This window comes from Shewanella sp. SR1, from assembly GCF_020447145.1.
Lineage (GTDB): Bacteria > Pseudomonadota > Gammaproteobacteria > Enterobacterales > Shewanellaceae > Shewanella > Shewanella baltica.
Genome location: NZ_JAJAEF010000019.1, coordinates 1 through 57,671 on the forward strand (window position 1 = coordinate 1; position 57,671 = coordinate 57,671).

A 57,671-nucleotide genomic window follows, 5' to 3' on the forward strand; every position below is an offset into this window, starting at 1 on the left:
CATTGATTTAAATTTTTGACTGCCAACCCGAAGGTTAAGCAGTTTCGATTAACTCAACACCTGTGAGTGTCCACACAGATTTCTTGTTTTATCTTGTTAAAGAGCAACTCAATATCCGTAAGAGGACTTGAGTACCACGCTGAGCGCTGAACGCTTCCAGGTGGCTAGGGCTGCGTATTCTACGCATTTCCCGTTTCGCGTCAAGGAGTTTTTTCAACTTCTTGCTGCGATTGAATTAAGTGGTCAAAAGCCATTCAATTCAATCTAACTCGTCAGCTTGCTTTCGCTGTCTGCCGTGTCAGTGGATGCGCATTATAGGGAGATTGAGAAAGTGCGCAACCCCTATTTTAAGGAAATTTGCAGTTAATTCTGATTACCTAAACTAGCCACAAGATACCCACCACTTACCCCCAAAGTTATCCACAAAATAGCGTTTTCTCTGCAGTTCTACCTCATATTTTGAGGATGTACTGCATCAAGGCGAAGAGATTTACGCATAGCTTCTACAAATTTTAGATAAGGATAACGACTGCTCGAACCGGAATATCTCCTCCCAAATCTATATACAGAGCCATTAATGGAATATAACGGGGAGCAATATAGATGACGCGCTAACACATTCGGCGATAAAGATACTTTAACTATATAGTCATAGTCGCTGCCTTCATCCCATCGCCATAGTAAAGCTGAAATGACTTACTCAGGGACAGGGAGAGATCTCTGTAATACTTATTAGGTAACTAGTTATATAAGTAGCAGTGTAAGTAACTGTCATAAGTAAGGCAGAGATCATTCGACTCTATTTAGCTTGATCCATTACCGAGCGAGCGGATTAGCTCGCACTCCAGAGTAATTGTCCGCAGTCGGTAAGATCATAGCCACCCAGTAGCGCCGCCATTTGCCTCGAGTGGCCGCTCGCCAACATAGTAAAGAGTTGTTGAAGCTGACGACGGAAGTAAATGCTTTGCGGCATAACGAAATCGAAGGACTCTTTTATCAGTGGCACGAAACTCAAACCACTCTCCAATGCCACAGATTGACAGCCAAAACCTATATCGGCATCACCACGGGCGATATAACCTGCCAGCTCGCGTTCACTATAGGCCGTCAGCACGACATTTAGCTGATCTAAGCGAGCGCCTTGCTTTAACAACCAATGTTCTAAATGTTGCTGGCTACCCGCGCCGCCCTGACGACTCACCCAACGCCAAGGTAAGTTCACGACTTTATCTTCCTCTTGGCATCTGTGGTGCATATCGGCACGCATGATCAACCCTTGTTGACGGGAGTAACCGTGCACCATGATCCATTGTTGATGATTGTTATACCCTTTAAGTAAGGCTGGATGACGGATATTGCGATCCTCCATGCTGCCCCAGTGTAAGGTACACACATCGGCATAACCTTTAGCGAGTAACTCTAATCCTAAGCGTGAACCTGTCGCGCTGTAGCTTATCAACTCACGACTACCGACTTGTGCCATCAAGCGCGCCACCAGCATAGATAAGAGTGGATCGTCGCTGCCGGTGATCAATAAACGGTCGGTAAGCATGCCACTGTGGCACGAATCCATTACCCAACGGTCGATTAACACTTTCGGGAATAGCCATTTACCGGTGATTTTAGTGGCGGGGAGAATTCTGTCATTGGCCATGGCGTAGACTTTTTTCTCGTTAAGATCTAAATACTCGGCCACTTGCTTCGCGCTCATGTAAACCAATTCACTGGCAGACGTCATCTTGTTTCCTTGTCTTATTCTTTATTACTGCATGCAAGTCTTAGCATTACTGTCTTAGCTCACTTGGGGCTAAGGAGCCGTATTGGCATCAAATTGCAGATTTTCACTGCCGTGATACACCAAAAAGTGTCGACCTTTAGCGCGGGCGATAATAGTAATGCCTAACTGCTGCGCCAGTGCTAAGCCCATCTGAGTGACGCCGCTACGTGATAGCAAAATGGGGATCCCCATCTTGGCGACTTTAATCACCATTTCAGAGGTTAATCGGCCTGTGGTATAAAAAATCTTGTTATCACCACGATCCTGCGTCAGCCACATATCCCCTGCCAAGGTATCAACGGCGTTATGGCGGCCGACATCTTCAACGAAGGCCATAATCCTATCGTCTTCGCACAAACCACAGCCATGCACAGCGCCAGCATTCTTATAGGTTTCGTTATATTCGTTGATATTTTTCAATAAGCTATACAGCGTGCTTTGCTTCAAACTCGGTGTAGGTAAATTGATGTTATCTAGATCCTGCATGAAACTGCCATAAACCGTGCCTTGACCACAGCCTGACGTCACGGTTTTTTCAGAGAGCTTCTCGTCGAGATCGGCAGTTTGTTCACGGGTAACCACAGCCGCAGAACTCACATCCCAATCGACGATGACAGAGTCCAGCAGGCTCACATCCGAAATAAAGCCTTGGTTCTTAAGATAACCTAACGCCAGAGACTCAGGTTTTGCCCCTAGGGTCATCAGCGTCACTATCGGACGCCAGTTTAAATAAACGGTAAGTGGACGTTCGCAGGCGACAAATTTATCTAGCACTTCCCCAGCTTCATTCACTGCTTTTACGGCAATGGTTAACGGTACTTCCGCTTGGGTTCTCACAAAAGAACACTGATGATGAGGCTTCTGAGTGGGGTTAGCTGCCGCTACTTCTTTATCTGTGCCCATGCTGTTTTCCGAAATCATAATGCTACCGCTTAACGAGTCATGGCCTGAGCATAGCAATATTTATACCTAGGTATAAAACTCGGGTTTAAATGCGTGATCTGCCGCAATGCTGATTTTTCATTAGCCCTTTTATGTCCCAAACAAAACCCAGCATTGGACAAAATGTCCACTTTTGAGGGGGTTTTTGATGATCTAGTTCAAACTAATACCCCATGTTTACTGGCACCAATATTGCAGTGACCTTTTATCGCAATTTGTTGGTAAAACCGATCCGTTCGATCTACGGTTCGTCCATCAACACGGCTGAGACGGAGAGACAATGCAACATACAACGAATGTTTGGCCCATGTACGTTTCACTTAAAAAAGTAGAGAAACAAGTTGGCCGCTGGACCTCAGTACAATGGGAAATTGAACACCTACTTCCCGCTACCCATCAAGCCCCTGACGACGCGACCTTAGTGCTCCTCGAACTGCACAAAGACGAGCGTGCTAGCTATCGACTCAATCTCGATGTAGACAACGCTATGCTGTATTTAGTGTGCGATGAAACGGCCGATGGCACTTGGATACCCGCAGCACTGTCGGCAGACCAAAACGTCGCCGCAGGTTGTCTTGAGGGTAATACCCCTGTTATCAACCTATTGATGCCAGAAGCTATCGCTTGTTGGATTGAAGCCTTTATCACCCAGCATGGCGAAGTCGAAATCGCCGCCCATCGCCGTAAGCATGTCGATGGCCGTAAGAATCAAGGCCCGAGTCACGATCCACTTCGGAGGGACTAATGGCTGAATCCACGCAAAAAACGGCTGGGCTACTGAGTCGCTGGAACCAGCGTCGCGAACAAGTTGCCGCTGAACAAGCGCGAGAAACTCAAGAAGAAGCCGCGCCTCAAGCGCCGATCGCGACCGAAGCCACTGTGGCAGTTGAGTCGCTTAATCCCACAGAACCCGCAGTAGAGTCCAATACTGCCGAACATGACGATCCGAATCGCATGCTCACGGCGGCGGATTTACCCAATCCCGACGAAATTGAAATTGGCGGCAGCTTTGCGAGTTTTATGGGCGCGAATGTCGATCCGGCGGCGAAATCTGCGGCGCTGCGCGCACTGTGGAAACAACCACATTTCAACGAGATAGATGGGCTTTTAGAATATGCGCTCGATTACAGTAATCAGCCCAAACTCAGCGCCGAAGTTTCAGCAGAATTAGCGCAAAAAGTCTTCCGCTACATCACCAAAGACAGCGAAACGCCGGATGAAGAGTCAGCCTTAGCCAAACAAGCTACAGAAACTAATCCATCCGCTAGTCTAGATGTAAGCGAAACCACGACTCAAGAAGTCGAAACCGAATTGGCAGCAGAGCCGATAGCGGACAATTTGGATGGGGAGACTGATGACCTACCCCAAAATGCACCAGAGCCCTCGGCTCAGGCCCAAACCCGAGTTGTTTAACGTCAGTTTAGCTAATTTTAATGTCCGTAACTTTGGTATGTGAATTGCTGTACTAAGACATAAAAAAGCTTAGATAAAAGCAGAAAAGGCAATGACTTACTTATTACCAGCCGCCTAAATCTGCCCAGATACAGTAAAACAAGAAACAGCCAAAGTACTGTTCAGGAACGCAATGTGAGCACTCATTTGATGACCAATCAAACCCAAGAAGCGTTAAAACAAGCGCGGCAACAGGTGTTAGCGCAAACTCAGATGCTGCAGAATCTGATCCCGCCAACCGTCAGCTACACCACCGAAGGCAATGTCCTCATTATCGGCCCAGAAGATCTGGCTCGCCTTGCCGCGGACAAATTGTCCACTATGGCCCATCGCGTGATTTTAGCCAATGAAGCCATTACCAGCCAAGATGAAGCCCACCTCGAACGTGTGATGGCAGCGGCAACCGATGTCGAAAGTTACTACAACAAACTCATTGGTGTAAAAGGCTTTTTAGGCCAATTCCAAGTCAGTGTTGAACATCAAGATGGCGCGGCCGAACTCAGTTTAGTGTCGATTCGCAAACCCCATTTCGATATCGTACTCGATTTGAGCAGCACAGCTTGTTTGAACTTAGAAATGCTGCCACCCGGTTATTTCTATGTCGGCCAAGACACTGAGAAACTCGAAGATGCCCTCGCGCAAATTCCCGATCTCGTCGGCCAATTCGACAAGCCTCGCTACGTCAAAATCAACCCAGATATTTGTGCCCATGACCGCAATGGCATCAATGGTTGTAATCGTTGCCTTAACTTTTGCCCAGCCGATGCGATTAGTAGCGTGGCGAAGAAAATTGAAATCGACCCATACCTTTGCCACGGCGCGGGCAGCTGTACCAGCGCTTGCCCAACGGGTGCTATCAGTTACGATTTACCGACGCCGCAGGCCTTACATTCATATCTGAACAAAGTCGTTAGTCGTTTCCGCGAGCAAGCCCAAACCGCACCGGTGATATTGTTCCACGATAATGCCGTCGGCGCCGACTTTATTACCGATGATCTAGCGGGTGATATTATCCCCGTCGCCTTAGAAGAAATTACGGTTGCCAGCTTAGATCATTGGCTGTCGGTACTCGCATGGGGCGCACGCCAAGTGCTGATCCTTAATACCGACGCCACGGCGCCAACTCTTACGCAAATGCTTAAAGGCGAACTTTCGTTAGCCAACAGTATTTTAGATGAGATGGGTCAGCCGCAACGTATCAGCCTCATTGACCAAAGCATGCTTGCCGATTTAGATGCGATGCTCGATATCAGCTTAGATTGGCCCGTGATCGTGCCCGCTGCATTTGCCTCGACCACTAAACGCAACACGCTGTTTGAAGCGATAGATCACCTCAATAGCCAAGCGGGTGAAATTGATACTTGCCTTAGCCTCAACAACATTCCCTTTGGCAAAGTCAGCGTGAATGTCGAAAAGTGCACTATGTGTATGTCCTGCGTGGCAATTTGCCCAACCGTGGCATTACAAGATGGCGGCGACAAACCTGCACTACACTTTATTGAGCAAAACTGCGTGCAATGCGGCTTATGTGAAGCGGCCTGTCCTGAAAAAGTGATAAGCCTAACGCCACAAATTAATTTTGATAAAGCTGCTCGTCAGCAACAACACACCCTGAAAGAAGAAGCCCCCTTCGAATGTATTCGCTGCGGCTCTCCTTTTGCGACCCAATCTATGGTGCATCGGATGCTGGATATGGTCGGCGCGCACAGCGCATTTTCTGCCAATATTGAGCGCTTGAAAATGTGTGGCGACTGCCGGGTAAAAGACATGTTTGAAGACATTCTTCAAGATCCTGAAAAGCAACTGCGATAAGAGATCCGCTATGACCGAATCAGTAAGACAAGTTTCAGAAAACGATCAGTTGAGAGCCGATATCTATCAACTGTTAGCCGCCCTATTGCGCCGTCAGCCGAGTCCTGAACTGCTGCAATTTTTAGCCAATCTTGAAATCGATGCCAATGAAGACAACGAGATGACCAAAGCTTGGTTATCACTCCAACTTGCCGCCCAGCAGTTCAACGATGAACAGCTTGAAGACGAGTATTTTGCACTATTCCTCGGCGTGGGCTCTGGTGAAATCCTGCCCTATGGCAGCTGGTTTATGACTGGCTCCTTAATGGACAAACCGCTGGCATTATTGCGCCAAGACCTGATGCAACTCGGATTTGAACGCGAAGACAACGTCAAAGAACCCGAAGATCATGTGGCCGCCCTGTGTGAAGTGATGGGAACCCTGATTTTAGAAGCGCCGAGCTATCGCCAACTGGCTTTTTACCAACGCCATATCGGCAGTTGGATTGGCCGCTTCTGCGACAACTTAGCTAAGGCGCCCAGCGCTGCGTTTTACGCAACTGTAGCCCAGCTGGCAAAAGCCTTCTTTGAAATGGAAGCCAGTGCCTTTGAACAATTGAGCTTAGATATTCCCGTCAATTGCCCAGGCAGCGCCGACCTACAACCGGCCACCAGCGATTTAGCAAAACCAGTGGAATTAATGAACTAAGACTAAGCTTAATAATAGCGCGACCTGTGCGCGCTAGATATCAGTGCTAAATGGATTTAAACAGCGAAGGTGAAGTCACACGCACCTTCGCAACAATAACGAAAGCTTAGGCTTTCACAATAACCGAGGTGGTCGCCGTTTGTGCCACCTTATCCCGCAACACAAGGAGACACTATGAAGAAGCCAGCTTCCGATATGGGCCGTCGTCAATTGCTCAAAGCATTGGCACTCGGCAGTGCGGCAGGCGCAGTGGTAACCGTGAGCAGTCAGGCGTTAGCTTCGACAAAAACGGCAGCAACCACAGAGCCTAAGAGTGAGAACTACCGCGAAACCGACCATATCCGTAACTATTATGCGTCGTTGAACAACTAACCAGAGGAGAGTGTGTGATGCGATTAACCCGCAAAACAGACCAGGTTGTCGAATCTAAAGCGCCAGCACTGGGTCTCAATCGTCGTCAGTTCTTAAAATCGGCAGGTCTTGCCACAGGTGGCATCGCTGCGGCGTCCATGCTGGGCACAGGTATGATGCGTAAAGCACAAGCCCAAGAAGACATAGGCCACAATGTTCCCACCGAAGTTAAACGTACCATCTGTTCTCACTGCGCCGTCGGCTGTGGTGTATATGCAGAAGTACAAAACGGCGTGTGGACAGGTCAAGAACCGGCATTTGACCATCCCTTTAACCAAGGCGGACACTGCGCGAAAGGTGCGGCACTGCGTGAGCACGGCCACGGTGAAAAACGCCTGAAATACCCAATGAAGTTAGAAGGCGGCAAGTGGAAAAAGATCTCTTGGGATCAAGCGATTAATGAAGTCGGCGACAAGATGGCAGCGATTCGTCAAGAGTCAGGTCCAGATTCCGTTTACTTTATGGGTAGCGCCAAGTTTTCGAACGAACAAGCTTATTTATATCGCAAATTAGCGGCACTGTGGGGCACGAACAACGTCGACCATTCAGCCCGTATTTGTCACTCTACCACGGTAGCCGGTGTTGCTAACACTTGGGGCTACGGTGCGCAAACCAACTCGATTAACGATATCCGCCACACTAAGTGCATCATGTTTGTGGGTTCAAACCCAAGTGAAGCCCACCCAGTGGCAATGCAACATATTCTGGTCGCCAAAGAACGCGGCGCGAAAGTGATTGTTGTTGATCCACGTTTCACCCGTACTGCAGCGAAATCTGACGAGTACGTGCATATCCGCCCAGGTACAGATATCCCCTTCATTTATGGCCTGTTATGGCACATTTTTGAAAACGGCTGGGAAGATAAAGAGTTTATCAAACAACGCGTATACGGCATCGAGCGTATCCGTGAAGAAGCCAAAAAATACACCCCAGAAGAAGTTGAACTGGTTGCAGGCGTGCCTAAGGCGCAAATGTACCGTGTGGCTAAAATGCTGGCCGAAACGAAACCCGGCACTATCGTTTGGTGTATGGGCGGTACTCAGCATCACGTCGGTAATGCCAACACCCGTTCATACTGTATTTTACAGTTAGCCCTAGGCAACATGGGTGTTTCTGGTGGCGGGACTAACATCTTCCGTGGTCACGATAACGTGCAAGGCGCGACTGACTTTGGTTTGTTATTCGACAACTTACCCGGTTACTACGGCTTAACGACAGGCGCATGGGCTCACTGGTCAAATGTATGGGATCTCGATCCTAAATGGATTGCCAGCCGTTTCGACCAAGGTGAATACCTAGGCCAAACACCACAAACATCAGCCGGTATTCCTTGCTCTCGCTGGCACGATGGGGTGTTAGAAGATAAAACCAAAATTGCGCAGAAAGACAATATCCGTCTGGCGTTCTTCTGGGGACAATCGGTTAACACTGAAACCCGTGGTCGTGAAGTGCGTGAAGCATTGAACAAGATGGATACTGTGGTTGTGGTCGATCCTTTCCCAACCATGGCAGGTGTTATGCACCAACGTAAAGACGGTGTGTATCTATTGCCTGCGGCGACGCAATTCGAAACCTATGGTTCAGTATCGGCCTCAAACCGTTCGCTCCAATGGCGTACTAAAGTCATCGAGCCACTGTTTGAGTCTCTGCCCGATCACATCATCATGTATAAGTTCGCTAAAAAATGGGGCGTTGAAAAAGAATTCTGTAAGCACATTCAAGTGAATGGCGAAGAGCCTTTGATTGAAGATGTGACCCGCGAATTCAATACCGGTATGTGGACAGTGGGTTACACAGGTCAAAGCCCTGAGCGTTTGAAAATGCACCAAGAAAACTGGGGCACTTTCGATGTCAATAATCTAACAGCACCCGGCGGCCCAGCTAAGGGTGAAGTCTACGGTTTACCTTGGCCATGTTGGGGTACACCAGAGATGAAACATCCTGGTACCCAGATCCTGTACGATCAATCAAAACACGTGAAAGACGGTGGCGGTAACTTCCGTGCCCGTTACGGTGTCGAGCACGATGGCGTCAACATTCTTGCCGAAGGTTCTTTCTCTAAAGGCAGTGAGATTCAAGATGGTTATCCTGAATTCTCCGCCGACATGCTCAAGCAATTGGGTTGGTGGGATGAACTTACAGATGCAGAGAAAAAACGCGCCGAAGGCAAAAACTGGAAGACTGACATTTCTGGTGGCATCCAACGTGTTGCGATCAAGCATGGCTGTATTCCCTATGGTAACGCTAAAGCCCGTTGTATCGTTTGGACTTTCCCAGATGATATCCCGAAACACCGCGAACCACTTTACACTCCTCGTCGTGACTTAGTCGCCAAATACCCAACCTACGAAGACCGTATGGTTGCGCGTCTGCCGACCTTGTATAAGTCAATCCAAGATAAGGACTTTACCCAAGGCTTCCCACTGACACTGACCTCTGGTCGTCTAGTGGAATACGAAGGCGGCGGTGAAGAATCCCGTTCTAACCCTTGGCTTGCTGAGCTGCAACAAGAAATGTTCATCGAGATGAACCCTGCGGATGCTGCGGATCGCGGCGTGCGTGACGGTGACAATGTCTTTGTGCATGGTCCAGAAGGCGCCAAGATCACGGTTAAGGCTATGGTGACACCGCGCGTTATTGCCGGTGAATGTTTTATGCCATACCACTTTGCTGGTGTGTTTGAGGGCGAAAGCCTAGCGAAAAACTATCCTGAAGGCACAGTGCCTTACGTGATAGGCGAATCGGCAAACACCATTTTAACTTATGGCTACGACGTTGTGACTCAGATGCAAGAAACTAAGTCCAGCTTGTGCCAGATCAGCAAAGCCTAACCTACTTGATGAGGAGATAAGCCATTATGGCAGTCATGAAATTTCTGTGTGACACCAAGCGCTGCATCGAGTGTAACGGTTGTGTCACTGCATGTAAGAACGAAAACGACTCCGCTCTCGAGTGGGGAATCCAACGTCGCCGCGTGGTGACGATTAACGATGGCCTACCTGGCGAAGCCTCTATTTCAGTGGCATGTATGCACTGTACTGACGCTCCCTGCATGGCCGTATGTCCGGCAGATTGTTTCTACCGTACCGAAGACGGCATAGTGCTACACAACAAAGATACCTGTATCGGTTGTGGTTATTGCTTCTATGCTTGTCCATTTGGTGCACCGCAATTCCCGAAAAAGACTGCCTTTGGTAGTCGTGGCAAGATGGACAAGTGTACTTTCTGCGCCGGTGGCCCAGAAGAAACCTTCTCCGAAGCCGAGCGTAAAAAATACGGCGCCAACCGTATTGCTGAGGGCAAGTTACCTATGTGTGCTGAGCTTTGTTCGACAAAAGCCCTGCTCGCGGGTGATGCGGAAGTGGTATCCAATATCTACCGTCAACGTATGGCCTCTCGTGGCAATCCTAACGTGATTTGGGGTTACAACCCCAAGACAGGTGAGATTAACTAAGCAGAGCGAGGGTTAGGGAGTCATCCCTAACCTCTGGCAAGGAGTGAAAATGTTAAACAAACAGTTAAACAAATCACTGCGCAGTCTGTTTGCTCTGTTGGTGCTCGTCATGGGATTGGGATTAGGTTCAGTAATGAGCGCAAGCCCAGTACACGCAAGTGATCAGCAATCGAGTCAACAACAGGCGAAAGCGCAAACCAGCGATGCCGATCTTTGGCGGGCGGTAAAAGCAGGCGATGCCGGCTATACCACTGCCAAAGGGATAGATACTGGGGTGTTGATTAACGTTGCCGGTAACCAAGGTAAAGAACTGAGAAACCAATATCTAACCCCGATTATGGCTTTGGCCGTCGTCGGTGTGTTTGGGGCTTTCTTATTGTTTTATCTGGTGAATGGTCCATCAAAACTCAGCAAGGGCTTTTCAGGCAAGTTAGTGGCGCGTTGGTCTAAGGCGGATCTGTGGATCCACTGGATCATGGCGAGCAGCTGCCTGACACTGATGTTTACCGGTTTAACCATAATGTTAGGTAAGCATGTTGTTCAACCCATGTTAGGGCCTGATCTGTGGGCGCCATTGATCTACGGCAGCAAAACCATCCACGATTGGGCTGGTCCCATTTTTATCGCGGCTTGGGCTGTCTGTGTCGTCAAATGGATGCCACTACAAACCTTCAAGATGTATGATTTGAAATGGTTTTTAGTGGTAGGTGGTTATATCAACTTTGGCCCATTCAAAGGTAAACACCCCGACAGTGGTTTTGCTAACGCCGGTGAAAAAATGTGGTTCTGGACCCTGATGTTGTTTGGTTTATTTATCAGTGTTTCTGGCATCATGTTGGTGTTACCTGGCTTAGACTTACCGCGCGAAGCCTCCATGGGCGCGCTACTGATCCACTCTATCAGCGCCATTATTCTGATTGCCTTTACCATAGTGCATATTTGGATGGCGACCGTACTCAGCGAAGGCGGTATGGAGTGTATGAAGTCAGGCTATTGTGATGAAAACTGGGCAATCCAGCACCACAATCTCTGGTATGACGAAATCAAAGCCAACGGCAACTTAAAGTATAAAGACTAAGTTAAACCGCAGCTTTTTGGTCCTTAAAACACCCCGCCATGCGGGGTGTTCTTTTATCTGTACTTCATTCGACAATACAAAAACTTAACACCTGAAACGCTGTGATACAAAAAGCCGCCAGCGCCCTGCTCCCAAGGGAGTTGCGAAACTATGAGCGAGTTAACGCTTTAAGAGAACGGCAGCCGATTTCAACACTGCAAACTGTCCTAGATCAATTCCTACTCAACCCTTTCCTACTATATTGCCGTCACGCGCGATGATTGATGGCAAACAAGATGATTTCATTATCTTTTCCACCGCTAATCTTCACTTTTTGATAACAAGATGAATCCCACAAAAAGCCGTGCGATCTCAAAAAACTAAACCCTAATTTCAGGAGTCAGCATGAAGCAGCAACCCAGCGATTTATCTCGCCGATCTTTGCTTAAAGCGCTCACCGTCGGCAGCGTAGCGGGTGCCGCGATTGCCGCAACCGGCATGAGCGTGGCACAGGCCAGCGAGAGCAGCAAGGTAACCACCAAAGCGTCAAAGGGTTACCACGAAACTGCGCACATCAGCAGCTATTACAATAGCTTGCGCAGCTAATCTAGGAGAAGTCAGCGATGAAGTTAACTCGCAAGTCTAGTGTCGCCCCAGTGGCAGACAAACCGGCGTTAGGCATTAGCCGTCGTCAATTTATGAAGCACGCAGGTATTGCCACCGGTGGTATTGCGGCGGCATCACTAATGGGTACAGGCATGATGCGTCGCGTCGAAGCCAAAGAAGTGCCACATGATGCCCCTATCGAAGTCAAACGTACTATTTGTAGTGCCTGCGCCGTCGGTTGTGGTCTGTATGCCGAAGTACAAAATGGCGTGTGGACGGGTCAAGAACCTGCATTCGATCATCCCTTCAACGCCGGTGGTCACTGCGCTAAAGGTGCGGCACTGCGTGAGCATGGCCACGGTGAAAAACGCCTGAAATACCCAATGAAATTGGTTGATGGCAAGTGGAAAAAAATCTCTTGGGAAGATGCGATTAACGAAGTGGGCGACCAAATGCTCAACATTCGTAAAGAATCCGGCCCAGACTCAGTGTACTTCATGGGTAGCGCTAAGTTCTCTAACGAAGGTTGCTACATGTACCGCAAACTGGCGGCCATGTGGGGCACAAACAACGTCGACCATTCAGCTCGTATTTGTCACTCTACCACGGTAGCCGGTGTTGCTAACACTTGGGGCTACGGTGCGCAAACTAACTCCTTTAACGATATCCAAAACGCGAATGCGATTTTCTTTATCGGTGCTAACCCTGCAGAAGCCCACCCAGTGGCGATGCAACATATTCTGATCGCTAAAGAAAGAAACAACGCTAAGTTGATCGTGGTTGATCCACGCTTCTCTCGTACCGCGGCGCATTCAGATCTGCACTGTGCATTGCGTCCAGGTACTGATATTCCTTTTATCTACGGTATGTTATGGCACATTTTTGAAAACGGTTGGGAAGATAAGACTTTTATTCAACAACGTGTTTTCGAGATGGACACCATTCGCGCCGAGGCGAAAAAATTCCCACCTAAAGAAGTAGAAAACATCACAGGCGTGAGCGAAGCCGAGGTTTATCAAGCAGCGAAACTGATGGCTGATAACCGCCCAGGTACTGTGATCTGGTGTATGGGTGGTACTCAACACCACGTCGGTAATGCCAACACCCGCGCTTACTGTATTCTGCAATTAGCGCTAGGTAACATGGGCGTGTCAGGCGGCGGAACGAACATTTTCCGTGGTCACGATAACGTGCAAGGCGCGACTGACTTAGGTTTGTTATTCGATAACTTACCGGGTTACTACGGCTTAACAACAGGTGCTTGGACTCACTGGACCCACGTGTGGGATCTAGACATGGAATGGATGAAAGGCCGTTTCGATCAAGGCACTTATCTTGGCCGTGAACCTATGACTACGCCGGGTATCCCTTGTTCTCGCTGGCACGATGGTGTGCTAGAAGAAAAAGGCAAACTCGCGCAGCAAGATAACATTCGCATGGCGTTTTTCTGGGGACAATCGGTGAACACCGAAACCCGCCAACGTGACGTGCGTGATGCCTTAGACAAGATGGACACTGTGGTGGTGGTTGATCCATTCCCAACTATGGCAGGTGTGATGCATCGCCGTAAGAATGGTGTTTACTTGCTACCAGCAGCGACACAGTTTGAAACTGAAGGCTCAGTTTCAAACTCTGGCCGCAGTCAGCAATGGCGCGAAAAAGTCATAGAGCCATTGTTTGAATCTAAAACCGATATCGAAATCATGTATCGCTTAGCGCAAAAACTTGGTTTTGCTGAGCAGTACACTAAACGCATCGCTAAAGAAAATGATTTGCCTGTGATTGAAGACATCACCCGCGAAATCAACCGCGGCATGTGGACTATCGGTATGACGGGCCAAAGCCCTGAACGTCTGAAACTGCATACCCAAAACTGGGGCACCTTCAGCAACAAGACGCTCGAAGCCGCAGGCGGCCCAGCGAAAGGCGAAACCTACGGTTTACCTTGGCCATGTTGGGGCACGCCAGAAGCGAAACACCCCGGCACCCAAATTCTGTACGATCAATCCAAACACGTTAAAGACGGTGGTGGTAACTTCCGTGCCCGTTACGGCGTTGAATACAATGGCAAAAATCTATTGGCCGAAGGCTCTTTCTCTAAAGGTGCTGAAATCCAAGACGGTTATCCAGAGTTCTCTGACAAGCTGCTCAAGCAACTCGGTTGGTGGGATGATCTGACAGCTGCAGAAAAAGCCGAAGCCGAAGGCAGAAACTGGAAGACAGATTTGTCAGGCGGCATAGTTCGCGTAGCGATCAAGCATGGCTGTATTCCTTTCGGTAACGCTAAAGCCCGTTGTATTGTTTGGACTTTCCCAGACCAAGCGCCAGTTCACCGCGAACCGTTATACACGCCGCGCCGTGACTTAGTGGCCAAATACCCAACCTATGCCGACATGCAAGTGCACCGTCTGCCTACGCTGTATAAGTCAATTCAAGACAAAGACATGAGCGGCAAGTACCCACTGGTACTGACCTCTGGCCGTCTGGTTGAATACGAAGGGGGTGGTGAAGAATCTCGTTGTAACCCTTGGCTAGCTGAACTTCAACAGGAAATGTTTGTTGAGATAAGCCCTGCGGATGCTGCTGATCGCGGCATTCGTAACGGTGAAGACGTCTGGTTAGAAGGCGCCGAAGGTGGCCGTATTAAGGTACAAGCTATGGTGACGCCACGCGTTAAACCTGGCGTGACCTTTATGCCATATCACTTTGCGGGTGTGATGCACGGCGAAAGTTTAGCGCCTAATTATCCAGAGGGCACAGTGCCTTACGTTATCGGTGAATCCGCTAACACTGCGCTGACCTATGGTTATGACCCTGTGACACAAATGCAGGAAACCAAGGCATCACTGTGTCAGATCGTTAAAGCGTAAGTGCAGCTTAAGCTAGGAGAATTGCCATTATGGCTACAATGAAATTTTTGTGTGATACCAAGCGCTGCATCGAATGTAACGGTTGTGTCACTGCCTGTAAAAACGAAAACGACTCCGCTCTCGAGTGGGGGATCCAACGCCGCCGCGTAGTGACCATTAACGATGGTCAACGTGGAGAAGCCTCTATCTCTGTCGCCTGTATGCATTGCTCAGATGCACCTTGTATGGCAGTTTGCCCAGCAAATTGCTTCTACAGAACCGACGACGGCATAGTGCTACACAACAAAGATGCCTGTATTGGTTGCGGTTACTGCTTGTACGCCTGTCCGTTTGGCGCACCACAGTTCCCGAAAAAAGGTGCCTTTGGTAGCCGTGGCAAGATGGATAAATGTACCTTCTGCGCTGGCGGCCCAGAAGAAAACCACTCAGAGGCAGAGCGCCAAAAATACGGTTCAAACCGTATTGCCGAAGGCAAACTGCCTATGTGTGCAGAACTGTGTGCCACTAAGGCCCTGTTAGCGGGTGATGCTGAAATTGTTTCAAACATCTTCCGTGAACGTGTGGCTTACCGTGGTGCTAAAAACGCGGCTTGGAATTAATTCAGGTCAACAGGATCTGTCCACAGACTTAGCTTAGCGCCTGCTCAGGCGGGCGCGACTAAGTGAGAGAGGATGTATGATGAACAAATGGTTCAAACACATAGGTTTAGCCATAGCACTGCTATTTAGTGCCGTGTGTATAGCCAATGGTGGTGATGAACTGGCGAATCAAGTTCAACAGTCTGATGCCCAAATTTGGGCACAACTGAAGGATGGTGCCACGGGATACACTACCTCCCAAAGTGAGTTTCATGCTCAGCCGATCAATACCTATGATCTACGGGTATTAGAGCTACGTAGCGACTGGTTAGCGCCGGCCTTAATGGCAGCACTATTCGGCATGATTATTATCTTTGTTTTATTTATCAAGGTGAACGGCATCTCCAAGCTGCACCATGGTTTTTCAGGCAAGTTAGTGCATCGCTGGTCTAAGTTTGATGTTTCAATCCACTGGTTAGGCGCAATCCCGTGCTTACTGTTGATTTTAACCGGCTTAACCTTGCTGGCGGGTCGCTTCTTCTTCCAACCTTGGTTGGGCGAAGGCATCTGGGAAGCTATCGTGTACGGTGCGAAACAAATCCATGACGTGATGGCGATTCCCTTCATGATAGGTTGGGCATTAATGACCACCCTGTGGGCGAAAAACCAGCTGCCCAAAATGTACGACGTAAAGTGGTTCATGGTGGTAGGCGGTTACATTAACTTTGGCCCGTTCAAAGGTAAGCACCCAGACGCAGGTTTTGCGAACGCCGGTGAGAAAATGTGGTTCTGGGCCTTTGCCCTGTTTGGATTAGTGATTTCGGCCTCTGGCATGTTGTTACTCTTCCCTAACCTGTTCGAGCCAAGCCGTACATTAAGCTTGATCGCACTCGTGCTGCACTCTGTGAGCGCAATCGTGATCTGTGCTTTCTCTATCGTGCACATCTTCATGGCAACCGTGATGTCAGAAGGCGGTATGGAATGTATGGTGTCTGGCTACTGCGATGAAAACTGGGCAAGCCAACATCACAACCTGTGGTTTGACGAAATCAAAGCTAACGGCACCTTGAAATACAAAGACTAACTGCCATTGACTCGTCTCAACGCATAAAAGAAACCGTCGGTTTAACTAAAAACACCTCGCAGCGTCGAGGTGTTTTTCTTCATGCCAATATTGATACATTTTAAAACATTTACTCAATCTGTGATGTCGCTCACAAGCGGCAATACCTGTGTTGTTTCTATGTTTCAAAATTTAGGAGATTTGACAAATTATAAATTAAAAACAATAAGTTAGAATTCAACGTTATTTTGCAACTCAATATATAATCAACCCAGCGTTTGATTACATGCAACAATATGAAAACAAGTATTAATAAACAATGCCTTACGGCGTAATTTAAACAACCATCAATTTGCACCCTCTTATTTCAGGCTGTAAAATGACCATATTGTGTAATTTTATTACATCACCTCTTCTATCCGTTTTACATCCTTAAGGTCACTATGTTTAATAATGCTAAAACCAGCACTCTGACGGCTTTGCCCTCGGTGATCGCGAGTATTCTCCTCATCATCATAGGTATCTCATCCTATCGTAGCTTTACCGATCTCGGTGAAACTAGCCGTCGCTTAGTCAACAATACCCAACTGGCAGAAACCTTTACCAATATACGTGCTGAATTCTTTGAAATTCGTTTAGCGACGCTAGTCCATAATGAGAAAGGCATTACCGAACATCAACAGAACATTGGCCAGCTAGTCGCTAAACTCTCTGAGTTTGATACCAATTTCATGGGCCAAAATGCGCGTAACATTCAGACTTTACAGCCACAGATAGAGCAATATGTCCGTCTTTACCGACAAGAAGTTACGCTTGCTGAGCGCACCGCCACAGAAGCGGAATTAACTGAGGAACGTCGTGAACTTGGTCCTAAAGTCAGCGATCAAATTAATCAACTCGTTTCACTAATCACTATCCGTAACCATGAGTTAGGAACTCAGGCAGGAAGTAAGATTGCTATCGCAGAAAGCTTGTTACTAGGCCTGATCTTATTTGCCATCGTCGCCTCACTTCTCAGCGCGCTCTTTATGAGCAAACGCTTAGTCCGAATCGTCAATGACATTAAGCTGGTAATGGAACGCCTAGCCAATGGCGACCTGACACATAAGACAAACATAAAGGGTGACAACGAACTCTGCTCACTCGCCACCGATCTCGATCGCGTTATCGATAATCTACGCCATATCATCTCAGATATTACCCAAGCCTCAGATCACATGTCTGACCAAATTGGCCAACTGAATGTGCAATCCAATACTAATAGTGGTGCGCTACAAACTCACGCAGTCGAAACCGACCAAGTCGTAACGGCCATGACAGAAATGAGCGCGACTGCCCATAACGTTGCTGGTGATGCCGCGTCTGCAGCCCAGTTTACTCAGCAAGCCAATGAACAAGCTGATAAATCGAAGAAAGCCGTTGAACAAGCCGCCAACACTGTGATTGCCTTGGTGACTAAAGTCGATGTAGCAGCCGATGCGATTAATGATATGAACGAAAACACTCGTCATATCGCCGCTATTTTAAATGTAATAGGCGAGATTGCCGATCAGACCAATCTGCTCGCGCTTAATGCGGCCATCGAAGCCGCCCGTGCAGGTGAACAAGGTCGAGGCTTTGCCGTTGTCGCCGATGAAGTGCGTACATTGGCCGCTCGTACTCAAGCCAGTACATCCGAGATCAATCAGATGCTTGAACGTTTACGCCGCGGTGCCGATGCAGCCGTGACCGCAATGGAGCAAACCAAACACAGTTGCCAACAAGCCGCTGACACAACCACTCTGGTAACGGAAAACCTCGATACCCTGACCGCTTATGTGTTCGATATTAATGGGCTTAGCACTCAAATCGCCACCGCCGCCGAAGAGCAAAGCGCCGTGACCGAAGAAATAAACCGTAATCTGACCACCATTCGTGAAATGGTCGATGAACTGAATCAAAGCGGTAAAGCCACACTTAACAGCGCTACAGCTTTAGCCGCGACGAAGGAACAACTCGTCGGCGTGGTATCGCATTTTAAGCTTTAAGCTAATATTTACTCATCCACTCTCGAAACAAACCCCTCGCGAGGGGTTTCACTTAGTTACTGAGCCGCAATTTAACTGCAAAGAACGTATCAAGTCACGGCAACTGAATTGACCCACCTTGCCCAATATGACAGCTAGCATCACGGGAGATAATTGCCGCATGAAGGTTATGATCACCCTCTAATACGACTTTTCCTTGCTCGACAAAGGTAATGAGTAATTCCCCAGTATTAAGACGATGGGGAGTCGGCTTAGCAATATTGCCGAAACTAGGCTCAACCACTAACTCCTCAACACCTAATTGACCATTAGGGTTCAGACATCGACGCCAAAGGGATAATCCACTATTTTCTTGAATGGGGTAAACATAATAAATATCAATATTGCCATCTGGTCTGATAATAGCCTTAGCATCGTGCACTGCCGCATCAGTCAAGTTAATAGGTATAGCCTCTGTCCAAGTATTCCCTAAATTACTGGATATTCTAAAATGAGTCTTAATGATAAAGACAGGTTTACCGCTGGGCTGAGTTTGACTTATGCGGAAGGATTTTTGAAAAAAATAGACAATATCACCACCGGAGAAAGATGAAAGATAAGGCATAAAACCTGAACTATCTATAGCTGAGGGGGTATCAAATTTGACGCCATCATTACTTAGTGCAAAATAAAGACTGCAACATTTTTTGGCGGTATACACAATAGCAACGCTGTTGCGACTAACTCGATGAAATTTAATATTACTTGATGGCGCAATCGCATCCTTTAATGATACTGGTTCTATTTCGACTAAAACCCCATTACGCAATTTGGCTCGAAATACATCAGCCTCAGACTTAAAGCTGCGGGCCTCAAGATAATACAACCAATCTTCGCCATTAAAGTTAACTAAACTCACGGACGAGACTATATTAGAAGGACTTTCAGGTAAAATATTGACTAATGCACCTTTATCTAACACGCCATGATCAAAATTTAAAGGAGTATACCTCAACCAACCTTTTTCCATCTTATATCCACTCCAAGATTCATACACTAAAGTATTGGATGTTCCAGATTGGATTAGGGCACTTGTAAATTGAATGGCGCTGGGATGCTCTACGCGCAGTACATTTTCTCTTTTTAAAGGCAGTTCATTGCCACTCGCCGTAAATGAACATGCAATAACAATATATATAATTACCCGCTTTATTATCCATTCATCAGGTAAGAATTTCATATTTATTCATCCTTAAATATTGAATACCACTAAAAAACTGCGGACACAGCCAATCAACGATGCCGTCGTCGGCTTCCATGTAACGCCCACACACCATATTCGTACTCAATACGTTAAGCGGCACACTTGCCACATTTAGTTCACAGCCTAACTTTATATTACCTGCCAACTACCTAGCTAATCACTTTAAGAATCGGGATATATTAAGATGAAAAATGTGCTCGTCACCTCAGGCTTGTGCCTGTCAGTTTTGCTACTGAGTGCTTGTAATTCGGATGATAAATCCCGATAAGTGTGTTAACAATAATACCCTGACTCGAATCGTGACTATCAACTTGGCGACCGGCGCTATTGGCCAATATTTGTATCAGCAAGAAATTGCCCAGAACTCTAACTCAGCGATCGTTGCCTTAAGTAACAGCCAATTTTTAGTGTTAGAACGTGATGGCAAGTTTTTTAATATCGACACTGATGTGATGAAGCATGTATACAAGATAGATATAAGCGGCGCGACGGATCTCGAGACCGTCGCTGCACAAGCTGATATCGCCCAAGATGCAGCGTTAGGTTTAACCCTTAAAGGTAAAACCTTAGAACAGGTAGCGCTAAGCGATGGCTGGGAGGCACTTGCAGCCAATGGCATCATACCCGCGACAAAATCACTGGTGCTTGATATGGCCGCCAAAACACAATATCCCCATGACAAAATGGAAGGTTTGTGGCTCATTGATAATAAGCGTTTGGGTGTGCTAAATGACGACGACTTCGCCACTTGGAGTAATAACAACACCTTAGAACAGAAATATCTCGATAGTGCGCAAAGTGATATCGACGGCAACACTTTGTATATCGTTGACAACTTGCCCTTATCGGCTGATAAATAACCATTGAGTATTCAACCGCATGAGTCATCACTGTCTTTAGTGATGGCTCATGATGCACTCAAGTTGTAATAGAAGTCGTTATCGCGAAAACATAAAACACCTTGCATCAGCACATCACTTAAGGATTAACCGATGAAAACTGCTTCACAGGCGATGATGTCATTCACGTTAGCCTCAAGTGCCCTGCTCGCTTCATGTGCAGCACAGGCCAATCCTGTTGAAACATCAAGGGAATATAAGTTACTGCTCGACCCAAGCCACTTTAATTACGCCACTCAAAGTACAACCGCCAATAACTATCTAACGGATGCTAAACAAGTCATTAGCAACGCTATCAGTCGTAATATCACAGGCTCTTGGGCATTAACCAAAACACGTCAAGTAGCCTTCTATGACACCCCAACCAGTTGTCAGTTAAAGCAATTAGGTTATATCTTTCGTAACCGAACGAGCGATGGCAAAAGTGAAGTAACCCTTAAATTTCGCAGCCCTGATCGATTTATTGCTAACTTTGAAGATCTCAGCTCGACCGATAATCAAGCCGACACTAAACTCGAAGCCGATATCAGTCCAGATATCAATAATGGCATCCGCATCGTGTATAGCCATTCAACCACCACGCCAAACACTCGCACCTTAAATGATATGGCCGATGTAAATAGTCACTTTTCAGGCTTTGCCGACGCTTACGGTTTAAGTAACAATCTCACACTCGCCAAAGTCGGTGGCCTTACGATTAATGAATATGTGTTTGAAGGCAGTGAAATCGATTTAGGCAGCATAGACGCCTCACTCGAACTCACGCTGTGGTACACCAGCTCCCCAAGTGCCTCGCAGCAACCCGTGATTGCCGAAGTATCCTTTAAATATAAAGATCCCAATGGCAATTACACCGCCAAAGTCGCGCAAAGAGCCAAGCTGGCTTTCGACGCTATGGCGCAAATGAGTGCATGGAACTCAACGAGTTCACTTACTAAAACTGCTTTTATCTATGCAGCAACACCCAATTTTTGCAGTCAATAGTGACACACAAATCAGCGTCGTTAATACTAATACCAATCGCATTAAATATCTGTTAATTAAGCGGGAATTCAACGCGCTTTAGACAAGGCGAAGGCTTGAAGGCATAGTGGTGCTCTGTCGAAAGCCTTAAACGCAGTATAAAGCGCGTTGCCATGCCGTTAACATCAGCCGCCATTTGGGAGCCCCTTCAAACTGGCAATGCCACACAATAGTCACGGCAGTGCTATCGCTGCAATTCATCCGCCAGTCATAACACAGTGGCAAACAGCAAGACTTGCTTGTAGCATAACAAGCCACTATGTTAGCCAACTTCACTAGCACTACCGCTTGCAAGTACCCGCTTAACTACAAGGATGTTATGAAGATATTCACGATTGCGACTCTCCTATTACTGCTGACCCTAAGCTTTGCAGCAACAGCGGAAAAATCCGCGCTGGAACAGTTATTTGAGCAACAACAATACAATGCTTTCTTACAACAAGCGCAGCAGCAAGCCGCAGAAAACAATGCTGATGCGTTATTTCTACTGGGTAAAGCCTACCATCTCGGCCGTGGCGTCACGCAAGACAATGCCACCGCCAGCCAATACTATGAACAAGCCAGAGCCTTAGGTTCGGCCCGTGCCAGCCATAACCTAGGCAGCATGGCGCTGGATAATGATCGAAAAACGCAGGCTATCCCCTTGTTAGAAGAAGCACTGGCGCGGGGCCTTAAGCTACCGACCTTATATAACCTAGGACGAGCACACAGTCCGGCAGATCCCAGCTCAAGGTTCTATCTAACGAAAGCAATCGCAGCGGCGCAGCGAGCGGGGAGTTACTTTGGGCAAGCCTTTGAACTTCAACCCGACAACCTCTATCTGGATAATGCCTCACGCGAGTATCTGCGCGCTTACTTAATAGCGATGCAAAGTGTCGGCAGCGAAAGAGAAAGTCTCGACCTCCCGCAGTTACGCCAGCAAGCCATAAAGTGGCTGGAATTGGGTATGGCAGCAGATAACGGTACGGCGTGGACAAACTACGGCGCCCTACTGTTGAACGAAAATGACTACAGCAGTGCGAAAGCCGCATTTTTACAAGGTGCTAAGCGTCAAGTTGCCATCGCTAACTATCATTTAGGCAGTATGGAAGAGCGCGGTTTGGGCGCAGAAACCGATAAAGTGCAAGCACTGGCATACTACGAGAAAGCGGCGTTAGCGGGCATGGAACAAGCGAAGGCTCCCGCTTATGAACTGCTTAAGGCACAACTGGAATATGAAGACGATCTCACTAAATTGGAACAGGGCATAGCCCGCTTTAATGCATTAAAACAGCAAGATCAGTATGTTCCCATCTCACTGGACTCAGTTATTAATCGGTTGGCATGGGGCACGTTTCTGGCACAGCAGCGGCAACAGATTATTTCGCTGCCAACAGCGGCCAAAACCCAATTAAGCTTGCAGGCCTGTGGTTTAGGCTACAACCAATTGCATGGCAGCACATACAATATTGGAGAAAACTCACACTGGCGTATGGCGGCGTATCTAACCTTAGCCGACAAAATCGCTTTACCACTTGAAGGCAGAGTCGACGAGCATGGTTGTGCCAGCTTAACGATTGCCATGACAGTTCAGCTGTATCGCTTGTTACAACAAGGTGCCGTATTCGGATTGCGCTTTCCTAACTACACCCTGCCACTGGCATTAAGCCAGCAAGAAAATATCTTGCAGCTGACACTCATGCCCGTCGAGACCCCATTACCGGTTAATTAGTCACAGCAATTTAACCCTGTGGCCGCGCTTGCTAGGCCACAGGTATTGTCTATTTTCGCCAGCAACATCTTAATCTTGCGATTCCCTCGCCCAATATCCCGCTAACATGGCGCCTGATAGGTTATGCCATATCGAGAATATCGCGCTGGGGATGGCAGAAATAGGGCTAAAAAACTTGATACACAAAGCGGTAGCTAGGCCGGAGTTTTGTAGGCCGACTTCGATGGAAATAGTTTTGCAGACGGTATGGTTAAAGCCTAATAAACGGCAACAGAAGTAGCCTAAAGCGAGGCCAAAACCATTATGTAAGAACACTGCCAGCAAAATAATGGGGCCAACTTTATCAAACTGATTGGCATTTAATGCCACGATAATGGTAATCGCCATCACTATTGCCAAAATAGAAATCAACGGCAATGCGGGAGCGACTTTGGCCACCAGCGATTTAAAGAAATGATTGATGATCACGCCTGCGCTAACGGGGAATAGCACGATTTTCACTAAGCTCAGTAGCATGTCGGCGAAGGGAATATCGATCATTTCGCCAATCAAAAACTTAATAATCAGTGGCGTTAATACTACGCCCGCTAAGGTTGACAATGCCGTCATGGTTATCGATAAAGCCACGTCACCTTTTGCCAAATAACAGACCACGCTTGAGGCGGTGCCGCCTGCCACACTGCCCACCAACACCATGCCTATGGTGAGTTCCCTATCTAATCCTAATAACTGGCTGATCAATAATGCGCTGAGCGGCATGACCGAAAATTGCAGTATCAGTCCAGTCAGCACGGCACGTTTTTGTTTGAATGCATTAGCAAAATCCTGCAGATCTAAGGTGAGTCCCATAGAGAGCATGATGATCACTAACAGCGGCACTATGGCGGATTTAAGCTCAGTAAACCAACTCGGCATTAAATAAGCGGTCACAGCGCCTATAAGTGCCAACAGCGGGAAGAAGCGGTTTACGTTTACCAACATAGCTAGCCCTTTAGATCAGGAGGTTATTTTATCGCTCGGATGATGACAGTCGAGCCTCGGATAGACAAGCGCTAATCCACAAGCAATAAAGCCTAGAATGGTGATTTTTTAATCTCCACATTTCGACTGACACCTTAAGTTAACTCCCCAAATTCACAATGAATTCCGCCCCAAAGCGCAGGATAAAAATGCATTCTTGATCGCTAAAACATGATCTGCTTAACAAAAAGCCCGTGATTTCCTTGTTAGGAAACCGTAACTTATAACCAGTTCACGTTTTAACAATTACATACGATGTAGTCTTATTGCGCTAGGTGGTCGTGAATTACCTAAAGCAATTTCGGTGTTTACGGTTAGCACTCACAGATAGGAATCGTTATGTCTTCAGTTATCCAAACGCTCAGCGGCGCTATCGCAACGCCTTATCAAGCGAATATTACCGTCCCTAACTGGATGCTCGGCTCGATGGAACGAGTCATGCAGTACTACGTCGATAAGAATCTTCGCCTCGATACCCTTTCCGCAGAAATGATGCCAGCGCCCGTAGAAGGCAAAAAGTATATGCTGTACGCGCATATCCCCTTCTGCCATACCCTGTGTTCTTACTGCACCTTCCACCGTTTCATGTTCAAGGAAGACAAGGCACGCGCCTATTTCATCTCATTGCGTAAAGAGATGGAAATGGTCAAAGCCCTCGGCTATGACTTTGAATCTATGTACATTGGCGGCGGCACCACCACAGTATTAGAAGATGAATTAGCCCGTACTATCGAACACGCGAAAACCCTATTCCCGAGCATTAAAGAAGTCTCCTGCGAGTCCGATCCGCAGCATTTAGATAGCCCTGGCTTTAAGCAACTCAAAGGCCTAGTGGATCGCATGTCCATCGGCGTGCAAAGTTTTAATGACGATATTTTAAAAATGACTGACCGACTCGATAAGTTCGGTACGGGTCAACAAACTTTCGACAAGATCATGGGCGCCAAAGAGCTGTTCCCAATTATCAATGTCGATCTGATTTTTGGTTTCCGCGGCCAAACCGATGAAGTGATCCAACACGATCTCGACATGGCATCGCGTTTAGATCCAAGACAAATTACCACTTATCCGCTGATGATCACCCACCAGACTCGCAAGAGTGTAAAAGGCAAGTTAGCGGCTCCGCAGGCGGATATGGCCAACCAATATCGCCAGATCTTAAACAGCCTGAATGGCCAATATAATCAATTGTCTGCATGGGCATTTGGTAAAACCGATGACGAAGGATTTGACGAATACGTTATCGACTACGACGAATATTTAGGCGTAGGTTCTGGCTCATTCAGCTTCTTGAATGACACCCTATATGTAAACACTTTCTCGCTGCGCAAGTACCAAGAACGCATTGCCGCCGGTCACATGGGTGTCGAGCAGCAAAAGAACTACAGCAAAAAAGACGTGATGCAATACCGCTTTTTGCTGGGCATGTTCTCCGGCCGTTTATCACGTAAATATTTCCGCGACACCTTTGGCGTCAATTTAGATACCGCCTTGTTTAAAGAAATGACGTCGATGAAGTTAATTGGCGCGATCAAGAATGACCCAAGGGATCCCGACAATCTGATCGTGACCGACAACGGCAAGATGATGGGTCTCTTGATGATGAAAGAGTTTTATTCAGGCATGGACAACGTGCGCGCCCAGTTGCGTAAACCGCTCAAACCCTGTGATATGTAACACTTACGGGTGATTGTTGATTCATAAAGACTAAACAGGCCCTTCGAGGGCCTTTTTGTTAACTTGGTTTAAAGGTAGTCTTGCCTTATACCAATCGTATTAATGCTAGCTTGAGCGCGATCCCAGTCATAAAGGAGTATGGGTTATGGGTTTTAATGAACAAGAAAAACATGCCTTATTGGCACTCAAAGGCGTTGGCCCCACTGTGATAAAGCGCTTCGAAGAAATTGGTATCAGTTCACTACAACAACTGGCACAACACGAAGTGGATGATATCGCGAACTTAGTCGCCAGCATGCTGCGTACCACGTGCTGGAAAAACAGTCCCCAAGCGCGAAACGCAATAGGTGCGGCCATCGAACTTGCCCGCGCCCACCCGCTAGCAAACGAATAGTCATTCCTATTGATGAATACAACTAACAAAAAGCCAGAGTCAATGCTCTGGCTTTCGTTTAAATGTTAGCAATAAGGTATCGGCTTAAAAACTGTAGGTCATACCTAACCAGTAACGGCGACCATCTTCAAGATAACCGTATTCCTCTTGGGTAATGTCCTTATCGAAGGCGTTGTAAATGCCCGCGCTAAATTTCAGGCTATCGTTCAACTGATAGTTAGCCCCTAAATCCAGCAGAGTGTAAGAAGGTGCGATAAAACTGCTCGACGACGGTCCCGTCGTCGGTTGGCTCTCTTCGCCACGGTAGTTCACTCTCAACCAAGTGCTTAAGTTATCAATAGGCTCGTAGTTGAACGACGCTTGGATCAAATGCTTAGGCAATTGATTCAATGGGCTGCCTTTGTAAGCACCCGTCTTTTGCTCTGAATCCGTGTAAGTGTAGTTACCCGTTAAGCTCAGGTTGGAGCGAATCCGATAGTCGATACTCAGCTCAATCCCTTGAGTCACAGCATCGTCAATATTCACGTAAGTGGTTGGGTCGGAACCAAATTGATTGGGGCCATCGGTACATTGAGTCGCAGGACAGGCCACGCGGGTGATCTTGTCTTTAAACTCGTTATAGAACACGCCCGCACTGGCGGTAATGCTCTCGGTCAGATCCGAATACACACCTAACTCATAGTTCACTGAGGTTTCGGGTTGTAAATCTGGATTACCGTACATGTTGCCGCCACGGCTCACTTGTCCCCAATCGGGCACTGTCTGACGCAAACTCGGCGCCCTAAAGCCCGTCGACACGCCGCCCTTTAAGGTGGTGCTGTCGGTTAATCCCCACACGCCGTAAACACGCGGGCTGACATGGTGACCAAAGTTTTCATCGTCATCCAAACGCAGCCCCATGGTCAGGGCAAAGTTATCGACTATGCGCCATTCATCCTCAGAAAATACCGACCATTGTCTGCGACTGATATCGGTTAAGTCGCTGACCTGATTGCCGGTTTCGTCGGTTAAATCTTGATGGTTAAATGCCGCGCCAAAAGTCGCCGTATGGCTTTGGCCTAAGGTGGTGATCAGGCTAGATTGCACATCCGTGTTAGTGATCTTCATCTTGCGGGTTTTGTTATCGAAAACCTCATGCTTGATATAAGAATCCGAGGTACCAAAGTCCCAACGCCCTGTGTGTGACAGCGAAATGGTGCTGTTTTCGTATTCTGTCGTTGAAGATTGAGGACAACCGCGACGACCGCAGGCTTCGCCCGGCGCCAGCGGTGTAACGGTTTTGCCTAAGCTGCTGTCGAGTTCTTGGTTTGACATCCCAACTTCGAGCATGATGTCGTGGTTTTCATTGGGGGTGAGCGCAAAACGCGCGGTCAGATTCGTCGCATCACGGCCACGGTAACCGCCGTAGATATTATCTTCTTCACGCTGAGTGTATTGACCGTACAGTTGCATCCCCAGCAGATCTTTAATCAAACCACCGTTGACGAAAAAGTTACTCTGGTACACATTCCCCGAGGTCGACTTTTCCTGCAACGTCGTGTCGAGTCGCACTTCACCCTGCCACTCATTCGGCACTTTACGGGTGATAATGTTGATCACGCCGCCAATGGCATCCGAACCATAAAGTGATGACATAGGCCCGCGAACAATTTCAATTCTATCGATGGCCGCCAATGGTGGAGTCCAAGCGCCTTCAACACCTGGACCGTCGCTGTTAGTACGTGTCTCGCGCGAAGATTGGCGTTTACCATCCACTAAAATTAACGTGTATTGGCTGCCCATGCCCCGCAGGCTGATGTCCTGACGGTCAGCGCCGCCGGTAATCACCACACCGGGGACTTCTAACATGGCATCGGTTAAGTCGCGATAGAAGCGGTTATCCAGATCCTCACGGGTGATCACACTAATAGATGCGGGTGCGTCGCGAATTTGTTGTTCAAATCCCGATGCGGTCACTACGATTCTTTCCATCATCTTTTCTTTATCAGGCGCGGTATCCGCAAGGGCATTTGTCACAGGCACTGCGGGCAACAAACATAAAGCGGTGATCACTTGAGCGAGGTACTTCTTACGACTTAACAACATAACCGACAAGTCTCCATTGGACACAAATTGTAAATGAGAACAATTTTCAATACGGCAATGTATCCCTATGTTACAATCAGCTCAAGTTAGACTTTAGGTATTCACTTGTAAGAGTTACTTAAAAATGAATAAAAACATGATCAAAGGCATGATCGTTTTTGCGGCAATCGCAGAAAAGGGCTCAATGAGCGCCGCAGCGCAGCAGTTAAACCTCAGCTCCTCGGCTGTGAGTCAACAAGTGACTAAGCTCGAAATGGATATGGGGATCAGTCTATTCCACCGCAATACTCGCAATCTTACCCTCACAGAGGCGGGCAGCTTGTTCTATGAAAATTGCCGAAAAGTCATCGCGATAGTCGAAAGCACAGAGCAAAAACTCAATAACTTGAAAGGGATTCCTTCGGGGGAATTAAAGATTGCCGCGCCCATAGGTTTTGGCGGCGGCCTATTGAGCGAGCCCTTTAACTACCTGTTGGCGGCGCATCCGCAGATAAGTTTGAATTTACTGCTGCAGGATGGCCCAATAGATATAGTCAACGAGGGCATAGATCTGGCAATTTGCATCGGGCCTTTATCCGATTCCAACTTAATTGCCCGCCACTTAGCCGATTGGCGCATGTTGCTGTGCGCCTCACCCGATTATTTGCCAATGCACAAAATTTTTAAGCATCCAGCTGAATTAGCAGTCTTTAATCGCATTAATCACCCCTGCGCTAACAGTGAAACCTTGACCCATGCCCGCAGCCAAGAGTGCTTCGAGCTGACAAGCCAGCGCATTACGGTCAACAATATGCAGGCATTAATCCAACTCACTCTCGATGGTCTCGGGTTTGCCGCCCTGCCCGAACCTGAAGTACACAAATATCTCGAAAGCGGCCAGCTTGTCACCCTCTTACCCGAGTGGTCACTCAATACCTACAGCGTTTATAGCGTCACTTCAGCGCGGGATAAGCAGCCCGCGAAAGTGAAAGAAGCGCTCAATACGCTTAGCCAATACTTTAGTCAGGCGAATTTTAACCCTGCCTATCACTTTAAACCGTGTGTTCAAAAAGACGGCACAAAGGGTAGCGTAACCAATATCTTACCCATAAAGCCCAAGCAAGCGTCCCATCACACCGACGTCGACCACGCTTCTTAAACGTGCCCTATCTGCATTCATTTCTGCGCTAAGCTGGGGTATTCTGCTGGGATGAACCGATAAAAAGATGTAACTCGATGAAAGATGTGGCCTTAGTGTTGGAAGGTGGCGGCCTCAGAGCCATTTATACCGCAGGTGTGTTAGACGCGTTTTTGCAGCAGTCGCTCAACTTCAACTATGTGATTGGGGTATCAGCGGGTGCCATTTATCCCGCGTCCTATGTGTCCCGCCAATTTGGGCGTAATCTTCAAATTCAGCAGCAATATCTCAACGACAAACGCTATATGGGCCTGCGCCACTGGCTGGCGACAGGCAACTATGTCAACACTGACTTTACCTATCGCCGCATGGCCTATGAGTTACTGCCATTTGATTTTGATACATTTTTAAATAGTAATACCGAATTTAAGGTTGGCGCCTTTAACTGCAATACAGGGAAAACCGATTACTTTGGTATGGACGATTTTAATGACCACGATAAATTACTCGACGTGCTCATCGCCTCCTCTAGCCTGCCTTTTATGTCTAAACCCAGTGTGATTAACCAACATCATTACCTCGATGGCGGCATCGGCGAACCGATACCGTTAGCACAATCACGCAAAGATGGTTACTCACGCCAAGTGGTGATCTTGACTCAAGATCAGCATTACCAAAAATCCGCGATGAAAATGAATTGGTTAGCCCGCAAAGCCTACAAACGCTACCCCGCGGTTGCCCATGCGTTAAGTGAGCGCCACCGAGTTTATAATCAAGCATTAACCGAGTTAGACCAAGCAGTTGCAGCTGATAACGCCTTTGTGATCCGCCCAGCGCAGCCACTTAATTTATCCAGGCTCGATCGCAATATCGATAAAGTGACCGCCGTCTATCAACAAGGGCTAGCGGATGGGAAAACAGTCTTGCCAGCACTAACCGCTTGGTTAGCGGCGCCAAAAGAGCCTAAACCCGAGGCGTAATCGACTGCAGCACTTGGCTGATGATCAGTTCTCGCAGCCATTTATGGCTCAAGTCGTGCTCGAAGTGTTTATGCCACATCAATAAATACGCGCCGGGGATCAGCTTGATAGGCGATGGTAAAGACTGAAGATCGAAGGATTTCATCACAGCAAATGCATAACGTGACGGCGCGCAGAGGATCAAGTCGCTCTGTTCACACAGGGTGAGTGCACTCTGAAAGTCAGTCATGTTCACGGCGATATCACGCTGGCGGCCCTCAAGTTGCAACACATCATCCAGCAACCAATGCTCTAAACCACCAAAGGCCACTTGCAGATGGCGATAACTCAAGAAGGTGTCTAAATTCCATTCTTGTGTTAATGCGGGATGATCGCGACGCATCAAGCACACAGGATAATCCTGCACTAACTCGACATGGCACAAGTCATCGGGAATATGACTCACATGCATGGGCGAACGCTCGTCCCACTCGCGGCAACCTATGGCTAAGTCGATGTCGCAGCGCAGTAATCTGTCCATGGTATCGAGACGCCACGTTTGGCAATTGAGACTCACACCGGGCGCTTGGGCGAGCAGCGAGGGCATAAAATGCGGGAAGGTCAGCGAGTATGTGGTTTCAACCAAATGCATTCTAAACTGCCGCTGACTTAAGGCGGGCTCGAAGGTGTCGGGCCGCGTAAATTGCGCCAATTGCTGTAAACATTGGCGCAATTCAGGCGCGAGTGACAAAGCCTTAGGCGTCGGCTTTAAACCGTAGGCGGTGCGCTCAAACAGAGGATCATCAAACACTTCCCTCAGGCGTGTCAGTTGTTTACTCACCGCCGACTGGCTCAAATGCAAACGCGCCGCTGCGGCCGTCACACTTTGTTCCTCAAGCAGGATTTCAAGTACGGGTAGTAAATTCAGATCCAAACGTTTTAGCATCTATCCCTCATTTACCCCAAAATACTGACTAGGGCTGCACTTTTTTAAATGGATTTAACCTTAAATTCTGTGGCAATTTCATCAACAACAGCGACAGTAATATTACACCTATCCCCGCCCACTGACGCATGTCTAATGTCTCACCCACAATCATGACCCCTAATGATACGGCAACCACGGGATTGACTAAAGCAACCATGCCCATGATTTCTGGCCCTAAATTTCGCATCGACCACAACCAAGCCCAATAAGCGATGGCGGTGTTAGCAATCACTAGCCATATTAACGATGGCACCACTGTCAGGCTCGGTAATTGCGGCGGGCCCGCCATAAACCACGCTAGCGGGATTAACATCAAACCACCCAAAAACAACTGCCAGGCGGTGAGCACTAAAAAGTCACCCACATCCCACTTTTGCATCCAGCGAGAAGAGAAAGCAATTAACGTCGTGGCGCTCAACATGCACAACACGCCGATAGGATCGAGATCCGCCGACGGGTTAAGCAGTAAAATCACCCCGCCAAGGCCCATTAAGCCTAATAGTAACCACTTCATCCCAGGGCGTTTTTTATCAATCACCCAAGCTAAGATTAAGAAAATTAACGGCAGCGTCGCCCCTAATGTCCCCGCCACTGCGCCCGGCAAACGATACGCGCCGATAAATAACAAGGTGAAGAAAGCGCCGATATTACAAAAAGCCAGCAAACCGAGCTTTGACCACACCAGCGTTGGCAAGCGAGGACGCAGCATCAACATCAGTATCCCCGCAGGCAGCGCGCGCCACACCGCCACCCAATAGGGCGACATGTCATGTAAGTAGAGACTCACTAACGCATAGGTCGTCCCCCAAAATACAGGGGCGAGTAAGGCGATTACAAAAGGCATAATAACTCTTCAAAAAGTATCTTGATGTGAAGATATGTTATTCTCAGTCTTCACTCCTAGCAAGTGAAGTTTATGAATATCTCATTATCGGCGGGAGTTAATCAGGTTAACTATTTGATTTTAAAACTAAGGTTGCCAGTCATTGTAGGACAGATGGATAGTTTGATAAATCTGGCTTAACTCTCCAGTCTGCCGCAGTAATTCAATCATGCGAGTCAAATATGCATCTACGGCATCCCCTTCGGGGCCTTTGGCAATCACAAACACATCTTCAAAATCGCCAAAGTCTTCACGGTGGATATTATGCAACTTCAACTGTTTCAGCATCATATCGGCCTCTTCCTGCGCCCAAACGAAAGCATCGATACGGCCATGGGAAAGTTTTAGCAAAGAACGTTTAATGGTTATCGAAGGTTCCGCAGGGATAGGCATGTAATCTGGGATCGCCTCAACGGTAAATACGCGCCCCGTTTGCTGCTGATCAAATAACATGGCCTTCGTTATCGGCTTATCCACATTGGTATAAAGCACGTGGGTGACTTGCCCAAATGAAACAGAACTAAAACGGTAAGGTAAGGCATCTAACGCGGCATTATTACGGATTGCGGGCAAACCAAAATCAGCACGACCAAGCGTCACGCCTAGCATAGCCCGTGAAAGCGGAAAAACCTTAATCTCAATTTCAACCTCAGGATCTGCCCTATCAATTGCTTTAACCAGTTCCACAAATGGCCCTGTGCCATCGGCATTAATTAATCCAGGGATCTCCCCTAAATAAGCCGTCATTTGCCGCTTGCCGCCAGCATTAATGACAGCATCATCCGCGGCATAGGCTGGGGTGAAAATGCTGTGAAGGAAAAGCACAGAAAAAATACACAAGGTAATAAAGTGACTGAACATGAGTGGTCCCTCGGTGACTTTCTCAAGCTTAGCAGAGGACAACGATTGTGGCGTTCATTCCTCGCATCCAAATGAGAACGTGATAAAGCATCACTCTGTCACTGCGCTTAGCTGCCGTTTGCCGTATAATCAGCCGTCATTTTTCTATAGGCGGGCCAGTATGTTCCATATCGCACTCTATGAGCCAGAAATCGCACCTAACACAGGTAATATCATTCGCTTATGCGCCAACAACGGTTGTCAGCTGCATTTGATTGAGCCATTAGGTTTTGATCTAGAAGAGAAAAAGTTACGCCGCGCTGGTTTAGATTATGCCGACTTAACCAATGTGACTCGCCACAAAGACTTCGATGCCTTCCTCGAAGCCATGGCAGGTAAGCGCATTATGGCCTGCACCACTAAAGGCAGTCGCCCGCATACTGAACTCAGTTTTGCGAAAGATGATGTGCTGCTATTTGGCCCTGAAACCCGTGGTCTGCCAATGTCGATTATCGAGTCGATCCCGACCGAGCAGCGATTACGTATTCCCATGGCGGCCACCAGTCGTAGTTTGAATCTGTCAAATGCGGTAGCGATTATCAGCTATGAAGCGTGGCGCCAACTGGATTTTGCTGGCGCACTTTAAGCGCTACCGCAGCTAAATCGCGGATTTGTGGCTAAGGGGCGGCTATGGAGATGGTGCGACAGGCGTCATCTCTATCCCGCGAAACAGCTGATAGCGGTCGATATCATCATCGAGATATTGGATATTCTGCGTCCATTGCCATGCCCCTTGGGGCGATTTTGCCTCGAACAGCAATTGGATCAAGGCAGAGCGCGTATTGACCATGCCTTCCCCTAGCAGAGAATAATCCCCATTTTGTCGATATAAACTAAAGACTTGCTGTTTATCTTCTGCCACACCGTCGTAATAGGTCAGTAATACTTGATCACCTTGTTCCCTAAACCACCAAGTTTCGCTAAAGGGCGCCCTCGTGCCGATACTCACAGATAAGATCAACTGGCGCTGATCGTGGGAGCAAAAGCCCGTAACGGCCACTTTTCTCGGAATTTCCCCCGCCTTGGCAGCATCACCCGCCCACTGACCGACAAACTGTGGGCAAAATTCCTTGAAACTGACCTTAGCGGCCATGACTGAGGAGGACGAAAACACGCTCAGTACAATGGCAAGACCCAGCATAAGGTTTAAACGGTCGATTTTAAGTGGCATATCTCTAGCACCTACCCGAAACAGATCAATACATTAGCGTTAAAAGCATCAATCGACAAATCCCCCATTACAAACGATTCCTTTAACGACGGAATGAACGCTTTTGTATTGCAGTTAGCCTGACTGTTTACCGCCTACATCAGCCGCTTTTGAGCTGAGATACCCAACAAAGATTCACAGTTGCTTACATAACAGCTTATTCAGGCATAGCGGGTTTTCATGCTAACTTGCCACTTAGCAAAAATACGCAACATCATAATCCTAGTAACTGTTTGTATCACAAGGAGACTCATAGTGAAGAAGACAGGCATTTTATTACTCTGTTTACTGATACCCTTTAGCTCGGCATTTGCAGAACAGGGCAAACCACTCTCAGCGGAATTACTTTGGCAACTCAAACGTATCGGTAGCCCGATTGTATCCCCCACGGGCGAACACATTATCGCGCCAGTCACAGAGTACGATCTCAAAGCAGATAAAGGCTCAACCCAGCTGTGGCATTTCGATGGCAAGCATAACCGAGCGATCACAGCCAAAGGTTTAAGGGTGAGCGAGCCCGTGTTTTCCCCCGACGGCAAAACCTTGGCATTTGTGAGTCAGCGCAATGAAGACGAGGCGAGCCAAATTTACCTGCTGCCGATGGATGGTCCGGGTGAAGCGCAGCGCTTAACCGATATTCCCACTGGCGTTAACAGCATTAAGTGGGTTGGCAAGCATCTGTATTTCATCAGCAATATCTTTCCTAATCAAAGCTGGGAGGAAATGAAAACCCAGCTCACCACAGATACAGACAATAAGGTTTCCGCCCATCAATGGAACGCCTTGCCCTATTCCCAATTTGATCACTGGTTAGATGAACGTCGTCAAGCCCACGTATTTAGAATTCCGGCCAAAGGCGGTAATGTCGAAAACATCACCCAGCCTGCGGGCCATGAATTACCACGATCAGATCAAAGCAGTGCAAGCTATGATGTTTCCCCCAATGAACGCTGGATCGCCTTCAATGCCTATGGCTCAGAGAATAAAGTCGATCCTAAAATTGATATATTTCTCGCCACAATTGGAGGCAACAAGGCCGAAAATCTCACCGCAGATAATCAAGCGCCGGATCTGAATCCGAGCTTTAGCCCTAACGGTAAAACGCTCGCCTTTACCCGCCAGAAAATTCCCGGTTTCTACGCCGATACCTCAAGGCTGATGCTGCTGGATATCGACAGCCGTAAACTCACAACACTCACATCTGACTGGGACCGTTCTGTCTCCCAATTCAGTTGGACACCCGACAATAAGGGCTTTTATGCCACAGTGGAGGACGCAGCCACAAACCGCATTTACTTTATCGATGCCAAGAACGGCAAAGTAAAAGCCATCACAGAGGCAACCGATTTTAGCCAACCCGCCATAGGCAAAGATGGCGAACTGATTGCCACCAATCAGAGCTTTTTGTATCCCGCTCGCTTGGTCAGCATCAATCCTCGCAATGGTAAGATTGAACGCCTAGAAAACTTTAACGACGATATTCTCAAAGATGTCGACCTAGGTACTTATGAATCAGTCACCTACAAAGGCTATCAAGGTAAAGATATTCAAATGTGGGTCCACTACCCTGCAGGATTTGATCGCAGCAAAAAATACCCACTGTTTATGCTCGTCCACGGCGGGCCACACAATGCCATTACCGACGGTTTCCATTACCGTTGGAACGCGCAAACCTTTGCTTCTTGGGGTTATGTCACTGCGTGGCCAAACTTCCACGGTTCGAGCGGCTTTGGTCAGGAATTTGCCGATTCCATCAATCCCGATTGGAAGACAAAACCCCTTGAGGATGTGCTCAAGGCGGCAGACTGGTTTAAACAACAAAGCTGGATAGACAGTGATCGCATGGTGGCGAGTGGTGCAAGTTATGGTGGTTACCTGACCTCGATTATTTTAGGTCAGCCGCATCCCTTTAAAGCACTATTGATCCATGCTGCGGTCTACGACATGTATGCACAAATGGCGTCGGACTTTGCCGTGCACAGCACCCGATTTGGCTACTATTGGGATAATCCAGAACTCTATAAAGCCATTTCGCCCCATTACTTTGCGGCTAACTTCAACACTCCAACCTTAGTCAGTCATGGTCAACTCGATTACTTAGTGCCGGCGACCCAAGGGTTCGAGCTGTTTCACACCCTGCAAAGTCGACATGTTGAATCGCGGATGATTTATTTCCCCGATGAAAATCATTGGATTATGAAGCCCAATAACTCAGTCTACTGGTATAACGAAGTGAAGAAGTGGATGACCCACTTTGCCGAACCTGGCGCGCGTTAAACGCGATCCATAGATACAAAAAAGGTCTGCAATGCAGACCTTTTTAATGGGTTAACTTAAGCCAAAGCGTAGGCTAACGCCTTAGTTTGAAAAGACTGAGCTTATTGGCCAAAGCCCGTGGCTTTAATATCCACGGTTTGCACTTTGCCATACTTAGCGGCGATAGGTGCAATCTTAGCCGCATTGCCAATCAACACAAATTGTAGATCTTTTTGCGGGAAGTAAGTTTTCACGAGTCTTTGGGTTTCTTCTAAGGTCAAACCATCCACCTTAGCTTGGAACTCATTGATAAACTTATCATCGAAGCCATACAGATACATGCCTGACAACAATCCCGCCAGCTGGCCTGAGGTTTCAAACTTAGGTGGGAACTGACCCTTCACATAGGCCTTAGCCGAATCTAAGGTGGTTTGATCTACGCCTTTCTCCCATAAGCGAGCATAGGTTTTCAGTGCGAGATCAATCGCTTCTTGAGTCGTTTCCGTCTTAGTAAAAGTGCTGATAGTAAACACACCCGAGTCGGTATAAGGGCTAAAACCTGAGCGTGCGCCATAGGTTAAGCCAGCGTTTACCCGCAGTTCGTCGTTAAGCCAAGAGGTAAAACGACCACCTAAAATAGTATTCACTACCGTTAAACCGACATAGTCTGGATTGTCACGACTAATGCCTAAACCGCCGATAACAAAGGTGGTTTCGATTGCATCGGGTTTATCCACCAGCAAAACTTTAGCTGCGGTTAACTGAGGTAGGCCTTGGTTTAAGTCAGGCTGCACCAGTTTCTCGCTGCCTTTCCACTGACCAAAGGTTTGTGTCAGCTTGGCCTTCATGGCGGCAACATCAAAGTCACCCACGACGGTAATCGCAGTATTGGCCGGTTGGTAGTAACTCTTATGGAAAGCGCGCAGTTGCGACACAGTCACTTGTTCAAGCGAATCGCTGTTACCCGAAGCCGCATTACCATAAGGATGGGCACCAAATACCAGCTTATCGAAGTAGCGACCAATCACAGCCCGTGGGCTTTCTTTATCTTGCTGTAAACCCGCAATCGCGCGTTGCTTGAGTTTATCGAACTCGGCGGCATCAAAGTCCGGCGTTAACATCGCCGCGCTAAATAAGCCCAGCATGACATCAGTGTCTTTCGCCATAAAATCGGCGCTGAGATAGCTGCCTTCTTTATCCGCTTCCGCGCCTAAACTTGCACCGAGAAAATCCACTTGCTGTTCGATATCCGCCTTAGATTTACCCGCCGCCCCTAACAACAAACCTTCTGCCGTCATTTGCGCCACGCCTGCAGTGGTGTCATTGACAGCACCCGCACGTACCACGGCATTTAAGGTGACTAAAGGCACTTCGCGCTGCGGCATTAAATACACAGTTAAGCCGTTATCCAGTACGAACTTGTCGTAACTTGGCATCACAAAGCTGCCAGTTTCAACGCGTTTTGGCGCCGATGTCGTAGCACAACCCGCTAAGGCTAAACTTGTGCCTAGGGCTAATGCGGCCATTAACTTAGAAGGTTTCCCGAGTGATGCCATCTTAAGTGATTTCATTGCCATCGATTTCATTGAGAGATCTCCTCGTTTGCCGCCAGCACAGCTACAGTGCGATTCGATTTACGTAAATAGGTTTGGGCAACACGTTGAATATCCGCTGGCGTCACCTTGTTATAGGCTTCTGGCGCATTAAATAGCTTGTCGTAACTGCCAAAATACATCTCATAGGTGCCTATGGTATTAGCCTTACCATTAATGGTTTCCATCGAACGATAAAAATCCATCAACTTGATATTTTTAACTTTATCCAGTTCTTGCTGAGTAACACCCATTGTCGCAATCGCATCGATTTGTTCAATCAGCGCATGCTCCAGCGTCGAGGCTTTTACCTCAGGCGTGGCAACACCCATTACATAGAAGAGGTTCGGGTCGACCGACATCGGCATGTAGGTTTGCGCTTCTAAGGCCACTTGTTTATCAACCAGTGATTGATACAAACGCGAGCTATTACCTTGGCTCAAAATCGAGCTTAATAAATCCAGCGCATAAAAATCTGCGTGAGTCGCCGCCGGAATATGGTAAGCCAGCATCACATTCGGTGTGCTCACCGATGCCTTTTGCACAAAGGTACGACGCTCGCCCTTTTGCTCAGGTTCTACGGTACGAATCGCTTTAGGCGGAGTTTGTGCAGGAATAGGCGCAAAGTACTTGTCGGCCAAGGCTTTAACTTGGGCAAGCTTTACATCACCGGCAATCACGACCACGGCATTGTTCGGCGCGTAATAGGTTTTGTGGTACTGCACGAGATCTTCTAGTGTCCAAGCGGCAATATCCGACTCATGGCCGATCACAGACCACGAATAAGGATGAGCTAAAAATGCCACGCCTTTGATCTCACCTTCAAGGGCATTCCAGTTAGAGTTTTCTAAGCCAGTGGAACGTTCCGACTGCACTACACCACGTTCGCTATCGACCATAGTTTGGTTGATATCTAAGTTAGCGATACGGTCGGCTTCGAGATCGAACATAGTTTCAAGCGCATTGGCAGGGAACCAATCGGTATAAACCGTCATGTCTTCAGTGGTATACGCATTGTTCGCGCCACCTGCGGCTTCCATAGTGCGGTCGAACATTTTCGGGCCGTACTTTTTTGAACCGTTGAACATCATGTGTTCGAAAAAGTGCGAAATACCGGTGATGCCGGGCACTTCGTTACGTGAACCGACTTTCCAAAACAAATACATGTTGGCATTGGGAATAGAGGCATCTTCTAGCACCATGATTTTCATGCCGTTATCTAGCGTGAAACTCTTAATGTCTTCTGCCGTGGTGGCCTGTGCTTGGCTTAGGGGGTTAAAAAGTCCCATGGCCAACACAAGAGCCGATAGCGTGCGCTTCATCTTGTTCGCTCCTTGCTGTAAATATCCACATATAGAGGTAAATTGTTTAACAAATCAAGCGCAGAAAGCGTATCCCGCGCCGATTTTTTGTAAGCTCAAGTTATACCGAAGAGCTTACGGAATAACGTCTGTCCGACTTATTGCGCATTTAGCGCAGTCAACGCCACTTTAGTCATGGCCTCAACTCCCACTTTTAACGCACTTTCATCTACATAAAAAGCCGGAGAATGATTGCTGGCCGCGGTTTCTGGATCCGTTCCCTTTGGCGTCACCCCGAGGAAGAAAAACATCCCCGGCGCTTTTAAGGCGTAATAAGAAAAGTCTTCGGCACCTGTGATTAATCCAGGTTCAATCAGCATCTTATCGCCGACTACACTGGCGAGCACAGGACGCATGCTAGCGACTAATTCGGGATTGTTCACCACGACAGGATAACCTGGGTGGATCTCTGTGGTCGCACTCGCACCAAGCGTTTTCGCCGACAACTCGGCCATTTCAGCTAAACGCACTTTAATATCGGCGCGCATGGGCTGGTCGAAGGTGCGAATCGTACCAATCAGCTCGACTTCATCGGGAATAATGTTAGAGCGAATGCCACCATTAACCGCACCAAAACTCACCACGGCAGGGGCTTTAGTGATATCCACCTGACGGCTGACGATCGTTTGCACGTTAGTGATAATTTGCGCCGCAGCGACAATAGGATCGACCCCATTCCAAGGACGCGAACCGTGGGTTTGGCGGCCTTTCACTTTGATCGTAAAGGAATCTTCACTCGCCATCGCTGGGCCACTGCGCACGCCAATCATGCCACTCGGCATGCTAGAGGTAACATGCATACCAAACACTTGGTCAGGTTTACGCTTAGCAAACAGCCCTTCTTTAAGCATTAACTCCGCGCCGCCTTCTTCCCCGTCTGGCGCGCCTTCTTCGGCAGGTTGGAAGATAAACATCACATCACCCGCGAGGCTGTCTTTCACTTTCACGAGGTTTTCAGCCACGCCCATCAACATGCCCACATGGGTATCGTGGCCACAGGCATGCATCACCCCTACCTTTTGATCACGATAGGTATCGGTTGCTTTAGAGGCAAAGGGCAAATCGACCACCTCAGTCACAGGTAAAGCATCCATATCCGCCCGAATTGCAATCAACGGACCAGACTTGCCACCTTTCAGCTTTCCGCCTTTCAAAATGGCCACCACGCCTGTATGTGCCAAACCCGTTTGTACGTCTAACCCTAATGATTTCAGATGCTTTTCAATAATCTTGCTGGTGCGAAACTCACGGTTAGACAACTCAGGGTGTTGATGCAAATCGCGGCGCCAGTCGATCACCTTTTGCTCCACACCCGCCGCCAACTTAGCCGCATCCGGCATAGCACTGGTCGCCGCTTGCGCCGAACTCAAACCCGCGCCCATAAAGCTCAAGGCTAAGGCCGAAGCGAGTAAAGTCTTAGAGAAATGGGATTTATTTGCTGAGGATTTAAATTCAAATGCCTTTAGGATTGCTGATTTTGAGATTGCAGATGGTGATACAGAGGGTAAAGTCATAGCGATAACCTATTGTTGTTTTTATAAGCTACCTAAACTACACGGACACTGAGGAATTGTTAATAGATTTACGATGAAGGTAAAAGAGACTGTGCTTTATTGGAGACGGTCTCTAGTCGCCATTCCCGCAATACTTCTGAGCGGGAATCCAGCTTTTAGAGATCTTAAGCTTTAAACATGGGAAGAATTGGACTGGTGGTTCACTGGCAAAGAAGGCTATGACGATATTATATACTTATAAAACAGTAACTTATCATTATATATCTGCGATTAAGCACTGCCATTACAGTGACACGCAGCCAGTCCGTCCATGGATGCTCGAACGTGGCATCCATGCCACGGACGGTCACTTCCATGACTGTGCTTAATACCGTTAATCCCAGCGTATATCTGAAAGCCCGCATTTTCCGGCCATGCATAAGCTTTACACCTAGATCAGCTTTAACTTTGGATGACTCGCTAAATTTACAAAAATACTGGCTCGCTCGCTAAGGGCTCGTCATGTCTGCACAAAAAGTCACTTTCAAAATACGACCTTTAGACCCTCAAATTCTCAACCAGCCATTTGAATAACAAAGTGTCAACAACCAGCCCCGGGCTTGTTCAACACTTGCCAAGCGTCATAAAAATGGGTCACGGCTACGCGCGGCCTATCCTTATTTGTTATAAATCTATAAAACTCAGAGTGAATTCCTTTTCAGAGACACTGGCTTGCTTAACCTTTACGTGACTAAATTCCGTACGGTCAATAATATTTTTTATGCTTTCAGTTAACGAAGAGTCTGCGTTAACCCCTACGATTATTTCCTCTATTGCATCAGCGGGAAATTTAAACAAATGAACAGCAGGAGCAGCAGTAAAGTTAATAGTCGTATCTGCGTCAGGTAAAACAGCGCACATTCTCCATTCTTGCTCGTACTCCCAAGCATTTGATTTTAGCAAAAAAATATCCGTCCCATTCATATCAACCAGTGACTTCGATGGTCGATGGGCCAAATATTTTACTTTCCTCAAATGATAGAACTCGTCCTTTTCAGAACGCTTTCGATTGAAAAATGAATGATTGGAGTTAAAACCTATGCAGTACCCACGATGCGATTCGGCATAGTGAGACCACATGAGCAAATTATCTGGCTTTTCAGTTAAACTCAATACGCCAATAAGCTCATTAGACTTTTCAGACAATATCGTAGATAACTGCTCTTTTGCCTTATTCATAAGGAAGCTAAACAGTAGCGGGTTATTCTTAAAATATGAAACGGCGAACTCTTGAACTTTAGATCTTGGGATTAAATTTAGAACATCTTCCGGCACTTTAGACAACTCGGACTCAACTAAACTCTCTAAGTTCTCTGCCACATAAGCATTTACATACTCATCAGACGCAATACTGCTTATAACTGGTTTGAATTCAAACGGGTCGTTGAACGCAATAGGAGGAGAAAAACGAATAGTCCTATTCTTCAAAACATCTATGCGATCAGGATGTAGATATTTATATAATATCAAGAATCACCTTTGTTTTATAACGTGGAAGTTAGGAGCAGCTGTCCCTCTCGGCGGTAGTATTAGGTGTGTTTACGTACATTAATCAACTTGCTCGCATCAACTACTACTTCATACTAAATTGATTGTTCTGAAAACAGGATTTGATCCCTCGCGCATGTTGCTTCTAAAACGATCCTGCTATTTCCAGCAAACCAGATTTGGTGTTGATAGTGAGTGTACGCAAAGTCTCTGGCTACCTGTAATGAGGTGGTCCAAGCCTGACCGAAAGAATTGTTCTCGATCTCACTAATATCGCAACCACGATAAAGGGTTAGCTCTTTATCAAGTGATTCAATGTCGTTTGGGGACAAGACTTCTGTAAGCTTTATTTTAGGGTGCCAGCATTCATTTTCTTGGCGAGTATAAAGCTGATGGAGTCCATTGTACGCATAACACGAAAACGAGTGTCGTAGCGCATCAAAGACCTGAATCACATTCTTGTCGTCTATTTTGTCGACAAGTTCGCAGAAGTGCGAACGTATAAATTCTTCAGCCTCATTGTCTTGGCTGGGAAAAAAATAATGCTTCGTCACTGATGCTTCAAATTTCTTGATTGCGGCGATGTATTTAGATATTGCCTCAATCGCAATTTCTTTGAACTCGGCAAAGAAAGGTTCATTAAGCTTTGACTCAATTGAGTCAACAACTATCTTCATGCTATCAACCATGAAGTTGTGATCCGCGGCACTAAACACGAACTAAAACACCTAACATCTTAGCATTTATGCCCTGCGTCATTTGCAGGGCATAAATCGCTTGTTGACTAAATCTCAAATATGGCCACTGCCACATCCATGTAAATGAGTATAAATGATGCTATAGGAATTTGCTTTTTTGCGGTAGCGGTTTTTTATACAGTTTGATGGGTAATTACTTGATATCTTTTTAGCTTTCTCATTTTTCGCGCTTATTTTTGCTGATGAATCGCTATCTAACGACTCAAAACTCCAAGGAATACACCTCCCCTCGGAGTTGCCGCAGGGCGAATAGACAAATTGCGTGAGTTCGGTCATGGATGACCGACTAGCTTTCGCAGGTGCAGGGACGCATCCTTCGGAAGCGATAGCGAATTTGGCAATGAGCACAAGGGGCTTTCAACTCCGTTGGGGGCGTCCTGGAGAATCCAAGGAGGATAGGACGAGCAGTCCTCCTTGGTCGGGTGTGGGGTGAAGCCCCACGACTTTGATTTTGATTAAAGCATTCAAACTACGAAACACACTTTGGGCATAACCGTGTAGCCCAAAGCCAACGCAAAATGACGGTGTTTAGCGCGTGAACCAGACTAGGCAAGTCTGATTCACGGATTTTAACGAGCCCGTATTTAATTCTCGCCCTAAAAGAGGATTAAGCACTGCCACGAAAGTAGCAGTCCATGACATGGTCGCTTATTCACATCTATATGATCGCGGCATTCGTATATCCTATACAGCAGATATCACGTTCGAGTATTTAGATAATGGACTTGCTGCATGTCACTGGAATGGACATGCTTAATGGTTGATAGGTTAATCCAAATAATCAACTTTTGATTATTTGGATTACCGTGCAAAACATTAGAATTGAATCAGCAACACAGTATTAAATTCACGATCTATAGCCGCTAGATACACGCTGACATTAAGGACACTAAGCATTAATTTACTTTATGCAAAAACACTACGTCTTTATCGATGATTTCGAGTCGCCAGCCATAGTGATGCGCGAGCCATTCAAAGGTCGCTTCGGCATAAAAGTTGATGTGGGTGGGATCGTTTTTATAGTGCCAGCGGGTAAATGCAGTCTGATCTTGTACGCGTTTAGTCATCACAGCCAAAATGCCGTTGGGTTTTAATAAGCTATCAAGTTGAGCAAGCAAACCTGCGGCATCGCTCACATGCTCTATGACTTCAGTTAACGTTATAAACTCGTATTGGCGAGCCAAGGCTTCAGGATTGTTGGCGTAATAAAGGTCGTAATTATCGATGTGATAGCCACGCGCCTTTGCCATCAGACTCAATGCCTTGCTTTCACCGCAGCCAAAATCGAGCCCTTGGGCCGAAATGCTAACACGGCTAAGTAATGGCTCGAGTGTGCGATTTAAAAAGGTTTGATAGCCAAGATCATTGGCATGATTCTCATGTTTATCGTACTCGGCTTTTTCTGCTTCGGGCGAAAGATAAAACTCAGGAGGCACGCTCACCAGTTGGCAGATTTGGCATTGATGGTAATCGCGCTTTTTATCTTGATGATAAGCGAGTAATTCAGTGCCATGGCATAAGGGGCAGATATTCAACAACAATTCCTAGGGTAGTAAGGTGCATAGTAATGAGGATAAGGATAGTAGCAATGCCCACAAACAATGCTCGCACTGCCTAGCTTAAATCTACTGTGTCGATAGCCTGCTTAAGGCTTAGGGATTTTACGCTCTTTTGCCGCGGCTTCTTTTGCTTCCCGTAAATATTTTTGCTCGCGACTTTCTCTTTCGTCGAACTGTTTCTGTGCCTTGATTTTTTGCTGAGCCTCCCAATCATGGGTTTGGGACTGCTGTTTAATTTTATCTTCTCGCTCAGTTGTCTCTTTGGCCGCTTGGCGCGCCTTTTCTAATTGGGCCTGCTCTAATCGCTGGGAGTCTATGCGGGCCTTATCGGCTCTTTGCTCTAGGGTTAATTTTGGCTTAGGGGACTCGGCGGCATTGGCTACAGCAAAATAAACACTAGAAATCAGTATTAACGGCATCAACATTTTAGAGATGAGCACCTTAGATAAATGCGCCATTTCCGGCCTCCTTTATTTGGTCATCGGATGGATGAACGATAACAGCCAACTCGCACAAGATGCGCAAAACATAGCATAAAATCTGCTTAAGCTTGGAATACTCAGCAGGTGTTCTTAAAAAATATGCTTATATACAAGTCTTAAACTACACTTTTTAAGTTTCGTTGTTGAGTAAAACAACAATTAGATTTATTTTTAACCCCATTGGAATGATGTACTATTGGGCAACTTCGTATCAACGAAGACCTAAAAAATAGGATGTGACCTTATATGCGTCACAAGGGAGTATCCTAAATGATCAGATGGCAACACTTACTTAAAAAACTCAGTACAGATGATCCAGTACTGCAAGAAAAGCTGTCGCTCTGGCAAGCACATCCCCACAAAACTCCCTTGGCCTTAATTCAAGGTTTCAGCTTTATTAGTGCCAACCAAGCGACTCTGGGTTATTTTGAGACTGAGTACGACGCCTTTGTGAATGCGACTCCCTATGATTTTTCGCCAAGAATTCAATCCTCCGGCCGCAATAGTGTTGAATATGCGAGGGAAATGATCCTCGAAGCCATTGCGGGTAATAATGTTGAATTCAACTGGCTACACCTGAGTCAAGTCGGCAATGAACTGCCGACTCGAGTGAACCTCTATCGCTGCTATCTGCAGCAGCAGCCCGTTGTGCTCGTGGAATTTCAAGCTCTTAATCGTCGCAATCAAATGCGCGCAACCATTTCTGATGGTTTTGCCCATATTCCCAAAGAGATTTTGTCGACGACACTCGAAGAAAGTGCCGAAGCTGTGTATATCACAGACTCAGATGATCAGATTTTGGCCGTTAATAAAGCCATGTGCCGTATTTGCGGTTATAGCGCCGAGCAGCTTATTAGTAAAACCCCTGAATTTTTAGAGTTGAAAAGCCATCATTTGGGAGAAGAAACCGAATGCCAAATTGCACTAAAACAAAGGGGCTTTTGGCAGGGTGAAACGTGGAAAAAACGTTCAGATGGTAGCAATTTCCCAGCATGGCAAAGTAGTCGAAAAATCATTACCGAAGATGGCGCTCACTATAATGTGAATATTTTCAGTGACATTAGTACCAAAAAGTTGTTAGAAACTCAGCTGACGACCCGTGCTATGTACGATACCTTGACTGGATTGCCAAACCGGTTCCACCTTAAGCAGATCCTCAATAGTGCCCTAGAAAAACTTAAAACCGATCCCTTAGCATTAGGTGCGCTGATGTTTTTAGATCTCAATGGGTTTAAAAATATCAATGACAGTTTCGGCCACTCCATGGGCGATAGAGTGTTACAACTCGTCGCAGCCAGACTCGAAGCCGGTTGTATCGAAAAAGCCGACATAGCCCGCATGGGTGGAGATGAGTTTACCTTAGTACTGCAAGACTGCAGCTGCAAAGATGAAATCCAACTGTTTGCAGAGCAGATACTTAGTCTATTTGAGAGCCCCTTTGAAATTGAAGGGCAAAAGTTTTTCCTCGGCACGAGTATCGGCATTGCGCTATTTCCGACCCACAGTGATAAAGCGGGACAACTGATTAGCCTTGCAGATACAGCCATGTATTGTGCTAAAAAGAGCTTACCGCACCTCGTGTTTTACGATAAGGCTATGAGCCAAGCAGCAGAATTAAAGCTGCATTTAATCAATAGCCTAAGACATGCGCACAGCTTAAAACAATTCACTCTCGCCTATCAGGCCATAGTGGATTTACACACAAATCAAACGATAGCTGCTGAAGCCCTACTGCGCTGGCAAAAATCACCTACCGAGTATTATGACGCCGCCGATTTTGTGCCATTGCTGGAAGAGACAGGGTTAATTGTCAGTATTGGTCAATGGGTATTGGAACAGGCTTGCGTGCAAGCGGCACAATGGCGGGCACATAATCAGGCGGACTTTAGAATTTCAGTCAATGTGTCGCCACTGCAATTGGAACACTTAGATTTTATCGACCAAGTGATTAATGCCTTGGAAATGGCTAATTTACCTGCTGAGGCACTGATTTTAGAAATCACAGAATCGGCACTGCTACGCCAACCTGAGCAAGCACGACTCACACTCAATCGCATCAAAGCCTTAGGTGTCAGCATTGCCATTGATGATTTTGGTACTGGGTTATCTTCACTCAGTCGCTTAGGCACTTTGCCCATAGACAGTGTAAAAATTGATGCCGAGTTTGCCCTACGTTTAAACGAAGTGTCAGGACAAAAGCTCTGTAATGCCATAGTGCAGCTCGCGCAGGCACTGGATATTCACTTCGTCGCCGAAGGCATAGAGACTCAACAACAAAGGGAAATAATGACAGACATGGGCCAAGGTTTTGCCCAAGGATTTCTTTTTGGCTACCCGAGTTCAGTCGATAACTTCACCCAAACCTTTCTTACGGAAAAACGCTTAGCTTAGAACGAATTTGAAATCTGCCGATGTTCGCATCGGCTCTATAGCCCAGCCAGCACACCACTAACGAATTGCTATTAATAATGGAGTCACTCCCTGCAAAGCCAGTTATTGTCTGGCAAAGCCATCTCATCATTTGCTCCGAACAATGAACATATATACAACTGTTTTATCGGATTAGCTTTGATTAAAATTAGAGGCTAAGCAGAAAAATTGCTGCGATATCATTGCGGAAAAACACAAAGCTTAAAGCTCGATAGCCCTGCCAGCACGCCATTAACTAATTGTGATTAACAATGGAATCACTCCCCTGCAAAGCAATTGGCTGGCAAAGCTATCTCATCATTTGCTGCGCAAATGAATCCTTATTATTAAACCGTATTTCACACTAAGTTAGCGTGATCTGAATAAGATTTTGACTAATTTAATTCGTACGCAGTATCAAAACTAAATAACTTAAAGGCATTAATTCAGACCTAAAACCTCTAAGGTTAAATAATGTCAAAACATTCACTTAGTCTCGCAGTTAGGTTTGTTTGAGTTCTGATAACGAGCCTGCACAGTGCTCGGCATCGCCTTAATCCGCAGTTCAACCATAGCATCAAATGCCGTCATTAAGGGCTGAACATCCAGCGCAGGATTAAGGGCGCTTAGCATATAAGCACAAGCTTCTAAGGTCGATAAACTGTCGCTACGACTCGACTTACGGATCCGATAGCGCGACTCATAACCTTCAGCCAAATGCACCGCAGGATACTGGGTTATCCAAGGATTCAGCTGCAACATCTTAAACGCCTTGCGCCAAGTACCATCGAGTAAGAGCAATACACAATCTGGATTGATAGGCTGCTGTTCAACACTCACACTTTGCTCAGAGGGATAGACGAGATAAATCGGCTTATTACACGCCGTTAAATGTTCCCGTAAAACATTGAAGTCGGCCTCGCTTTCGCCCACATAAACTTGCGTTTCAGCAACAACAAGACTCAATACCCGCACACTATTTTTTTTATGTTCGACTTCACTCGGGTGCTGTAAAACCACCAACTGAGTCATTGGAGAGATAGGCTGAACACTCGCGCACAGGCAAGCATTCTGGGGATAACGACAAATAGCACAATAGTGACGGGACAAGCTTTACCCTCGGTTTGAGTAAGTTATTTTACGAGTATACCAAAGGATAAAGAGGTATTAGGCACAATAAAAAATACCCACAGTTCGCGGTCAAATAAACTGTGGGTAAAGGGTGTGCTCTGTAATTAACGACTTTGTAATTAACCTGTGCCGCGAACTAATGCTCGCCAGCTAACTGCTCTTGATGCCAGTGGTCAAATCGACTCAGTGCCATCATCAACAATAAACCGATAGGAAATACGCCCATCACTAAGGCCACTGCATAAGGTGCGGTTAAATTCGTTTGCTGTACGAGTCCAGCGAGCACGGATGCACCGCTCATCTGAATAAAACCTAACATAGCCGCCGCCGTTCCAGCTCGTTCACCGAAGGCCGACAGGGCCATACTGGTCGCTGGGCCGAGTAAGAAGGAAAATCCCACGCCTAACATCAACATGGGCAACATAAAGGCAAACGCTGCCATCATTCCAGTGCTCGGACCGAATTGCTGACCCGCCACAGTGATAGCGGCAGACAGAACGAGTATGGACAGCGCCAAAATCGTTGTCGGGCGATTACCGAGTTTGCGAATGACCAGCGGCGCCGTAAAACAGGCCACGATATTAAACACTGCATTGAAACCGAATAAACCACTGAACATGAGTTCAGAAAGCCCTAAATGCCCAATCAGCCACACAGGCGCATACGACACGTAACACAAAATCGCCGCCATCGCCGACATACAAGCAAAGGCATAAAACAAAAAATGAGTGTTACCCAGTACAGGCTTGTATCGACCCCAACGGTAAAGTGGCCCTGTGGTAACCGTATTAGCAGGTCGAGTCTCGGGTAAGCGATACCCGACAACGAGCAACATCAACATGGCATATAACGTCATGAAAACGAAGGTTGAGCGCCAACCAAATTGCATTGCCAATAAACCGCCTAAGGTCGGCGCTAATGCAGGAATAACGCAAATGGCACCATTTAAGTAACTGTAAATCTTAGCACCTTCTTTTTGATCGTAGCAGTCACGCACCGCGCTAAACACCACGATAGAAGTCGAACAGGCAGCTAAACCTTGCAGCAAACGGGCAATCTGTAACCAATGAAATTCGATAGCCGCAGCGGCTAAAAGGCTGCTCGCACCGTAGAGTAAGACCCCAAAGATTGCCACAGGACGGCGGCCATAACGGTCAGCTAATGGCCCAATCAACACTTGGCCTAAGCCCATGGCGAATAAAAATAATACGATCGTAGATTGCACATCACTGGCAGATACGGCGAATTCTGCCGCCATAGTTGGCATTGAAGGTAAGTAAATATCGATTGCCAATGGGCTGAGAAGCACCATAGACATCAGGATAGGTAATAGATTGCGCCGCATAAATAATCTCAGTTGATCAGGAAAAGGTATTTCAGTGGGCGCTATTTTAATTAACTCAAGGTATGAACAGAAATGGTATAATTTCCAAAGTAAATTTCCTCTGAGGAATATCTGTGAATATCGACAACTTAGCCAGAATCGATCTTAACTTGCTGGTCATACTCAAAGTTCTGCTAGAAGAGCAAAGCGTGACTCGCGCCGCCAGCCGATTGCATATAAGCCAGTCAGCCCTCAGTAAGAGCTTAAATCGGCTCAGAGAAACCTTAGATGATCCCCTATTTCAGCGCACGGCCCACGGCTTAAAACCGACGGCGCACGCCCTAATTCTTGGGCAAAAACTGCCGAATATTTTGCAAGACTTATATCAACTCACCCAGCCTCCGACCTTCAATCCCGCCAGTAGCAATCGACAATTCTCCTTTGCCATGGTGGAAAGCGCCTATGAAACCTTAATCCCGTATTTTATTGGCCCTATGCTAACCACGGCGCCCAACGTCAAACTTGACTCCTATGTCTGGACCGAAAAATCGATGCAGGATTTACAACAAGGGCAAATTGACTTTGGTATTTCAGGGCGGGACTTGCATCCATTGTCCGATTTTCAGGTGGATCGCCTGCCCGAAGGGATTGCCTATCAAACACTGTTTACCGATCAACAAGTATGTTTAGTGCGTGAAGACCACCCGCTGATGGCGGCGCTCACTTCAGAACAATGGAAGCTCCCACTCTACCTCGACATGGCCCATGTGCAGGTTCGCTGTGAAGGCAGCGATTGGTGGGCGCTGGATTACTTTCTTGCCGATCTCGGCCATCGACGCCGGATCAGTACGACAGTACCCGATTTTTATGGTGCCGCCAGTGTGTGCACCCACAGCGATTTAATCTTCACTCTGCCCTCAAGCTTTGCAAGGCACGCCTGCCAGCTCTATCCGCTTAAACTACTGCCCTTACCCTTCGAATTTATGCCCATGGCCTATGTGTTGTTATGGCATCAAAGAAATGATGAAGATCAAGGGCATAAATGGATTAGAGAAACGATTTGTCAGAGTGTCGCTAAGTTATTTACTCCCGCAGAAATGCTTTAACACGCCAAATCACCATCAATAAAAAAGCCCGATAAAGCAAAGGCGTTATCGGGCTCTTATCAAAGTGAAGCGCTACAAATAGTGGCTACAGAATAAAGGTCGCGACTTGTGCATTAAGATCATTAGCACGGGCTTTTAATCCCCGCGCCTGTGCCAAATCTGCCATGGCCGATGCGGTGATCTCATCGGTCACATCTTTAATCGCAACGGTGTTTTGGGTAATTTCACCCGTCACTTGAGTCTGCTCTTCCGCTGCGGTAGCAATTTGGCCTGCCATATCTGAAATCACGTTGACCGCTTGAGTAATTTCTTCAAGGGCTTTCGCCGCCGCATTCGCATCTTCAACACTGTGACCCGCTAATGCTTGGCTGCTTTCCATCAAACTGACGGCTCTGGCGGTTGTGCGTTGCAGTGTTTCAATCGTGGTATGCACTTCTTGAGTCGAATCTTGAGTACGGCGCGATAACACACGCACTTCATCCGCGACCACGGCAAAACCACGGCCCTGCTCACCAGCACGCGCCGCTTCAATGGCAGCGTTAAGCGCCAACAAGTTGGTTTGTTCTGCAATCCCTTGAATCGTCGCTAGAATGCTTGAAATTGATTGAGCGTGACGGCTCAAATCAGCAATGACATCGGTCGCTTGAGTCACTTCATCGGCCAGCGAATTAATCGAGTTACGGGTTTTATTGACTAACTCTTTACCCTGTAAACTGCTCGCGGCAGATTGTTGAGCCGCCGTTGCCGTGTTTTCAGCATTGGCCGCAATCTCATTGGTAGCACTCGCCATTTCTGTTACTGCGGTCGCGACCATAGCCACTTCCTGTTGCTGACGTTGTAGTTCAGTCACCGAGGTTTGCGTGGTGGCCAGACTACGCTCAGCATCGGCATCTAACTCATTCGCTAACTGGCGAATATGGCTGATCAACTGATGTTGACTACCAACAAAACGGTTAAAGCTATCGGCAAGTACGCCCACTTCATCTTGAGTGTCGACTGAAATACGCTGAGTTAAATCACCGTTACCATCGGCGATACGCGCCAGTGCCTGCGATACTCGGCTCAATGGACCCAGTAACATGCCAACTAACCAAGAAATCGCTAACACACTCAACAGCAGTACGAGTGCCGATAAACCCAGTTGGGTGAGTAACAGGCTCGACAGTGGCGCTTCTAGCGTTTCCTTATCAAGCACTAACACTAATTCCCAATCTGTATTGGGAATATCAACGCTCCAAACTAACTTATCGCGTCCTTCATTTTCAAAATACATAGGCAACAGAGTACCCGCTGCACGGCTCTGTTCTGGCAAGTTGCGATTAAGATCGTTGTCGATTTCACCTATAGGTTTCATCGTCTTAGCTTGATCTTTATAAGCGATAACCGTGCCGTCTTTGTGCATCATGATGGCATAACCGTTGGCCGGTAACTTCATCCGATTAACACCGTCAACTAGGCTCGCGATAGATAAGTCACCACCCACAACACCTTGTGCCGTAGGCTGCGCCATAGTCACAACCAGAATGTTATAAGCCACATCCACGTAAGGCTTAGTCAAGATAGGACCGCGTGCACTGATGGCTTGTTGATACCAAGGACGGCTACGAGGATCATAACCAGTACGGTCTACACTCGGATCAGAATCCAGCATTTGCCCCGCTTGGCTCCCAAAATAGGTCAACTGGAAACGGCCAGACGCTTGTGCTTGTTGCAACGTATTTAGGCTATCACCCTCAACTTTGCTCGCCAGTGCCCCCATAATATCTTGGCGGCCGGCCAACCATTCTTGAATACGCTCAGCCTGCTGCTCACCTAAGCGCTGCACTTGTTCTAGGCTGTTTTTTAACAGCTGAGACTTTTGGCTGGAATAACTTTGCCATGACAACAAACCAATCACGAGTGAAAGGGCTACCACGACGGAGAACAGAATTTTTTGCTTGAGCGAATATGAGTTCATGTTGGCGTCTAATTTATTAACAAAGCAGTGAAACAAGAGGGTGTCTGAGCGAGTTGAACGAACATTTAAAACTAATTTAATAAAGCGGCAAACTGAGTTAAAACTGCAGCTTAATCTGAACTTAATTTTCTCATACTCTGTACAGTTCGCAAAGAAATTGCTCAGATTTACATCAAAAAGATTCGAGCAAAAACATATGATTAACTAACCGTTATTCGATGCACAACATAGGTGACCACGAGATCACATATCGGGATGATACGTAACAGCCCAATGGCCTCAGAGGTAAAATAAAGTAAATTAATCAAGATTAACGTGACCTAGACGCACTCGCTATTGCACACTAAATGTCCACTGCCTATCGAGGAGTTCTTATGATTTATCAACAGTTCCAACAGAGCCCGCTGCAGACCCGAATTTCTGGCCCACGGGCTTGGTTAGCCATGGCAATTAGCGTTAGCCTTATCTGTTTATCGCTATTTTTATTGCCATTCGTGCTTTTATTTGGCGCCATTGCGCTCGGTTGTTTAGTCCTGTTTAGCCGTTTTTACATGGCGCGTCAGTTGGCTAAATTTAATCAGGCACAGGCAAACGCCAAGCAACACGCCCATGCTGCAGATGAGCCACAGAGCCAGGTTTATGGTTCAGAAACGATTGTTAGAGAATCCAATGCGACGCGCCATCAAGGGCGGACTTTTGAGCATAAAGAGGATGAACACTAGGGTGTGTTGACGTTTAGATATTAGATATTAAATTTTGTTCGCTCTGGCAAGCTTATGATCGCGAAACGAGGAGTGAAGTGTCGTTATTCTACTTAAATGACGAGTAATGTCTGTGCGCGATTAAGGCTATGAATTTCTGCGGGATCTTGAGTTACCTTAAGTACATTTTTAATTTGTAATGCAAGAGAACGCCAAAGAGGCTCGATAATCTCGGCCTCTTTTTTATTGGCATGTTGTCGCGCCAACTTCAGCAAAGCAGCGGCTCCCACAACATCAATTCGCCCTAACATACCGTCAGCCAGTGCCATACTCAGTTCGATCATCGCAGGCACACTGTGACCATATTTGATCACTTGGCGCAGATAATCCTCAGCCTGAGTCAAATCACTACCAAAGGCATTATCATCATTGAGCATATGCTGCGCCCGCGTCAGCATGGCATCGAGTTGCCCTTGCTCGGCAGCTTCAGCCATCCAATACTCGCTGGCAATCATATCTCGAGTACAGCCATCACCATTGGCGAGCATTAATGCCAAATGATACTGGGCGTGGGGATAACCCGCTTGTGCGGCTTTGCTAATAAAATGATAGGCTTGAGTTAGATTTTTTTGCTGATAATACAGCACACCTAAATTTGCCATCGCTTCGGTTTGCTCCCCCTCAGCGGCGCGCTGTAAGTATTGCTGTGCTAACTTGCTATCGGGTTGAAACGACTCACTGCCGACAAGATAAAAATATCCCAATAACGCCATCGCATTAACGACACCCGCCTCGGCCGCCGTCGCAATAAGCTGCTCACCTTTCGCCACCTCTGGCACACCTTGATAACCGTGGATCAAGGCCACACCGTGCTCATGTAACGCTTCCATATGCCGAGGCGCCGCAAGGGCAAACCAATAGGCGGCACGGGCAAAACTGTCAGCGGCGCTAATGTGGGAAGTAAGAGGTGAAACGCCAGAAGATTCTGAATTAGAAGTAGCTTCAGCTGAATTGGCAAATTCTTGATCTTGTTGCAGCTCTTGCTCTTTCAGCATCAAGGCCTTGGTCTTAAAGGATATACCCACCAGATACTGGGCTTCGGCGTCATCTTCCATCACAGCGCGGTAGCATAAATCCTTCGCGGTCATGGCATCAGATGCTTCATAACGATAATCAGGTGCGACTTGGCCTTTAACCTTGGGATACAAGTGTTCGACTAGCGCCAAAACATCTTTAATAGATTTTTGCGCCAGCGCGAGCAATTGCGCTTGAGTCAGGTGATATTTTTCAGGATGGGCGCCGCGGTTACCGTCGGCCCGCAATCGATGCAGCGCGCGAGTCGTCTTAACATCGATAACGCGCTGCTGATTTAGTTGCTCGATCCTATCGTACAGATTCGGACTCGAAAACGCGATTTGCTTATCTTGCCCCAGTAACTCGGTGAGCTTATGGGTAAAACTGCGAATGTGCAGTAGCGACTGAGTCGGCACATCCTGCACATAGCTTTTTGCCTTGAGGTAGTCATCACTCAAGGAGGCCGAAAAATCTTGGATAAACTTACTATCCTTAATGACCGTTTTCGTCCCCATGAGTGATTCCCTGCAGGCTGAATTGAGTTTGCGCTATTCGACGCTTGGTTTTTTCGACACCATATATAAGCGGAACAAAGCCACGTTAACGAATAAGCCAATGAAAGACATAAAGGTATCCGATAGCATTTGCAGCGGTAATCCGCCCATAGAGGCAGCACCTGACAGCAGATTACCCACCACTGAAAGTGGCAGATAGAGCATTAATAGTGCAATAGTTCTCAGCACGATAGGACCACTAAAGCTAAAACTGCCCTTGATGGCTTCCAGCGGTGTTAAACGCTCAACCACGACCATAAAGTTCACATAGGCCAAACGGGCGAAGAGATAGAAGCTAATAACCAACCCCACCAGCCACAAAGGACCGAAGGCGGCAAACAGCATCACTGGCGCTAAAATAGCTAAACCAGAAAACACCCCAGCTAATAATAGTGGTGGAACAAAAGGTAGACTTGCCTTCAGCACCATGCCCGCAGAAGGACTATGCCCTTGAGAGCGCAGTTCTAAAAACAGTGTCAGGGCGGCGATTAATACCGAAAAGGTGAGCAGTAACAGCATCATTGCGACCATGTGTGGTGCGCCAAACTGTGGATTTTCAAGATCGACTTTACTCATCTCTACGCCAAGCCACAACTGGATCCCTACTTGGATCAAAAGTAATGGAATCGTCAGCATAGCGAGTTGCGCCAGATGATTACGGAAGAAGTTATAGGCTTCTGACAAAATTGCGGACAGTGACATGCGACTTTCCAAATAATTGAAATGAATTAACACTTAGAATTGCGCTAAGGATACCGAAAATCCCGTAGCAATGCACAGCAGAAATCACCAGTGTGAATCGTAAATCACAGAAAACTACTGCAACAAAAGTTGCAAACCCGCTAAACTGTCCCGCGAACACATGCGCAAACCATCAAAGGACGCTTCCATATGAAACACACTCTTACCCTCTCTATCTTCCTCGGCACTTGTATTTTAGCGGCGCCAGCCAGTGCAGGATGGTTAGATAACTTGGCCGGAACTCAAGCCAAAACTGAAAAAGCGGCCACAACGGCGACAGCAACTCAGTCAAATGATTTAGTTGGCAGCGTCATGTCACAATTGGGTTTAAACCAAACTCAAGCCGAAGGTGGCTTAGGCAGTTTATTAGGCTTAGCACAATCTAGCCTAGGGACAACCGACTATTCAAAACTGGCTGCCAGCATTCCTAATGCCGATAGCTTGTTAGCAGCAGCGCCTAAATTGGACTCAAAATCAGGCGTTTCTGGCTTGTTATCCAAAGCGGGTGATTTAGGTTCATCACTGCAAGGCAGTGCGATGGTGTTAGACGCCTTTGAAAAATTGGGCATTTCTAAAGATCTAGCGATGCCGATGATCAACATAGCTAAGTCTTACTTGGATACCAATGGCACTGAAGGCACCTCAGACTTACTGATGAAAGGTCTGAACTCGCTACTGTAATCCCGTTTTATCTCACCCTAAGCAATACACTGCTTAGGGTGAACTTTCGCCCCCCAATCGACTCTACCTTAATATTCCCTCCAACATGAGAACCGCCA

General features: G+C 47.2%; 47 protein-coding genes. 26 read left to right on the forward strand and 21 right to left on the reverse strand.

Going from position 1 to position 57,671, the window contains the following annotated elements; all coding sequences use genetic code 11:
* Positions 1-832: 832 nt before the first annotated feature.
* Entirely contained in the window at positions 833-1,738 is a 906-nt protein-coding gene (locus KV201_RS16425; protein ID WP_006083558.1) for a helix-turn-helix transcriptional regulator, read from the reverse strand.
* Between the two features lie 69 nt (positions 1,739-1,807).
* Positions 1,808-2,680: a formate dehydrogenase accessory sulfurtransferase FdhD gene (locus KV201_RS16430; protein ID WP_080514484.1), complete on the reverse strand. Its 873-nt coding sequence runs from the start codon at positions 2,678-2,680 to the stop codon at positions 1,808-1,810.
* A gap of 319 nt (positions 2,681-2,999) precedes the next feature.
* Here KV201_RS16430 and KV201_RS16435 point away from each other — a divergent pair, with 319 nt between their 5' ends.
* The 13 genes from KV201_RS16435 (at position 3,000) to KV201_RS16495 (ending at position 18,737) form a co-directional block, all read left to right on the forward strand.
* Positions 3,000-3,464, forward strand: coding sequence for a DUF3305 domain-containing protein (locus tag KV201_RS16435; RefSeq protein WP_006083560.1), 465 nt, complete (start codon positions 3,000-3,002; stop codon positions 3,462-3,464).
* On the forward strand, positions 3,464-4,132 hold the full coding sequence (locus tag KV201_RS16440; RefSeq protein ID WP_226059934.1) for a DUF3306 domain-containing protein: 669 nt from the start codon (positions 3,464-3,466) through the stop codon (positions 4,130-4,132). The genes KV201_RS16435 and KV201_RS16440 overlap by 1 nt, the downstream gene beginning before the upstream one ends.
* A gap of 189 nt (positions 4,133-4,321) precedes the next feature.
* The gene (locus KV201_RS16445) at positions 4,322-5,983 is read left to right on the forward strand and encodes a 4Fe-4S binding protein (protein ID WP_226059962.1); all 1,662 of its coding nucleotides are present in this window, start codon (positions 4,322-4,324) and stop codon (positions 5,981-5,983) included.
* A 10-nt stretch (positions 5,984-5,993) separates the two neighbouring features.
* Positions 5,994-6,671 carry a molecular chaperone gene (locus tag KV201_RS16450; RefSeq protein ID WP_006084526.1) on the forward strand — a complete coding sequence of 226 codons (678 nt, stop codon included), beginning with the start codon at positions 5,994-5,996 and terminating at the stop codon, positions 6,669-6,671.
* 174 nt (positions 6,672-6,845) lie between these two features.
* Complete coding sequence (locus KV201_RS16455) at positions 6,846-7,043, forward strand: twin-arginine translocation signal domain-containing protein (RefSeq protein WP_006083564.1); 198 nt, start codon at positions 6,846-6,848, stop codon at positions 7,041-7,043.
* A 17-nt stretch (positions 7,044-7,060) separates the two neighbouring features.
* Positions 7,061-9,913 (forward strand): molybdopterin-dependent oxidoreductase, encoded by a 2,853-nt coding sequence (locus KV201_RS16460; RefSeq protein WP_011848145.1) that lies wholly within the window; start codon positions 7,061-7,063, stop codon positions 9,911-9,913.
* A 26-nt stretch (positions 9,914-9,939) separates the two neighbouring features.
* Complete coding sequence (fdh3B, locus tag KV201_RS16465; RefSeq protein WP_006083566.1) at positions 9,940-10,536, forward strand: formate dehydrogenase FDH3 subunit beta; 597 nt, start codon at positions 9,940-9,942, stop codon at positions 10,534-10,536.
* A 49-nt stretch (positions 10,537-10,585) separates the two neighbouring features.
* The gene (locus KV201_RS16470; RefSeq protein ID WP_006083567.1) at positions 10,586-11,614 is read left to right on the forward strand and encodes a formate dehydrogenase subunit gamma; all 1,029 of its coding nucleotides are present in this window, start codon (positions 10,586-10,588) and stop codon (positions 11,612-11,614) included.
* A 384-nt stretch (positions 11,615-11,998) separates the two neighbouring features.
* The gene (locus tag KV201_RS16475) at positions 11,999-12,199 is read left to right on the forward strand and encodes a twin-arginine translocation signal domain-containing protein (protein WP_006084531.1); all 201 of its coding nucleotides are present in this window, start codon (positions 11,999-12,001) and stop codon (positions 12,197-12,199) included.
* A 17-nt stretch (positions 12,200-12,216) separates the two neighbouring features.
* Positions 12,217-15,069, forward strand: coding sequence for a molybdopterin-dependent oxidoreductase (locus tag KV201_RS16480; protein WP_006084533.1), 2,853 nt, complete (start codon positions 12,217-12,219; stop codon positions 15,067-15,069).
* Positions 15,070-15,098: 29 nt separating this feature from the next.
* On the forward strand, positions 15,099-15,668 hold the full coding sequence (fdh3B, locus tag KV201_RS16485) for a formate dehydrogenase FDH3 subunit beta (RefSeq protein WP_006083570.1): 570 nt from the start codon (positions 15,099-15,101) through the stop codon (positions 15,666-15,668).
* Between the two features lie 79 nt (positions 15,669-15,747).
* The gene (locus KV201_RS16490) at positions 15,748-16,731 is read left to right on the forward strand and encodes a formate dehydrogenase subunit gamma (RefSeq protein ID WP_226059963.1); all 984 of its coding nucleotides are present in this window, start codon (positions 15,748-15,750) and stop codon (positions 16,729-16,731) included.
* A 422-nt stretch (positions 16,732-17,153) separates the two neighbouring features.
* The gene (locus KV201_RS16495; protein WP_012586478.1) at positions 17,154-18,737 is read left to right on the forward strand and encodes a methyl-accepting chemotaxis protein; all 1,584 of its coding nucleotides are present in this window, start codon (positions 17,154-17,156) and stop codon (positions 18,735-18,737) included.
* 94 nt (positions 18,738-18,831) lie between these two features.
* On the opposite strand, the gene KV201_RS16500 is transcribed toward KV201_RS16495, so the two are convergent.
* On the reverse strand, positions 18,832-19,956 hold the full coding sequence (locus KV201_RS16500; RefSeq protein WP_226059935.1) for a hypothetical protein: 1,125 nt from the start codon (positions 19,954-19,956) through the stop codon (positions 18,832-18,834).
* 275 nt (positions 19,957-20,231) lie between these two features.
* Between KV201_RS16500 and KV201_RS16505 the strand changes: the two genes are divergently transcribed.
* The 3 genes from KV201_RS16505 (at position 20,232) to KV201_RS16515 (ending at position 23,613) form a co-directional block, all read left to right on the forward strand.
* Positions 20,232-20,840, forward strand: a complete 609-nt coding sequence (locus KV201_RS16505) for an esterase-like activity of phytase family protein (protein ID WP_226059936.1) — start codon at positions 20,232-20,234, stop codon at positions 20,838-20,840.
* A 132-nt stretch (positions 20,841-20,972) separates the two neighbouring features.
* Entirely contained in the window at positions 20,973-21,863 is an 891-nt protein-coding gene (locus KV201_RS16510) for a hypothetical protein (RefSeq protein ID WP_226059937.1), read from the forward strand.
* Between the two features lie 358 nt (positions 21,864-22,221).
* Entirely contained in the window at positions 22,222-23,613 is a 1,392-nt protein-coding gene (locus KV201_RS16515) for a tetratricopeptide repeat protein (RefSeq protein ID WP_226059938.1), read from the forward strand.
* Between the two features lie 69 nt (positions 23,614-23,682).
* Here KV201_RS16515 and KV201_RS16520 read toward each other — a convergent pair whose 3' ends face one another.
* A complete protein-coding gene (locus tag KV201_RS16520; protein ID WP_226059939.1) occupies positions 23,683-24,594 on the reverse strand; it encodes a bile acid:sodium symporter family protein in 912 nt (303 codons plus the stop codon).
* 378 nt (positions 24,595-24,972) lie between these two features.
* Between KV201_RS16520 and KV201_RS16525 the strand changes: the two genes are divergently transcribed.
* A complete protein-coding gene (locus KV201_RS16525; protein ID WP_006084542.1) occupies positions 24,973-26,310 on the forward strand; it encodes a coproporphyrinogen III oxidase family protein in 1,338 nt (445 codons plus the stop codon).
* A gap of 145 nt (positions 26,311-26,455) precedes the next feature.
* Positions 26,456-26,704: a hypothetical protein gene (locus tag KV201_RS16530; RefSeq protein ID WP_012090508.1), complete on the forward strand. Its 249-nt coding sequence runs from the start codon at positions 26,456-26,458 to the stop codon at positions 26,702-26,704.
* A gap of 84 nt (positions 26,705-26,788) precedes the next feature.
* On the opposite strand, the gene KV201_RS16535 is transcribed toward KV201_RS16530, so the two are convergent.
* A complete protein-coding gene (locus KV201_RS16535; RefSeq protein WP_126493108.1) occupies positions 26,789-28,789 on the reverse strand; it encodes a ligand-gated channel protein in 2,001 nt (666 codons plus the stop codon).
* Positions 28,790-28,913: 124 nt separating this feature from the next.
* Here KV201_RS16535 and KV201_RS16540 point away from each other — a divergent pair, with 124 nt between their 5' ends.
* Both KV201_RS16540 and KV201_RS16545 read left to right on the forward strand, forming a co-directional pair.
* A complete protein-coding gene (locus tag KV201_RS16540; RefSeq protein WP_226059940.1) occupies positions 28,914-29,927 on the forward strand; it encodes a LysR family transcriptional regulator in 1,014 nt (337 codons plus the stop codon).
* 77 nt (positions 29,928-30,004) lie between these two features.
* Positions 30,005-30,886: a patatin family protein gene (locus KV201_RS16545; protein WP_226059941.1), complete on the forward strand. Its 882-nt coding sequence runs from the start codon at positions 30,005-30,007 to the stop codon at positions 30,884-30,886.
* Here the strand turns inward: KV201_RS16545 and KV201_RS16550 are convergent.
* From KV201_RS16550 to KV201_RS16560, 3 genes are all read right to left on the reverse strand, one after another.
* Entirely contained in the window at positions 30,870-31,811 is a 942-nt protein-coding gene (locus KV201_RS16550) for a LysR family transcriptional regulator (RefSeq protein WP_226059942.1), read from the reverse strand. The genes KV201_RS16545 and KV201_RS16550 overlap by 17 nt on opposite strands.
* Positions 31,812-31,839: 28 nt before the next feature.
* Positions 31,840-32,697, reverse strand: a complete 858-nt coding sequence (locus KV201_RS16555) for a DMT family transporter (RefSeq protein ID WP_063882377.1) — start codon at positions 32,695-32,697, stop codon at positions 31,840-31,842.
* Positions 32,698-32,823: 126 nt separating this feature from the next.
* Entirely contained in the window at positions 32,824-33,597 is a 774-nt protein-coding gene (locus KV201_RS16560) for a transporter substrate-binding domain-containing protein (protein WP_226059943.1), read from the reverse strand.
* Between the two features lie 160 nt (positions 33,598-33,757).
* Here KV201_RS16560 and trmL point away from each other — a divergent pair, with 160 nt between their 5' ends.
* Positions 33,758-34,222 (forward strand): tRNA (uridine(34)/cytosine(34)/5-carboxymethylaminomethyluridine(34)-2'-O)-methyltransferase TrmL, encoded by a 465-nt coding sequence (gene trmL, locus KV201_RS16565; RefSeq protein WP_226059944.1) that lies wholly within the window; start codon positions 33,758-33,760, stop codon positions 34,220-34,222.
* A gap of 42 nt (positions 34,223-34,264) precedes the next feature.
* On the opposite strand, the gene KV201_RS16570 is transcribed toward trmL, so the two are convergent.
* A complete protein-coding gene (locus KV201_RS16570) occupies positions 34,265-34,807 on the reverse strand; it encodes a hypothetical protein (RefSeq protein ID WP_226059945.1) in 543 nt (180 codons plus the stop codon).
* Positions 34,808-35,101: 294 nt separating this feature from the next.
* On the opposite strand from KV201_RS16570, the gene KV201_RS16575 reads away from it, so the two are divergent.
* On the forward strand, positions 35,102-37,123 hold the full coding sequence (locus KV201_RS16575; RefSeq protein ID WP_226059946.1) for a prolyl oligopeptidase family serine peptidase: 2,022 nt from the start codon (positions 35,102-35,104) through the stop codon (positions 37,121-37,123).
* Between the two features lie 101 nt (positions 37,124-37,224).
* Here KV201_RS16575 and KV201_RS16580 read toward each other — a convergent pair whose 3' ends face one another.
* The 7 genes from KV201_RS16580 to KV201_RS16610 form a co-directional block, all read right to left on the reverse strand.
* Complete coding sequence (locus KV201_RS16580) at positions 37,225-38,688, reverse strand: pitrilysin family protein (RefSeq protein ID WP_011845481.1); 1,464 nt, start codon at positions 38,686-38,688, stop codon at positions 37,225-37,227.
* A complete protein-coding gene (locus tag KV201_RS16585) occupies positions 38,685-40,016 on the reverse strand; it encodes a pitrilysin family protein (protein WP_226059947.1) in 1,332 nt (443 codons plus the stop codon). The genes KV201_RS16580 and KV201_RS16585 overlap by 4 nt, the downstream gene beginning before the upstream one ends.
* 137 nt (positions 40,017-40,153) lie before the next feature.
* Positions 40,154-41,569 carry an amidohydrolase gene (locus KV201_RS16590; protein WP_226059948.1) on the reverse strand — a complete coding sequence of 472 codons (1,416 nt, stop codon included), beginning with the start codon at positions 41,567-41,569 and terminating at the stop codon, positions 40,154-40,156.
* A gap of 663 nt (positions 41,570-42,232) precedes the next feature.
* Positions 42,233-43,078 (reverse strand): DUF2971 domain-containing protein, encoded by an 846-nt coding sequence (locus KV201_RS16595; protein ID WP_012090521.1) that lies wholly within the window; start codon positions 43,076-43,078, stop codon positions 42,233-42,235.
* Positions 43,079-43,191: 113 nt separating this feature from the next.
* Positions 43,192-43,773, reverse strand: coding sequence for a hypothetical protein (locus tag KV201_RS16600; RefSeq protein ID WP_226059949.1), 582 nt, complete (start codon positions 43,771-43,773; stop codon positions 43,192-43,194).
* Positions 43,774-44,750: 977 nt separating this feature from the next.
* Entirely contained in the window at positions 44,751-45,389 is a 639-nt protein-coding gene (locus KV201_RS16605) for a methyltransferase domain-containing protein (protein ID WP_226059950.1), read from the reverse strand.
* A gap of 110 nt (positions 45,390-45,499) precedes the next feature.
* Positions 45,500-45,871, reverse strand: coding sequence for a hypothetical protein (locus KV201_RS16610; RefSeq protein ID WP_226059951.1), 372 nt, complete (start codon positions 45,869-45,871; stop codon positions 45,500-45,502).
* Positions 45,872-46,165: 294 nt separating this feature from the next.
* On the opposite strand from KV201_RS16610, the gene KV201_RS16615 reads away from it, so the two are divergent.
* A complete protein-coding gene (locus KV201_RS16615) occupies positions 46,166-48,286 on the forward strand; it encodes a bifunctional diguanylate cyclase/phosphodiesterase (RefSeq protein WP_226059952.1) in 2,121 nt (706 codons plus the stop codon).
* Between the two features lie 504 nt (positions 48,287-48,790).
* Here the strand turns inward: KV201_RS16615 and KV201_RS16620 are convergent.
* Both KV201_RS16620 and KV201_RS16625 read right to left on the reverse strand, forming a co-directional pair.
* Positions 48,791-49,414: a tRNA-uridine aminocarboxypropyltransferase gene (locus KV201_RS16620; RefSeq protein ID WP_226059953.1), complete on the reverse strand. Its 624-nt coding sequence runs from the start codon at positions 49,412-49,414 to the stop codon at positions 48,791-48,793.
* Positions 49,415-49,571: 157 nt separating this feature from the next.
* Positions 49,572-50,780, reverse strand: coding sequence for a multidrug effflux MFS transporter (locus tag KV201_RS16625; RefSeq protein WP_006079661.1), 1,209 nt, complete (start codon positions 50,778-50,780; stop codon positions 49,572-49,574).
* 113 nt (positions 50,781-50,893) lie between these two features.
* Here KV201_RS16625 and KV201_RS16630 point away from each other — a divergent pair, with 113 nt between their 5' ends.
* Positions 50,894-51,865: a LysR family transcriptional regulator gene (locus KV201_RS16630; RefSeq protein ID WP_226059954.1), complete on the forward strand. Its 972-nt coding sequence runs from the start codon at positions 50,894-50,896 to the stop codon at positions 51,863-51,865.
* 85 nt (positions 51,866-51,950) lie between these two features.
* Here KV201_RS16630 and KV201_RS16635 read toward each other — a convergent pair whose 3' ends face one another.
* The gene (locus tag KV201_RS16635) at positions 51,951-53,822 is read right to left on the reverse strand and encodes a methyl-accepting chemotaxis protein (RefSeq protein WP_006084584.1); all 1,872 of its coding nucleotides are present in this window, start codon (positions 53,820-53,822) and stop codon (positions 51,951-51,953) included.
* Positions 53,823-54,196: 374 nt separating this feature from the next.
* Here KV201_RS16635 and KV201_RS16640 point away from each other — a divergent pair, with 374 nt between their 5' ends.
* Positions 54,197-54,544: a hypothetical protein gene (locus tag KV201_RS16640; RefSeq protein ID WP_006079655.1), complete on the forward strand. Its 348-nt coding sequence runs from the start codon at positions 54,197-54,199 to the stop codon at positions 54,542-54,544.
* A gap of 92 nt (positions 54,545-54,636) precedes the next feature.
* Here KV201_RS16640 and KV201_RS16645 read toward each other — a convergent pair whose 3' ends face one another.
* The gene (locus KV201_RS16645) at positions 54,637-56,112 is read right to left on the reverse strand and encodes a DUF4145 domain-containing protein (protein ID WP_226059955.1); all 1,476 of its coding nucleotides are present in this window, start codon (positions 56,110-56,112) and stop codon (positions 54,637-54,639) included.
* A gap of 33 nt (positions 56,113-56,145) precedes the next feature.
* Positions 56,146-56,853, reverse strand: a complete 708-nt coding sequence (locus KV201_RS16650; protein ID WP_006084586.1) for a hypothetical protein — start codon at positions 56,851-56,853, stop codon at positions 56,146-56,148.
* Positions 56,854-57,042: 189 nt separating this feature from the next.
* On the opposite strand from KV201_RS16650, the gene KV201_RS16655 reads away from it, so the two are divergent.
* Positions 57,043-57,573 (forward strand): DUF2780 domain-containing protein, encoded by a 531-nt coding sequence (locus KV201_RS16655; protein WP_006084587.1) that lies wholly within the window; start codon positions 57,043-57,045, stop codon positions 57,571-57,573.
* Positions 57,574-57,671 lie beyond the last annotated feature (98 nt).

Bases quoted from the DNA above. Each gene is read 5' to 3' on its own strand.
- KV201_RS16425 (WP_006083558.1), bottom strand. From the start codon at position 1,738: ATGACGTCTGCCAGTGAATTGGTTTACATGAGCGCGAAGCAAGTGGCC.
- KV201_RS16430 (WP_080514484.1), bottom strand. From the start codon at position 2,680: ATGGGCACAGATAAAGAAGTAGCGGCAGCTAACCCCACTCAGAAGCCT.
- KV201_RS16435 (WP_006083560.1), top strand. From the start codon at position 3,000: ATGCAACATACAACGAATGTTTGGCCCATGTACGTTTCACTTAAAAAA.
- KV201_RS16440 (WP_226059934.1), top strand. From the start codon at position 3,464: ATGGCTGAATCCACGCAAAAAACGGCTGGGCTACTGAGTCGCTGGAAC.
- KV201_RS16445 (WP_226059962.1), top strand. From the start codon at position 4,322: ATGACCAATCAAACCCAAGAAGCGTTAAAACAAGCGCGGCAACAGGTG.
- KV201_RS16450 (WP_006084526.1), top strand. From the start codon at position 5,994: ATGACCGAATCAGTAAGACAAGTTTCAGAAAACGATCAGTTGAGAGCC.
- KV201_RS16455 (WP_006083564.1), top strand. From the start codon at position 6,846: ATGAAGAAGCCAGCTTCCGATATGGGCCGTCGTCAATTGCTCAAAGCA.
- KV201_RS16460 (WP_011848145.1), top strand. From the start codon at position 7,061: ATGCGATTAACCCGCAAAACAGACCAGGTTGTCGAATCTAAAGCGCCA.
- fdh3B (WP_006083566.1), top strand. From the start codon at position 9,940: ATGGCAGTCATGAAATTTCTGTGTGACACCAAGCGCTGCATCGAGTGT.
- KV201_RS16470 (WP_006083567.1), top strand. From the start codon at position 10,586: ATGTTAAACAAACAGTTAAACAAATCACTGCGCAGTCTGTTTGCTCTG.
- KV201_RS16475 (WP_006084531.1), top strand. From the start codon at position 11,999: ATGAAGCAGCAACCCAGCGATTTATCTCGCCGATCTTTGCTTAAAGCG.
- KV201_RS16480 (WP_006084533.1), top strand. From the start codon at position 12,217: ATGAAGTTAACTCGCAAGTCTAGTGTCGCCCCAGTGGCAGACAAACCG.
- fdh3B (WP_006083570.1), top strand. From the start codon at position 15,099: ATGGCTACAATGAAATTTTTGTGTGATACCAAGCGCTGCATCGAATGT.
- KV201_RS16490 (WP_226059963.1), top strand. From the start codon at position 15,748: ATGAACAAATGGTTCAAACACATAGGTTTAGCCATAGCACTGCTATTT.
- KV201_RS16495 (WP_012586478.1), top strand. From the start codon at position 17,154: ATGTTTAATAATGCTAAAACCAGCACTCTGACGGCTTTGCCCTCGGTG.
- KV201_RS16500 (WP_226059935.1), bottom strand. From the start codon at position 19,956: ATGAAATTCTTACCTGATGAATGGATAATAAAGCGGGTAATTATATAT.
- KV201_RS16505 (WP_226059936.1), top strand. From the start codon at position 20,232: ATGATAAATCCCGATAAGTGTGTTAACAATAATACCCTGACTCGAATC.
- KV201_RS16510 (WP_226059937.1), top strand. From the start codon at position 20,973: ATGAAAACTGCTTCACAGGCGATGATGTCATTCACGTTAGCCTCAAGT.
- KV201_RS16515 (WP_226059938.1), top strand. From the start codon at position 22,222: ATGAAGATATTCACGATTGCGACTCTCCTATTACTGCTGACCCTAAGC.
- KV201_RS16520 (WP_226059939.1), bottom strand. From the start codon at position 24,594: ATGTTGGTAAACGTAAACCGCTTCTTCCCGCTGTTGGCACTTATAGGC.
- KV201_RS16525 (WP_006084542.1), top strand. From the start codon at position 24,973: ATGTCTTCAGTTATCCAAACGCTCAGCGGCGCTATCGCAACGCCTTAT.
- KV201_RS16530 (WP_012090508.1), top strand. From the start codon at position 26,456: ATGGGTTTTAATGAACAAGAAAAACATGCCTTATTGGCACTCAAAGGC.
- KV201_RS16535 (WP_126493108.1), bottom strand. From the start codon at position 28,789: ATGTTGTTAAGTCGTAAGAAGTACCTCGCTCAAGTGATCACCGCTTTA.
- KV201_RS16540 (WP_226059940.1), top strand. From the start codon at position 28,914: ATGAATAAAAACATGATCAAAGGCATGATCGTTTTTGCGGCAATCGCA.
- KV201_RS16545 (WP_226059941.1), top strand. From the start codon at position 30,005: ATGAAAGATGTGGCCTTAGTGTTGGAAGGTGGCGGCCTCAGAGCCATT.
- KV201_RS16550 (WP_226059942.1), bottom strand. From the start codon at position 31,811: ATGCTAAAACGTTTGGATCTGAATTTACTACCCGTACTTGAAATCCTG.
- KV201_RS16555 (WP_063882377.1), bottom strand. From the start codon at position 32,697: ATGCCTTTTGTAATCGCCTTACTCGCCCCTGTATTTTGGGGGACGACC.
- KV201_RS16560 (WP_226059943.1), bottom strand. From the start codon at position 33,597: ATGTTCAGTCACTTTATTACCTTGTGTATTTTTTCTGTGCTTTTCCTT.
- trmL (WP_226059944.1), top strand. From the start codon at position 33,758: ATGTTCCATATCGCACTCTATGAGCCAGAAATCGCACCTAACACAGGT.
- KV201_RS16570 (WP_226059945.1), bottom strand. From the start codon at position 34,807: ATGCCACTTAAAATCGACCGTTTAAACCTTATGCTGGGTCTTGCCATT.
- KV201_RS16580 (WP_011845481.1), bottom strand. From the start codon at position 38,688: ATGAAATCGATGGCAATGAAATCACTTAAGATGGCATCACTCGGGAAA.
- KV201_RS16585 (WP_226059947.1), bottom strand. From the start codon at position 40,016: ATGAAGCGCACGCTATCGGCTCTTGTGTTGGCCATGGGACTTTTTAAC.
- KV201_RS16590 (WP_226059948.1), bottom strand. From the start codon at position 41,569: ATGACTTTACCCTCTGTATCACCATCTGCAATCTCAAAATCAGCAATC.
- KV201_RS16600 (WP_226059949.1), bottom strand. From the start codon at position 43,773: ATGAAGATAGTTGTTGACTCAATTGAGTCAAAGCTTAATGAACCTTTC.
- KV201_RS16610 (WP_226059951.1), bottom strand. From the start codon at position 45,871: ATGGCGCATTTATCTAAGGTGCTCATCTCTAAAATGTTGATGCCGTTA.
- KV201_RS16615 (WP_226059952.1), top strand. From the start codon at position 46,166: ATGATCAGATGGCAACACTTACTTAAAAAACTCAGTACAGATGATCCA.
- KV201_RS16625 (WP_006079661.1), bottom strand. From the start codon at position 50,780: ATGCGGCGCAATCTATTACCTATCCTGATGTCTATGGTGCTTCTCAGC.
- KV201_RS16635 (WP_006084584.1), bottom strand. From the start codon at position 53,822: ATGAACTCATATTCGCTCAAGCAAAAAATTCTGTTCTCCGTCGTGGTA.
- KV201_RS16640 (WP_006079655.1), top strand. From the start codon at position 54,197: ATGATTTATCAACAGTTCCAACAGAGCCCGCTGCAGACCCGAATTTCT.
- KV201_RS16645 (WP_226059955.1), bottom strand. From the start codon at position 56,112: ATGGGGACGAAAACGGTCATTAAGGATAGTAAGTTTATCCAAGATTTT.
- KV201_RS16650 (WP_006084586.1), bottom strand. From the start codon at position 56,853: ATGTCACTGTCCGCAATTTTGTCAGAAGCCTATAACTTCTTCCGTAAT.
- KV201_RS16655 (WP_006084587.1), top strand. From the start codon at position 57,043: ATGAAACACACTCTTACCCTCTCTATCTTCCTCGGCACTTGTATTTTA.